This is a genomic window from Microbacterium sp. AG790 (genome assembly GCF_003634765.1).
Lineage (GTDB): Bacteria > Actinomycetota > Actinomycetes > Actinomycetales > Microbacteriaceae > Microbacterium.
Map to the genome: position 1 here is coordinate 1 of NZ_RBWZ01000014.1, position 55510 is coordinate 55510.

Genomic DNA, 55510 nt, shown 5'->3' on the forward strand with positions numbered 1-55510 from the left:
AGTGCGGGAACTAGACAGCTCCACTCTCGACCGGGAGGTCCTCACCCGTCTATCGCGTCACACCTCAACCAACGTCCCTGGGCAGCACAGCTAGCTCGATGATGTGCTGCCATTCCTCGATATCACGGAGCGAGCGCAGTCGCTCATTGAGCAGCTCGAGCTCGGTGGGACTGAGGCTAGGTAGCGCTGCGGTGATTACTTCCTCCGCGTGGGTCACCGCTAGGAGGTGCTGATGGGCAGTCTCTTGCCGCTTGAATATCGCCCTAAGCGCATCGTGATCGGCCGCGATTGCCTCTTCACGACGAAACAGCGCGCGCTCAATCGATGACAGCGCCTCTACCAAAGCGGATGAGTCCGGCGACTTGTAGGTGAAGAACTCCGCGCCGAGTGGAGAGTCGAGTGCGTCAGCGATGCCGATGGCTTCGCCAAGCCGAACGGAGCGTGCGCCGGACTCGATGCGCGAGATCGCGGACGCATCCACAAGCAACCCGCGGCTCGCTAGCCGCTGTACGAGGTCCGATTGGCTGAGCGCCAGCGACTGTCGGCGCTCCCGCACCCATTTGCCGAAAGCGGGTTCAGCTTCGTCAAGTTGACCGTATTGCACGACGCCCATCGTATGCGCTTGACGCAAGTGAGCACCAGTGGTAGACCTGAATTGTCCAAGTCACATGACTTGCTCCATCCACAAGAGGGGAAGTGTCCAATGTCCACCATGACCGCGTCCGCACCCGCGGACATCCTGTTCGTCCCGGAGGTCGCCGAGTATCTGCGCCGCTCGGTCGACAGCATCCGGTGGCTCATCAACACCAAGCAGCTCAAGGCAGCGAAACTCGGCGGACGTGTCGTCGTCCGGCGCATCGACCTCGAGAAGTTCATCAACGACGCATTCGCGGATGCCAGCTGATGCCGAAGGACCCGACCGCCAACGCTGCGATCAGGAGCATCGAGACCGCTGACAGGACCGCGGCGCTCGTCTTCCGCGGCGCAACCTCCGAACGTGTCTGGCTCGACCGAGCCACCGCACGTACCCTCGCCGGCATCCTCCATGTCCGGCGCGACCCGGCCGGCGAACTTCACGGCCGCATCAAAGAAGAAGCCGCCGCCCTGCTGCAACAGGACGACGGCCAAGCACTCACGAAGGAGCACTAACTCATGACCATCGTAACGGTCCCGACCCCCAGCGTCGCCACCCTGATCAGCATGACCGCGGAGATCGAGGCGCTCAAGGAGCAGCGCACGTTCGCCCTCCGCGACCTCATCGACGACTGCGAGTTCATGGACATCCCCGTCCTGCAGCTCTACTACTTCCACGTGCGCGAGAACGACCACGCATCACCCGGCGACGTCTTCCACATCACCGACGTCCACCACGAGTGGAAAGGCGGAGACGACGAGACCACCGCCCACCTCGCCGCCAGCTGCGACCACGAATGGTGCCGCCCCGGCGATCGGGTCAAGTTCCCGAAGCACCATCACGTCGGCAACCGGACCTTCTACACCCGCCGAGGAGACCACGTCCTCGCCGGCATCGAGACCGTGGTGGAGCCGAAGATGTTCGGCGAGCTCAGACCCGTCGACGTCTACACGTTCATCCCCGTCGCCTCGGAGCGATCGCGATGAACGCCGCGTGTTGCGACTTTGAAGACTGCATTCTCGCGGAGGACCACGCCAACGGGTTCACCGATCTCCATGTACGTGACGTCGACCACAAGTCTGTGACGATCGCCTTCTCGCTCGAGGGGCACGTCAAGAGCGCCGCGTGGGTGCCCAACATTTCGGAGTTCACGTTCGATCCCGATTCGATCACCGACGACCTCAACGAGCTCGACGAACTGATCGCCGGACTCACGGAAGCTCGTGTCGCGATCGCGGAGTGGCTGACAGTATGAACGATTCCGACAAGCATGTTGCTGATGCAGTGCGGGCTGAGCTCGCCCGGCAGCGCATCAAGACCCCACACGTCGCTGACGCCCTCGGCGTCAGCCGTCCAACTCTCTACTCGCGGCTTGCGGGGAAGTCGTCCTTCACGATTCGAGAGCTCGACCGGATCGCCGACGTGATCGGTGTGGACACGCTGCGGCTCATCGAGTCGGCAATTCTCGGAAAGCGCATCGGGGACCCCATCGAGACGCAGGAAACCGAACCCGAGCCACCACTCCAACACGACCCATTCGCTCAACCTCCGCGCGCACGCCGGCACAACGGAAGGGCGTACTGATGCACACCCCGATGGACGAATCTGCGTGGTACGCCTGCGAGGCCGCGACCATCGCGGTCCACGGACGCGATCTGGCTACCGGGACGGTCACCGCAATCCTGCTGCTGGACACGTGCGGTGAGGTCGCGCAGGAGATCGACCGCGACCTCGCGAAGGCGCTCGCGTTGCGCCTCCTCGACCTCGCCGACGACCTGCCGGAACCCGTGAGGATCGTTCGGCGAGCCGCCGACGTCGACGAACATCTGCGTGAGCTTGACGACTAACGAGAAGGGCCGGCCTGCACGGGTCGGCCCTTCTCACATGAAAGGAGGTGCTCGTGAGTGACTTCAGATTCGCGGGGCGTTGGCTCAACGACCGTCGCGTCATGGCACTCAGCGGCGACGACTTCCGCGCGTTCGTGACGGCCGGGACGTGGATGGTCGAGAACCGCACCGACGGGGCGATCACGGATGCCGACCTCGACTACATCCCTCGGTTCACACGATCGAGTATCCCCAACCTGGTCGCCGCGGGACTGTGGGCGAAGTCGGCCGAGTCGTCGTGGCAGATGGTCGAGTACATCGGCACGCAGACCAGCCGCGCCGAGTTCGAAGTGCTCGACAACATCCGAAGGGCAGAGCGCGAGAAGAAGGCTCGCCAACGGGCCGCGAAGAAAGCCAGTCCCGGGGACGGTCCCGGGGGACATGTCCCGGGGATGTCCCGCCGGACTGGAAAGGATAGGACAGGACAGGAAGGACAGGCCGGCGAGGAAGGAAGCGAAGCTCCACTCGAAGAGCACGTGGATCTCGTGAGCGGTGTGGTCTCCTCATGGCCGACTGCTGTCCCTGGTTCCCCTGGTGAGTGGGAAAGCCCGGATGCTCCTGGGTCAGTGCTGGGGTCGGTGGCATGAGCGTGTGGGTCGAGAAGCCAGCAGACACGGGCTCCGCCGTCTGGGGGTGCTCCACCTGCGACCGCGGCGCCTGGTGCTCCGACCACACCACAGCCCGCCTTGAAGCCCGTACCCACGCGCGCGGCCACGGCGAGAGCACGGTCAACGTCATCCGCGCACACCGAGGCCCCACCGCCGACCAGACCCGCGACAACCGCATCCGAACACTCCGCAGCGCCGGACACAGCATCAGGCAGATCGCCGAAACTGTCGGGATTTCCAACGCCGGGGTCACCAAGTCCCTCGCCCGCACCAGGGCGAACGCATGACCGAGAAGCACCGCGACCCCGTGTGGCGGCACACGACCCGCATCATCCGCGCCCAAGTCCGCCAAGCATGGGCACGAGGTGAGGACGTCGCATGCTGGCGACACGGCGACATCATCCCTGAGGGCACACCCTTCGACGTCGGCCACATCTCACTGCACGGAGGCAACACCATCGACAACGCCGCACCCGAATGCCGACACGGCAACCGCAGCCACGGCGGCAAGATCGGCGCCCGCATCACCAACCAGCGCAGACGCGCCAGAACGACAGGACTGGTCACACCACCATGGGCATGACGAAGGAACCGAAGGCGGGAAGCCCCGCCCTCGAGATCGCCTACCTGGCGCTCGCCATCGCGTCCACCATCGCGACCATCACCGGGCTGCCGTTCGGCTCACCCACGTTCGCGATGGCCGCACTCGGCATCGGGATGATCCACCACGAAGGACGGCGAACCCGCGTCTTTTTGGCGCGAGTCGCTCGGCTCCCCGCCTACGGCTCAACACGCGCCCCTCTCCCTGTCGATCGGGCTCGGGAGGTGTCGTGACGAGCGGCGGCGTTGTGGTTGCGCCCACGGGCGTCGTGCCGTCGGTGGCGGACCTTCAGGACGAGGCGACGTGGCTGGAGTGGCGTTCGCGCATCCCGGTGGCGGCGCACGTGACGGAACTCGTCACGACCGACCAGACGAGGGCGGAGTTCTTGGAGGGTGCTCGTCTTCTGCGGATGGACGTGCGACGTCGGGGTGGGGATGGCTTTTCGGGGCCGTCGCCTATCCAGTTGGTCATCGCGGACATGCTGAATGCCGGTAAGAAGTTCAACGGCATCATGGAGCCGCGACGCACGACGAAGACCACTGCAGTCCAGGCCGTGATCCTGGGGCGCTGCAGCCTGCGCGAGGACTACCTCGTCGGTTGGACGTTGGCCAAGAAGGACGGCGGGCAGAAGACCGGCGAGCGGTTCCGCAAGGACATCGTCACGCACGTTGAGCGCCTGTACCCGGACCCGAAGACGCGCCCGTTCATCATCAACACGGGCAAGGGCACCGAGCACATCCGCTGGCCGAACGGCTCGTACTTCAACGCGTACGCGCCGGGGAACGAGGCGTTCACGTCCGGCGCGTACGACGTCGCCTGGGTCGACGAGGCGCAGGACGCGACGCCGGAGATGGCCGAGGACATGATGACCTCGATACCCCCGACGCTCGATGGTCGGTTCCTGCCGCAGATGATCGCGTCGGGTACAGCGCCCGACTTCCAGCAGGGAAACCTGCTGTGGAAGCTGCTGACCATGCCCGGTGCCGGCGTGGTCCGGCATGGCATCCCCGAGGACACCGACCCCGCGGAGCTCGAGGCGTGGGAGCCGGATGAGGAGCACCCGCACGCCCGTGTGCGTGAGCTGATCGAACTGAACCATCCGGGCATTGGCTACACGACTCCCCTGTCTGACGTGCTCGACAACTTCCACGCGATGTCGTCGAAGGCGTTCCAGCGTGAGTACCTGTCGCTTCCCGGCGAGGAGGGGTCGGCGACGGCGCTGATCAAGCAACCGCTGTGGACGAAGACGCGAACCGAGAAGGCGTTCCCGAAGTCGATGCCGTCGGTTGTGGCTCTCGCGATCGCTATCCATCCAGACGGCAAGTGGGCATCTCTCGCCGCAGCTTGGCACGGGACGAAGGGACGCCGGCACGTGGCACTGCTGCACCACCAGGAAGGCGTCGACGGGTTCGGCAAGAATGTACTTCTCCGGGCTCGGAAGCTGAACCGTCGCGTGATCTTCGATCCGGGCCGCCCGGTCGAGAACGTCGAGATCGCGCCGCTCGTCGCTGGCCGCCCGCCGATGCGCACCCGCCCGCTGGCACGGATGGAGATACCTCGGTCGGCGGTGCTGTTCATGCGGTTCCTCAACGCCGGCGACCTCGTCACCTACCACGGGCAAGACCCGCTCGACGCCGCCGCGGAGATCGTTGTGCGCCGCGCGTTCGGCCAGACCGGGGCGTGGGCGTTCGGCAGGCCGGACGAGAAGACCCAGCCCGACGACGACATCACACCGATCGAGGCAGTCGCTCGCGCCCTCTACGCGCTCGACGACGAGAAGGGCCCCGGCGGTGTCCCGGAGTTGGTAGGCGTCTAGCACACTCCCGGGTGGTAACCGTTAACGCTCAGAGGCCCGTCACCGTGGAGACATGGCGGGATTCTGGGCATGGCTGATGGGGGACGTCTCCCCCACCTCCGCCAGCGGCGCGCCCGCGCTCGCCGCCCCCGGCTCTGGCGACAGCCTGCAACAGGCGATCGTCGGCGACATCCTCGGAACCCTTCCCGAGGAGCTCGTCACCCGCGTGACCGCCGCCCGCGTCCCTGAGCTGAAGCGGGCGTTGAAGGGCCACCAAGCGCTTGTGTCGCCGCTGCGCTTCGAGAAGTTCGAGAACGACACCAAGGCCGACCCCCAGCCGTACTGGGTCGGCTCCTGCAACTACCCCGGCATGTCCCGCCACATCGCCATCAAGAAGCTCGTCGAAGAACTGTACTGGGAGGGCTTCGGTGTTCTCGGGTGCCGCCTCGCGACGGACGACACGGTGTGGGATTGGGTACCCGTGCCCCGGCATCTGTGGTCGATGGACCCGTCGACGCAGCGCGTTACCCTGCACGACTCGATTCCGGCCGAGTACCGGATGCGCGTCGTGCTCGTGCCGCTCGGCGCGAACGGTGTCATGGCCGACGGGATCGACTCGATCCGCCAGGCCCGCAAGCTCGAGAAGGCACGACAGACCCGCCTCGACGCACCGCCCGCCGCGACCGAGCTGCACATCACCGATCCCGCCTTCGATCAGATGAAGCGTAAGGAGAAGGAGACCCTCGCGACCTCGTACGTCGAGACCCGCGCGAAGCACTCCGTCTCCGTCACGCCGAGCTACATCGAGGTCAAAGAGCGCGGCGTGTCCGGGCAACTCGACCTGTTCGAGGACGCGAAGAACTCCCTGCGCCTCGAACTCGCGATGCACGGCGGCGTGCCGGCGTCGTTCGTCGAGGGCGGCAAGGAAGGCAGCGACCTCTCCTACTCGAACGAGCAGGACCGCCAGTCCGAGATGTGGACGTACGGGTCCGCCGAGTACGCCTACGCGATCGCCGCCGCACTTTCCGGCGACGACGTCGTCGGCCCCAATGCCGAGGTCCGCGCCGACCTGTCGCACTTCTCCGTACCCGCTCCCACATCCATCGACCCGGAGGCCGGCGACGCCTCCCAGGAGACAGCATGACCAACACGACCGAAGCGGGCCTGTTCTCCCGCGTCGCAGGGACCCGCGAGATCGAGGGTCTGCTGCTCCCGTTCGGCGAGCTCTCCCGCCCGAACCTCTCCGGAACCGAGCCGGTCATGTTCAGCGCTTCCGCCGTCGCGCTCCCCCGTGACCCGTCGATCGTCACCCTGAACGATGAGCACGACCGGTTCAACCCGCTCGGCCGCGGCGTGCAGTTCACCATGACCGAGGCCGGCGTCGTAGGCCGGTTCGCGATCGCCAACACCGATGAGGGCGACGCGTTCCTCGCCTCCTACGGTGACGGCACAGGCAAGCGCAAGCTGTCCGCCGAACTTGGCTCTCTCGTGCGCAACGGCATCAACGCCGTCCGCTCCCGCCTCACCGGGGCGGCTGTCTGCGCCGAGGGTGCGTTCGAGTCCGCCGCCCTGTTCTCCCTCGCTCCCGGTCAGAACGTCGAGTTCACCACCGAAGTGCCGGCCAGCGACGAGTACTCCGCACCAGACCGCGACAACAGTTCGCGCACGGTGTCGGAGTTCACCGACTCCGAGGGCGTCCGCTGGCGGCGCATCGAGGAGTACTCCAGCAAGTCCACCGTCGAGAAGATCACCGACGCCGAAACCCCGGCCGAGGACAACACCACCAGCTCCGAGGAGGAGACCATGACCGCAGCTGCCGCTCCCGCGGAGCCTCAGACCCCGGCCGCACCGGCCCTGTTCAGCGGAGCACCCGCACCCGCCGCCGACCCGGCCGACGTCGACATGAACGCGTTCTTCTCCGCCTTCCACGCGATGAAGACCGCCCGCTCGGTCGACACAGAGAACGCGCTCATGGCGCTCGCCGACATCAAGACGACCGACCCCGGCGCGTCCGGGCTTGGAGCCGGCCTCGCGCCGAAGGCCTGGGTCGGCCGGCTGTGGCAGGGCAAGCGGTACGTCCGCAAGTTCATCGACCTCGCCACCCACGTCTACGGCCCGATCGACATCAACGGCCGCGAGGGCTACCGCCTGAACGACACCGACGGCTTGGTCAAGAAGCGCACCACGGGCGAGAAGACCGAGCTGCCGACCGGTTCCGCGACGAGCGACAAGCGCAGCTCCACCCGCGACAGCTACGGTTACGCCGCCGACGTCGCGCAGGAGTGGAACTACCTCTCCGGCGGAGCGGACGTCATGCAGCAGTTCTGGCAGGGCGTCGCCGACAGCTACGCGAAGGTCACCGACGTGGACGCCCGCGACACCCTCATCCGCGTGGCCATGAACCGCGACGGCGCGGCCCTGTCCGCCCTCGTGGCTCCCGAGTCGCTGCCTGCCGGCACGCCCGCCAACTCCGCGTACTACCCCGGTGTGGTGCAGCTGATCCAGGCGATCGAAGCGATCAGCGACGCGGACGATGACCCGGCCTGGGCGATTGTCAACCCGGTGCTGTGGAAGCAGCTCATCTACACGCCGAAGGATCTGCTGCCCGAGTTCATCTCCCTCGCCGTCACGCCCGGCTCCGGCCAGGCGTCGGTCGAGGGGAAGGTCGTGGTCAAGAAGGCCCCGCAGTCCGCCTTCCCCGGCACGAAAGCGACCGACCCCCAGGTGGCGGCTGGGTCGAAGGCGGCGGTCGAGTTCAAGGAGCTCGGTGAGACGCCGATCCAGATCGACGCCGTCGAGGTTGCCAAGTTCGGCCTCGACCGCTCCATCGTCGGGTTCCTGGAGACGTTCATCGAACGCCCGGAGTCGACCGTCTTCATCGGCACCAAGCCCTGACCATGGCCGACTGGTTCAGCGACGCCGACCTCGAGGACGCGCACGACGCGTTCCCGGAGCTCCCGATCGAGAACGAGACTCTCGCCGGGATGCTCCTGGACGTCGCGCGCGAGCAGGTCCTCGCGTTCGCGGCGGACGATGAACCGGTCGTGCAGGTCACGGATCTGCTGCACAACCTCGGGGTCGAGGACGCGACGATCGCTCAGGTGATCACGCTCCTCGACCTCGAGGCCAGCAGCCCCGGCGTGCCGACCCGGTACGTGTACGCGCAGCTCATGCAGGCAAAGAACCTCTGGCTCGCGGGCAAGGGCGAGGACGGCCCTGAGGGGTTCACGTTCTCCCCGCGGCCGCTGTCGAAGGACATTCAGCGGGTCATCCGCCCGACCTCCGGAGTCGCCGATGTTTTCTGACCCCGCCACCATCCGCAACGATCTGCGCGACCGTCTCAAACCGCTGTTGCCGGCGAACTGGCGGATCATCAACAACCTGTCCGAAGCGATCGACACGGTCGTCACGGTCCTGTACTTCGAGTTCACCGAGGTCAGCTCGTCCGTCAACGGGACGGCGCTGGACCGGTTCACCGTCGCCCCGAAGTTCGACCTCGTCGTCGCCTCCGCCGGGGCCGGCGACGAGGACGGGGCGGACGCCGACCTCGTCACCCTCGCACACGCTCTGCAGCAGTGCGACGACATCTATTGGGACACCGCGAAGAAAGAACGCCTCAGCACCGGGGCGCTCGCCTGGCGGTTCCCCCTGACCCTGCTCTCAACCATCGAGGAGTGACCATGGCCGACGCACCCAACGTCGCAACGTACAACAAGTCCGGCACGATCAAGATCGGCGCGGACAACTACACCAAGGGCGTCGACTCTTTCGCGCTCGTGCCCACCACCCCGACCGCGCAGCACACCGACATCGGCGGCGGTGTCCAGTCCGTCGTCGGAACCCCGACCTGGGTGTGTCAGATGTCGTTCGCGCAAGACTGGGCCTCCGAAGGCTCCCTCTCGCAGAAGAGCATCGAGTGGGCCGGGCAGACCAAGACGATCGAGTTCACCCCGCAGACTGGCGCGGAGGTCGTGACCGTCGAGGTCGTGTTCCAGCCGTCGCAGATCGGTGGCGCGGCGGGCGGCATCAACAAGGCCACCCTGAACCTCGGCGTCAACGGGCAGCCCGACTTCGGAGCCTGACCATGGCGAGCAGCGGCCGCATCAGCCTCCTGGTCGACTCGCCGCTGCGCGACATGCTCCTCGCCGCCCGCGAGCTGCCCGCCGACGTCCGCAAGGAGATCGGCGTCCAGACGAAGAAGGCGGCCGAGCCGATCTGGTTCGAAGAGGTCCGGGACCGGGCGGCGACCCGACTGCAACAGCGAGCGCTCGTCAACAGCGCTCGCGTCGGCGTCACCGCCCGGAACCTGTTCCTCCGCTCCGGCTCCGTTGGGAAGCTCTCCGACGGGACCCCGGTCTCCGTCGTCGCGAAGGGTGCGGAGTACGGCGGCAACCCCGCCAAACGAATCATCCAACGCTCCCGACGCGGCAAGAAGTATCCCCGCCGCATGGGCTCCGTGTTCGGTGCACCCCGCCGCGGAGGCAACGTCTTCAACCCCGCCGCCGGCGACTCGATCGTGAGGTTCTCGTCTCTGATGATCCAGACCGCCACCCGTACCGCCCTCGACCACCTCGAACTGAAAGGACGATGATGGCCTCCGTCCACGAGATCGGCATCGCCGCGGATACCCGCGGGTTCGACGAAGGCGTCCGCAGCGGCATCATCAAGCCGCTCGAGCAAGCCGAGGACGCGTTCAAAGACCTCGAACGCGCCGCCTCCGATGTCGGTCGCGACGGCGCTCGCGACGTCTCCCGACTCGAGGAGGCACTGCAGGACGCCCGCAAGGAATCCGAACGCACCGAGAAGGGTCTGCGAGACGTCGGCGACACCGGCGAGAGGGGCTTCAAGCGACTCGGCGAGAAGGGGGCTGAGGTATCTGGGGAGCTTCGGCAGAACCTCGGCGAGACGTTCTCCTCGTTCCGCGGTGACCTCGAAGACCTCCCACAGATAGCGCAGGACACCCTCGGCGGCCTCGCCGGGTCGGGTGCGCTCGGCGGGATCGGAGGTCTTGCTGCCACAGCCGCAGGCGCGGCGGGCCTCGGTCTGATCATCGGCGCGATGGATCAGATCGACGAGAGGAACCAGGAACTCGCCCAGCGGGCAGGAGAGATGGCGCAGGCGTTCATCGACGCCGGCAGCAACGTCCTCAGCGCGACGAGCATCGCCGCCGCATCCGCCGACGTCATCACGGACGAAGACAAGCGCAAGCAAGTTCAGGCCTACGCCGACGCACTCGGCATCGACCTCGCCACAGCAGTGCGCGCGTACGTCGGCGACGCGAACGCGATGAAGGTTGTCGACGCTCAGGCAGGGAAAGCCAAGGAAGAGAACCTCGCGATCGCAGACGCGCAGAAGCAATCCCTCAAGGAGCTCACCCCGGAACAGCAGAAGAGCCTTCAGCAGAACATGGCTGCGATCGGCGCTCAGCGGGAACTAACCGGCGTCATCGACCAGGCAAACACGAAGTTCAACGACCAGCAGGCCGTACTGAAGGGGCTGATCAATGACGCGCAAGGAGCGACCAAGGAAGTCGACGATCTCGGAAACGCGGTCTACACCCTGCCCGACGGCACCCAGATCATGATCGACGCGAAGACCGAGCAAGCGACCACGGATATCTCGAAGTTCAAGGGCGACCTCGACGGCATCCCCGAACTCGTCACCAGCAAGCTGCAGATCGATATCGACACCAGCGACTTCGACCGAAAGATGGCTGCCATCAACCGCCGCGCCGCGGAAGGGGTCTCAGTCGTCGTCAACCCGACTCTCGGAAGGGTGATCCAGTGATCACATTCACCCGCTACCCCTACACCGGCCCCATCGACCAGCTCGACGTCCCCTCGATCGATGCCCCGTGGACGTCCGCCCGCGAGTCCCGCACAATCGAGCACCAACTGCTCGAGTCTTCAAAGACGCTATACACGCTCCGGCCGCCTCGACCATCTGCCGGAGCTATGACGCTCCGCTTTCCCGACGCCGCCAGCGCACACGCAGCGCGGGACTTCTTCTCGACCGCGGCTGAGTTCGATATGTACCCAGTCGACCCGCCCGAGCTCTCCGCACGCTTCGTGGTCACGGGCGGCGATATCGCCATCACTCAAGAGACCGGATCCTGGACGCTCACTCTTCCGTGGCGGGAGGTCATTGCATGAACTCCGTCCACTACGAGTACGAGGCTGAGGTCCGCGACGGCAACCAGTGGATCGCTCTGCCCGCCACCGACATCGTCCCCTCTGCGGATCTGGACCGGGTCCCCTTCGCTGCGGCCACAATCACCGCTGGTGGGCTCAGTGAACAGCAATGGGCTCTCCTTGACCCGCGCCTCGTCGATCCTCATGAAGGTGGTCAGGTGCGCTGGCGAGTGCGGCAGCTCGATCCGGCAGGTGCTGTCATCGGATACTTGCCACGGGTCGGCGAAGCAACAAACCAGTGGGCGACGATGTACGTGCGAAGCGTCACTCGGGATCTCAACGTGGCCACGATCATGCTCGGCGGCGGCGAAACGATGGTCGACGATCGTCTCGTCATCGAGGACACCGGGCGTCTGACGTCGAGATACGAGATCTCGAACGTGCTCGCTCAGCCCAGGACGCTCGGCGGCTACGTCGACGCTCTTCTCGGACTCACGTTCGGTGCCGGACATGCGAATCCTGCCGATGATGCGGCAGCCGCGGTGCTTTCAAGATCCGCCGGCCCTGGAACTCGTCTGTCAAACCCTGAGCACGTCGAGATACCTATCCCCGCGCCAGCCGGAGCGTCGTTCATGCAGATCATCGAGACCGAGCTGTCTTCACTCGGCATGCGCCTGTTCGACGCCTGGGGCCTCGGCTGGTACGTCGCCAGCCGCGACAAGGTCGCACCAAGCGATCCCGTCAACCTGCGATGGGCATCCCACGACGACGATCTGCCCGCCGGCGTCGAGCCCATCATCCTGTCCTTCAACGACACCGTTTCTCGAGACGGCGACTGGGCCGACACCGTGGTCGTTGTCGGTGAGTCTCCGGCGTTCGACAGCACCCGCACATGGCGGCACTTCGCCGAGGGAAGCGCACGGTCGCGGGGTCGCGTAATCGAGATCACGGCAGGAGAGCCATCGGGAAACCTCGCTGATTCGGTCGTCAGTCGAACGTTCCGGCGAGGCCGGGACATCGTGGTGACCACGCAAATCCGCACTGAAGCGACACCGGGCGCACCGATCGAACTGCACCTGAAATCGGGTGTGCTCGCCGCGGAAGTTGTGTCGGTCGAATGGCAGACAGGGCGGGGCGAAATGACAGTTCACGCGCGATCAGCGCAGCAGATCAGCGTCGACATCACCGATCGCCAGAACGCTACTCGGGTATCCGCCGAGAAGGCGATGAGTGAGGCAGAGAAGCTCGCGGCTCAGGCGTACGAGAAGTCCGTTCAGGACACGACAGCGCAGATCGCGGAGAACAACCGGCAGAAGCTGTGGGAGTTCCGACGGGGTTGGGACGGTAGATTTTGACAAGCCCGGAGAACATGGTCAACGAGTTCCTGCCCCAGCTGCGAGCTCACGTCATCCGCAGGTACGGGTGGCTCGAACAGCGCGGGAATTGCCTGGTCACGATCGACGATCTCATCCAGGTCGCGTCGATCGCACTTCTCCGCCACATCGACCGGTGGCCGAGAATCGCCGCTGACCGAGGGTGGGACCCAAGCAACAATGACGGCGCCTTCTTCGTCATGCTCAAGGAAGACATCAAGCGCAAGATCATCCGATACCGGCGATACGCTGGCGACCCCGCCGAGGGGGAGATCGACCCTGTCGCGACCAGCTTCGACAATCGACCCGCGATCGAAGGCCACGAGCTCGAGACCACCGAAGCCGAGTACCGAACATCGCTCCACGCCCCGAACATGCTCCCCCACTGGAAGATGGTGCAAGCGGACATCGTCGACTACTTCGTGTTCCTCCGCAAGCGGGAGAAGATGAACATCGCACTCCGCTACTTCGACGAACTCTCGCACGCCACCACCGCTGAGATGCTCGGGATCAGTGTCCAGTCCTCCAGGCAGACGATCACAAAGGTCAAGGCTGAGTGGATCAACCACGCCCGCAACCAGTTCCGTGACGAGCAGCTTCTCACGCAAGAGAGGACACACGGCATCGTCTGGGAGCCGTCCGAAGCGCTCGTCGCTTACATCCGCGACCGGCACAGGATGGACATCGACGAGTACCTCGGGATCGTCACCATCGCTTTCCGCGAAGACGTCGGTTACCTCACCGAGATCCTTAGCGAGGAATACCACTACGGGGCGACCGCGCACGCCGCTTCGCGCGCCCTATCTCCGTACCAGGAGGCGCAAGTCGACAAATGGATCGCAGCGGGGATGAGTCAGGCTGACATCGCCCGTGATCTCGGCGTCGCCTACCATCACGTCAACGCTTACGTGAAGAGCGGCAGACGGTCCGTCAACCCTGCCTGATGTCGTCCTCACTGGATAGTCTCTCGCTATGACGCTTCCCAGACCACGCTTCGTTACCGACGTCACTGTCGAGAGCCTACCCAACGGCATCCTCGTCACCTGGGGGCTCGGCGAGGAAGTGCCCGGTCCGGTCGAGTTCTTCGGATATGAAGTCGAGTACTACGCTCCGGACGGTTCGGCGGGCAAACAGATCGGCGTGAAGGTCGTGGAGAAGGTCACCGCCTACATCTGGGAAGGCAGCACGGGAGCCAACTACGCTGGCACTAATGTCAAGTTCGAAGAGAGTCGAATGCTCGCTGTATATCAAGACGCCAGTATCGGACTCTCCCAAATTGGCACTCTCAGGGCGGTCTTCCACGTCAACGGCTCTGACATTCAATGCGGTATTCCGGTCACCTTGATCTAGATGTTCAGGGGTTGACGCGGTTGGCTAGGGCGCCGACAACGGTTGCGGTGAGCTCGTGGTCTCGTCGACGATCGCGGTGCTGAGCGCGACGAGGGAATGGCCGATGCTTACCAGAGCGGTCCCCGTGGCGACCATCAGATGCGCTACCACGTCCTCGACCGCGGATGCGTCCGGTCCCTGCGGCAAATCTCGAGCCGTGAGCCGGAGGTCCTTCACAATCTGGTGGAGTTCTTCGATGGTCTTGGCGACCTCTGTTGCGTGAGCCGCAGGCATCGTCGGCACCTAGTTCCTCTCACGTTCTGCGACGCGCTGGGCATATTGCGCGGCCTCCTGCCGATCGACGATTCGGGCGGCGTGCGCGTCGATGGCGCGATCAAGGGACCCGTCTCGCATCCACATCTCGTGCTCGCGTAACGCTGCACGGGTGCCGTGCTGGACGCCGAATCGGATGAGCACGTACGTGACAGCAAGCGAGGCAAGCGTGATGATGATGTAGACGATGAGGAATTGCTCCATGAGCGTGAGCCTAGACCGCGCGAGAGTCGCAGCGACCGCACCTCACCTGTAGCGCCGGGGCTCCTCCGGTAGCGATTCCACCCATCGCCGGAGATCTCCGGCCGCGAAGACTGGCTTCGTCGAGATGTACCTCACGATCAGGTCACCCCGACTGACCGCCTGGCGCAGCAGTTCGGTGCTCACCCCGACGGCGATGGCAGCCTCGGGGTACGTATAGGCGAACTTCGTCACCGTGAGGGCGTTCGCCACCTCTTCGTGGATGATGTGGCGCAGCTCGTTCGTCGTGTGAACGATGTGAACAGGCTCCGCCGTCGTGGCAACTTCGCCTTGCCGCGGCCTCTCTGGATGAGCCTCGAGGTACTCGTCAAGGTCCTCCCACTTACACGGCAGGTGAGACCGAGTGGTCTCAAACTCGTGGAACGATGAGGTGCCCTCGTAGCGGACCCTGATGCTGGAGTAGTAGTGCCTGCCGGGGTCTATGATCAGCACCTTCTCCGCGGGGTGGGTTGTACCTCTGAAGTAGGCCCACCACTCTTGGGAACGGATACCGAGTTCTCCGCCTATCGGCATAGCGCCGAGGCTACAGCAGCGCTCGCTCGGTCCGCAGGAAGTCCGCAGAAATCTCATCGAACGCCCCTAGCGCGTCGCGTGGTCGGCGTGTGTCCCGCGTAATCACGCGGCTGACACCGACCACAACACTTCACATTTGAGGCGGGATACTACGAGCTGTACTTCGGCGTCTGAGCGACGCCCGCACGAAGAGCCCGTCGGCACCGCGCCGGCGGGCTCTTCGCCGTCGTGCGGCGCTCCCTCAGACTGCTTTCTCAGCGGAAGCGCCTCGCGGACGATGCCGCGTGCTCCGTAGGATCGTCGCGTCGCTCTCCCCCGCACACCACCCCGGCCGCGGGCAGGCAACGACAGAGACGAGGATCCATGTTCGCCGTCACCACCAATGACGTCCCCGGCTACCGCATCACGAAGGTGCTCGGCGAGGTGATGGGCTTGACCGTTCGCTCGGCGAACTTCGGCCAGAACTTCACCGCCGGCTTCCGCTCGCTCGCGGGCGGTGAGATGCCCGAATACACGAAGGTCATCTACGAGTCGCGCTTCGAGGTGATGCAGCGGATGTGGGCGGAAGCGCAGCAGCGGGGCGGCAACGCCGTCGTCGCGATGCGCTTCGACTCAGGAGCCATCGGGAGCTTCACAGAGTTCTGCGCTTACGGCACGGCCGTCGTCGTGGAGCCGATCGACCCGCCCCAGGGGTGAGCGCGGCACGGCGGCCGAGCGACGGAAGAGTGTGGTGCTCGACGCGTCGCGCCCGCTAGATTGAGCGCACCCGATAGCGTCACGCACCAACCCGGAGGTGCCCGTGGGCGTGCTCTCCCGCCGCCAGTTCCTCGCCGTCGTCGGCGGTCTCGCGGCCGCCGGTGCGCTGCCGCGCGACCAGTTGGCGCAGGCTCTGGCGACGGCGCCGCCGCGCGCGGCGATCGCCGAGTCTCCGTCGACGCTCGCTCGCACGATCCTGCAGGGCGCGGTGCAGAAGGGGTCCTACCGAGGGCTCGTTGCCGGTCCGGGTGAACCCCATCTGCCGCGCCTCGACGTGCTCCGTCGCGGCGCGACGGCCGGACGCGCGGCATCCCGTCGATCGCTGCTCTACCTCGCGCACCTGTCGGACATGCATGTGATCGACGCGCAGTCCCCAGGCCGGATCGAGCCGATGATCGTCCAAGACCATTCGGCGTGGGGCTCGGCGTTTCACCCGCAGGATCCGCTCAGTCCGCACGTGATCGCGGCGATGACGAAGTCGATCTCGGACCTGCGCTACAGCCCGGTGACCGGCGCGCCCATGGATGCCGCCGTCGTCACCGGAGACAGCGCCGACATGCACTCTCATCGCGAGCTGCGTTGGTACATCGACCTCCTCGACGGCCTGAGCGTCGACCCGCGCACGAGCGACACGTTCCAGGGCGTGCAGGCCTGGGCAGAGGCCGTCTGGGCCTACCGTCCCGCTGATCCCACCGGCGGTGCGTTCGGCGCCTACGGGTTCCCCACGCTGCCGACTCTGCTCGATGAAGCCATCGCCCGCCCCGTCGCCTCGGTGGGGCTGCCGGCACCGTGGTACACCGTGTACGGCAACCATGAGACGCTGCTGCTGGGCACGTTCGACCTCGACACCCAACTGCGCGCACTCGCGGTGGGCGGTCGCAAGTCCTACACGCTGGAAGCGACCGCCGCGATGGCGCTGGGCGGCTACGCGGCGCGCACGAGCGCCGTGCAACAGACGCTGGACGCATGGGGGCTCGAGCTCGGGCTACGCCCGGGATTCAAGGGCGTACCGGCGAACCGCGACCGCGCACTGTTCACCCAGCAGGAGTTCATGCAGGAGCATTTCCGCACGGCCGATCGTCCCGGTCCCGTGGGCCACGGCTTCACCGATCACAACCTGAGCTCGGGCGAGACTTGGTGGAAAGCGGACCTGTCCGCGAACGTGCGGGTCTTCGGGCTCGACACGTGCAATCAGGTCGCCGGCCCTGACGGTGCGGTCCCGAAGAACCAGTTCGACTGGCTTGAGGCCGAGCTCGCCGCGGCGACGAAGGAGCGCCGCCTGGCCATCGTGCTCAGTCACCACAACAGCGACACGCTCGAGAACCGCGCTCAGCGTCCCGGTCAGGACGAGGTGCTGCTCGGAGCAGACGAGTTCGTGGCGATGCTCACGCGGTACCCCGTCGTCGTGGCATGGCTGAACGGGCACACGCACCTGAACCAGATCCTCGCCCATCCCGCCCCGACCGGTGGCGGCTTCTGGGAGATCACCACGGCATCCTGCATCGACTTCCCGCAGCAGCAGCAGACCGTCGAGCTCGTCGACAACCGCGACGGCACGCTCTCGATCTTCACGACGGTCGTCGACCATGCGGCCGATCCGGTTCCGGGAAGCGGCGGCGACTACCTGGCGCTCGCGTCACGGAGCCGGGAGCTGGCGTCCAACGACTGGGCCGAGACGCCGCTCATGCGACGCGGCTCACCGCTCGACCGCAACACCGAGCTGCTGCTTCCTGCGCCGTTCGATCTCGACACCATCAGCGACGCGGCGTTGGAGACGCAGCATCTGACCGCTCGTGCCCGCATTCTCGCGCACGAAGGAGCTCTGTCGTGACCTCGCGCCCGTCATGCGCCCTGGTCGTGGTCGCCGCTGCATCCGTGGTCGGCGTCCTGACCGGGTGCTCTCAGATCGCTGCTCTCGCCCCGGTCGGCGGCAACGCACTCGCCGTGGTGCGCTTCGGAGCGATCGACGTCCTGCAGCAGAAGAACATCGCCGTGCTGACCGCGCCGGTCTGCGCGCTGGCAGAATCCGGACCGGTTGTCACCTGTTCCGGGACCAGCATCGATGGTCGGCAGATCACGGTCACCTCGAGCGTCGCATCCGACGCGCAGCTGGTCGTCGCCGTCGGCGGCGAGACGATCTTCTCCGGCGCGCTGACCGAGGTGCTCGACGAGGCGGCTCGCGGATGAACATGTTGCGCTCCCGGGCACGTCGCGGCGTCATGGCTGCGCTCGTGGTCACGTTGCATGCCGGCTTGCAGGCCGCGTTCGTCGCCGTGGCGCCCCGGCTGCCGCTGGATGCCGGGGCGATCGCCCTCGCCGCCGCATCCGCACTCGTGATGCTCGTGGCCGCCGCTGCCCTGTGGACACTTGCCCTGCGCGCGGTGGCCCGTGGCACGCTCCTGACGCTTTTCATCGTGGGGCTCGTCGTCGGAGCATCCGCCGTCGTGGCACCCGTCGCGCTCCCGGTGGTCGTCGCGCTCGCGAGCCCGCTCATCGCGGTGGGCTCGCCATCCACGGCAGCAGCGATCGCGCGTCGGCATCCGTGGCGCACGCTGGCCTGGGTGATCGTGACGGCTGTCGCGGTCGTGCTGGCGACGATCGTCGCGATGCTGCTCGGGCTGCTCTCCCCCGGTGCGCCCGGGGCTGCGCTGGCCTGGGTGCTGATCGGTGTCGGCGCCGTCGGGCTGATCGGCGCCTGGGTGCGATGGGCAGGTGCGAGGACCTCGCCGGGGCCGGCTCAGCCGTAGAACAGCTTCTCGAAGTCGCGGCGCGCCCGTCGCGCCGTGCGCAGCCACTCCTCCTCCACCAGGGTCGCCGAGCGTGCTGGATACTCCAGAAGCCGCCCGATGCCGTCCAGCTTGCCGCGGTCGGTCGGCAGCACATCGCTGGTCTGCCCCGACAGCAGCGTGTTCGCCGACCTCAGCCGACTGGCCAGGCGCCACGCGTCGTGCAGGCGCTGCGCAGCGGCATCCGGTACCAGCCCGGCCACCCGCGCCGCCTCGAGGGCCTCGAGGGTGGACGTCGTCCGGAGGGGCAGGACATCGTGCGCGTGTTCGTGCTGCAACACCTGCACGAGCCACTCGACGTCGCTCAGCCCGCCGGGCCCCAGCTTCAGGTGACGCGCGCGATCGACACCCTGCGGGAGACGCTCGTTCTCGACACGGGCCTTGATCCGCTTGATCTCCCGAAGATCCTGCACCGCCGGTCGTGCGGGGTAGCGCACCTCGTCGGCGAGGGCCATGAAGCGACTGATGAGCTTCACACTGCCGGCGACACCGCGGGCTCGCAGCAGTGCCTGCGCTTCCCACGACAGCGACCAGCGGCGGTAGTACTCGGTGTACGAGTCGAGGGATCGCACAAGGGGCCCGTTGCGACCCTCCGGCCGCAGATCGGCGTCCAGATCGAAAGGAACGCGATGGTCTTCGGAGTACGAGCGGAGGCCACTGACGAGTTTGATCGCCAGATCGTGGGCGCGCTGCGGCTCGATCCCGTTGGCTTCGTAGACGTAGAGGACATCGGCATCCGATCCGAAGCCGAGCTCGGCGCCGCCGAAGCGACCCATCGCGATGACGGAGAAATCGAGGGCGGCGTCCTGCGGGGCGACGATCTCGCGCCGGACGGCACGGAGAGTGGCCTGAATGGTCACCTCGCTGACCGTCGTGAGACCCTGTGCCAGCTCGTCGATGGTGAGGGTGCCGAGGATGGCGCCGAAGGCGAGGCGCAGCAGTTCGCGCCGACGTAGCGCGCGCACCGCTCGCATGGCGTCGCCGACCGTCTCGTGGCGTGTCTGGATCGCCCGCGCCTCCTCCTGCAGCGCGTGCCCGCCGCGCGGACGCAACTGCTCGTCTGAGTCGAGCCAGGCCACCGACTCAGGGATCCACTCCATCAGCTCGCCGATGTACCGCGAACCCGACAGCACGCGCGTGAGACGCTCGGCGGCCCCGGAGGAGTCCCGCAGCATGCGCAGGAACCAGGGTGTGTCGCCCAGGCGTTCGCTGATGCGTCGGAAGGCCAGCAGACCGTAGTCGGGGTCGACGCCGTCGGCGAACCAACGGATCATCACCGGCATGAGGTGACGCTGGATCGTCGCCTTCCGGCTCAGCCCGCCGGTGAGAGCGCCGATGTGCCGGAGGGCACCCGCCGGATCGTGGAATCCGATCGCCGCCAGCCGGTCGTGCGCCTGATCCGGCGACAGCTGATGCTCGTCCGAACTGAGCGCCGCCACCGCCGACAGCAGCGGACGGTAGAACAGACGCACGTGGATCTCGCGGACCTCGCGTTTGATCCCTTCCCACAGCGCCCACACGGCGGGTCCGGTCTCGGCCAGCCCGGAAGAGCGGGCCAGCACACGCAGGCCCTCGGGGTGCTGCGGCATCAGGTGGGTTCGTCGCAGATCCTTCAGCTGCATGCGATGTTCGAGTACGCGCAGCATGCGGTAGTCGCGGGAGAAGGTCGCCGCATCCTCACGGCCGATGTAGCCGGCGCCCACGAGGGCCTCCAGCGCGTCGAGCGTGCCACGCTGACGAATGCTGTCGTCGGTCAGTCCGTGTACGAGCTGCAGCAGCTGCACCGTGAACTCGATGTCGCGGATGCCGCCGGGTCCGAGCTTGAGTTGATAGGCGACGTCGGCGGGAGGGATGTGCTCGGTGACGCGTTCACGCATGCGCTGCACGCTGTCGACGAAGTTCTCCCGGGCGGCGCTCGTCCAGATCTTCGGCTGGACGGCGGCGACGTATGCGTCGCCGAGCATGCGATCACCCGCGAGCGGACGGGCCTTCAAAAGGGCTTGGAACTCCCAGCTCTTGGCCCACCTGTCGTAGTACGACAGGTGCGAGTCGAGCGTGCGGACGAGGGCGCCCTGTTTGCCCTCGGGTCGCAGATTCGCATCCACCTCCCACAGCGGGGGCTCGATCTCCATTCCCGAGATGCCACGCATCGTCTGTACGGCGAGTCGCGTCGCGATGTCGATGACGCGGCTCTCCCCCACCTGTTCGACGAGCTCATCCGAGCCGCCGCCGACGAAGATCACGTCGACATCACTGACGTAGTTGAGCTCTCGAGCGCCGGTCTTGCCCATCCCGATGATCGCCAGCCGTGTGGCGGAGACCTGCTCCCGGGGGAACAACCCGGAGCCCGGCGCACCGCCGGCGACGCGCGTGCGCGCCACGCAGAGCGCTGCCTCCAGAGCCGCCCCGGCCGCGTCCGCAAGGCTTGCGGCCACCGACGCCAGGACGTCGACCGCATCCTCGGCGCCGAGATCGTACGTCGCGATGCGTGCGAGCATGCGGCGGTAGCGCACGCGCAGCGCCACCCACGCGCTCTCACCGCCCGTGGCGGCGAAGCCATCGGCATCCGCTCCCACAGCGTTCGTGAGCTCAGCGCGAAGTTCGTCGGCTGTCGGCAGCGGCGCACCCGCACCCGTGAGATGAGCCAGCTCGTCGGGATGGCGCAGGTAGAAATCCGCGAAGCCGCTCGAGGCGCCGAGCAGCCGCCAGACGCTCGAGGAGACGCGACGCAGGGCCTCTCCGACGGCCGGTGCGTCACGTCGCGCGATGCGCGCCAGGGCGGACAGAGCGGCGTCGGGGTCGCCCGCTTCCGCGGCCCCGCGCAGAATCTCCTGCCGGTCCATCCCGAGCGCATCGACCAGCTCGGTCAGCAGCGCATCGGCGTCGCCGAGCTCACCGAACCCGTCGCGCGCCAGCTGTGTGAGAACCGACGTGCGCTCGTTCGAGGACACGGCTCAGAGCATCTCCAGGTTGCTCTTCAGCTCGAACGGCGTCACCTGCGCGCGGTACTCCTGCCATTCGCGGCGCTTGTTGAGCAGCACGTAGTTGAAAACCTGCTCGCCGAGGGTCTCTGCGACCAGCTCCGACTCCTCCATGTACTCGAGGGCGTGGTCCAGGCTCGCGGGCAGTTGCGCGTAGCCGAGCGCGCGGCGCTCGGAATCCGTCAGCGACCACACGTTGTCCTCAGCCTCGGGAGGAAGCTCGTATCCCTCCTCGATGCCCTTGAGGCCGGCGGCCAGCATGAGAGCGAAGGCAAGGTAGGGGTTGGCCGCAGAGTCCAGCGCCCGGTACTCGACGCGCGTGGACTGCCCCTTGTTCGGCTTGTACATGGGTACGCGCACGAGAGCGGAGCGGTTGTTGTGGCCCCAGCAGATGAAGCTCGGGGCCTCGTCACCGCCCCAGAGGCGCTTGTACGAGTTCACGAACTGGTTCGTGACGGCGGCGATCTCGTTCGCGTGGGTCAGCAGGCCGGCGATGAACTGACGACCGGTCTTGGAGAGCTGGTACTGCGCACCCTCTTCGTAGAAGGCGTTCTGGTCGCCCTCGAACAGCGACATGTGCGTGTGCATACCGCTGCCGGGCTTGCCGGAGAGCGGCTTCGGCATGAACGTCGCGTAGACGCCCTGCTCGATCGCGACCTCCTTGACGACCGTCCGGAAGGTCATGATGTTGTCGGCCGTAGCGAGGGCGTCCGCGTAGCGCAGATCGATCTCGTTCTGACCGGGGCCGCCCTCGTGGTGGCTGTACTCGACGGAGATGCCGAGGTCTTCGAGCATCCGCACGCTGCGGCGGCGGAAGTCGTGCGCCGTGCCTCCGGGCACATTGTCGAAGTATCCGGCCGAGTCGACCGGCTCGGGACCCTCGGCGCCGAACGACGACGACTTGAGCAGGTAGAACTCGATCTCGGGATGCGTGTAGAACGTGAACCCGGCATCCGCCGCCTTCGCGAGCGTGCGCTTGAGTACGTGACGGGGATCGGCGACCGCCGGCTGCCCGTCAGGGGTCGTGATGTCGCAGAACATGCGACCCGTCGGATCGATCTCCCCGCGCCACGGAAGCGTCTGGAACGTCGTCGGGTCCGGGTGTGCCAGAAGGTCGGACTCGTAGGACCGCGTGAGTCCTTCGATCGCCGAACCGTCGAAGCCGAGTCCCTCGGTGAACGCCCCTTCGACTTCGGCCGGAGCGATCGCGACCGACTTCAGGGTGCCGATCACATCGGTGAACCACAGGCGGACGAACTTCACGCCCCGTTCTTCGATCGTGCGCAGTACGAAGTCCCGCTGCTTGTCCATCGCGTCCTCTCAGATGCCGCTTCTCAGATGCCGCTTCGAAGGGAAGCCGGGCCCACGCCCAGACTATCGGTCCCCGTTCGTGGCGACGTGTCGCCGGGCGCGCGTCAGTCGTTCTCGCGCTCGTCCTCCTCGGCCCACTCGCGAGAGCGCTGGGCGAGCAGCTGCGGAGCGTTGGCCGCCTCGTCGGCGGTGTCGAACGGGCCGGCGCGGTCGATCGCCGGTGACGCGAATCCGCGCTCCACGGCGCCGGTGGTGAAGTTGTACCAGTACTTGTCTTCGCCTGAGGTCATGGCGCGTCCTTCCTGTCGGGGCCTTCGCCCTCCGGTCCCGACCTGCGGGCTCTGGCTCGATCCTAACGAGCGGTACCGACGACCTGGATAGGCTGGACGCCATGACGACGAAGGCGACCCGCGCGGTCGGTGTGGACATCGGCGGAACCGGCATCAAGGGTGCCCTCGTGGATCTCGAGGGGGGAAACCTCCTCAGCGAGCGTGTCAAGGTGCCCACACCTGCCGGCGCCGAGCCGGATGACGTGCTGGCCGCCGTGAAGACCGTGCTCGAGACGCTGGGTGTCAGCGATGCCGACGTTCCTCTGGGCGTCGCCTTCCCGGCGATCGTGAAGAACGGCAAGACCTTGTCGGCGGCGAACGTCGCCGAGACGTGGGTGGGCTTCGAAGCCGAGAAGTTCTTCGAGGACGGGCTGGGGCGAGAGATCCACTTCGCCAACGATGCCGATGTCGCCGGTGTGGCCGAGGCCCGCTACGGCGCCGCGCGCGACGTGTCCGGGCTGGTGCTCCTGACGACGCTCGGCACGGGCATCGGCACCGCGATGCTCTACGACGGCGTGCTCATCCCGAACGCGGAGCTCGGTCACCTGCAGCGCGCCAACCACGGCAAGGATGCCGAGGCGTGGGCCGCGTACTCGGCGATGGAGCGCGACGAGCTGACGTGGAAGAAGTGGGCCCAGCGCCTGCAGTGGTACTACAGCTACCTCGAGTTCCTGCTCAGCCCCGACCTGTTCATCGTCGGCGGTGGCGTCTCGAAGCACGCCGACGAGTTCCTCCCGATGCTGACGCTCACGACACCGATCGTGCCCGCGACGCATCGCAACAACGCCGGGATCATCGGGGCCGCCGCGCTGGCCGTCTGACAGACAGGGGCGAATGGGCCGGCCTGTACGCCGGGTTCTGTCCGGGAGCTCACGCTCCGTGGACGGTCATCTCTCTCGGCGACACGTTGCCGTGCCGCTCCAGCGGCCTACCCGGGGACTCGGCGAGCCGCGTCGGCATCCCCTGTCTGGCCTTGCTCCGGGCGAGGTTTACCGTGCGGATCGTGTCACCACGACCCCGGTGGTCTCTTACACCACCCTTTCACCCTTACCTCGGCACTCCGACGAGCGGAGTCCGGGGCGGTCTGCTCTCTGTGGCACTGTCTCGCGGATTGCTCCGGGTGGGTGTTACCCACCGCCCTGCCCTGTGGAGCCCGGACGTTCCTCGGTGCGGGTCACCCCGCCACGCGACCGTCCAGCCGACCCATTCGCGATCTCGATCCTACTGGTCGGTGCCGAGTGATCGTGATACGGTGTCGCCACGAGACCCGGCTGGGGGGTTTGGGCTCGCATCGCCTGGGGGAGGCAATCATCATGCGTAAGTACGCACTGTCCGCTGTTCTCGCTGTCCTGCTGCTGTCGGGAGGTGCGACGGCTGCGGCCGCCGCCGATACCGACGGATACGGGCCCGACACGCCGTCGGCACCGACGCTGGTCGGCACGATGGTCGCACCGTCGTGCGAATCCGATGTTCCGTGGATCAACTATTCGGTCGTCATGAACGACCCGGGCGGACTCGCGACGAGCAACACGGCCCGTATCGTGCTGAGCGACGGCAACCAGTCCACGACCATCCCGCTCGGCGAGTTGGTGAACGGGCGGCTATCGGGGCGCGTGCTCTGGCCCGGCGCGTCCGTCGACGCGAACGGCGTTGGCAACGGATGGCCCGGATGGGCATTCGAGAACGGCCAGTGGGTCGCGTCATCGGGCAACTTCGCCTGGACGCGGGGTGACATCTCCGCCGTGGTCGAGGTCAACCCCTCGCTGCGCGTCGCTCTGTCCTACCCGCCGTCGACGTCGGCGTGCTTGACCGACCCGGCCGGTGTGGGAACCTCGGGAGCCGTCGCGGCGGCGGGCATGTCACTTCCGGCGACGGGAGGCAACATCGCCGCCGTGCTCCCGCTGCTCGGCGGGGCGGTCGTCCTGCTCGTCGGTGGCGGCGTGCTGCTGTACGTGCGCCGCACCCGTCGCGCCCGTGACTGACGACACCACCGGCTCAGCGGAACATCGCGAGAGTGTCCGTCGGCGTCCCCGTCGGCGGCGCGTCGCGGTCGTCCTCGTGGTCTCCGTGGGCGTCGTGGTGCTCGGGGCCGCGTGGCTCGGCATCCGCGGGTGGATGGCGAAGGGTGAGCTCGATGACGTCGCGGCGCTTCAGCCGCGACTGAGCTCAGCGATCGCCGCGGGCGACGCCGGCGCCCTCACCGCCGTCGTGACCGACGCCGAACAGCACGCGCGTCACGCCGCGGAGTTGACGACCGATCCCGTGTGGCGAGCCACCGAGGCCGTCCCCGTCGTCGGCGCCAACACCGCCGCGGTGCGGATCGTCGCGGAGAGCATCCGCGATATGGCCGCCGCTGCCCAACCGGTGCTGCGCGCGGCGGCGCAGCCGCACAACGGTCAGGGCGGGCTCGACCTGTCGGCGGTATCGGCGGCCGCGCAGCCGCTCGACGAGTTCGCTGCGGTCTTCTCGCGTGTCGACGAATCACTGACTGGCATGTCGACCGACGATCTGGTCGAGCCCGTGGAGACGGCGATCGCACGGATCCGCGCGGCGGTCGCCGCGGCCGCGCCGACGGTGGCAGAGGCAGCCTCCGTGGCGCAGATCATGCCGGCGATGCTGGGAGCGCACGAGGCTCGAACGATCCTGGTGATGGTGCAGAACTCTGCCGAAGTGCGAACCGGTGGAGGCATCACGGGCTCCTTCATCCTGCTGCGCGCCGACGGCGATCGGCTCGAGGTGCTCGACCAGGTCGACTCGAGTGTCTTCCCGCATCGGGAGACGCCGATCACCGAGCTGCCCGCCGATCTCGTCACTCTCTACGGTCAGGCTCCGGGGCGATTCGTCATGAATGCGACCATGACTGCCGACTTCGCCTTGAGCGCCCGACTGGCGTCGACCTGGTGGCAGTCGATCGGCCGTCGGACTCCGGATGCCGTGATCGCCATCGACCCTGTGGTGCTCACCGCGATGCTCACGATCACGGGGCCGATCACCCTCGCCGACGGCACGGTCGTCGATCCGGCCGATGTGGTCGGTGACGTGCTCGTCGCGCCGTATCTCGACAAGACCCCCGCGGAGCAGACGACGGTCCAGCGCGACCTTTTCGACCGCCTCTTCGCCCGGATCACGTCGTCCCCCATCGACCCCTTCCGCTGGGCGCGAGCATTCGCGAAGCCGATCGCCGACGGACGCATCTCGATCTTCAGCACACACAGCGACGAACAGCTCGCCGTGGCCAACGGAGCGTTCTCGGGAACGCTGGGGAGATTCCGGGACGCGGGGCCGGATGCCGTCGGCGTCTACTTCAACGATGCGACGACCGGAAAGATGGACACTTTCCTCCACGTCGATCTCGCGCCGTCCGTGCGGGACTGCCGGGCGGATGGTGCCGCCGACGTGACGGTGGCCGTGACCCTCACGAGCGCGGCGCCGGCCGATGCGCGCACCTTCGCAGAGTCGATGACCGGCGCCGCCAACCCTGCCGCTCCCGGAGACATCACGACCGACGTGACGGTGATGGTCCCCCGCGAGTGGTTCGTCGCCGGTGTCACGCTCGACGGTGCGCACGTCGCCGCGACCGCCGCGGACGGGAGTGACGCCGCCGCCTCGCTGGCACGGGTGACATTGGGTCCCGGTGAGCGGAAGACGCTCACGTTCGCGTTCGTGGCGAAGAACGGGGCGCAGCTGCGGCCCGCGCTCGTTCACACCCCGATGATGAACGAGGTCGGTGTCGCCGAGGCAGCGCGCACGGGGTGCGGTTGAGCGCTTCTGGCGAGGAGAACACCGCGGCGGTGTCAGCTCTTGGCCGCATCCTGCGCGACACGAAGATCGAGCGGGAAGTCGATCGGGAACCCGCCGAACAGCAGACGCGCCGCGCCGTCGGCGGCCTGGCGCACCGCGTCCGCCACGGCGTCGGCGTAGACGACAGGCGTGTGGACGATGATCTCGTCGTGCAGGAAGAAAGCCAGGTGCGGGCGCCGTTCGAACACGGAGACGGGACCCACCGCTGCGTCCGTCTCGTCGACCGACGGAAGCGCCGCCAGCCGACCACGGAGGTCGGCGAGCCACGCGAGCGCCCATTCGGCTGCGGTGCCCTGCACGACGAAGTTGCGGGTGAAACGCCCGCGATCGCGCGCGGCGCGGCGCGCTCGTGTGCGATCCGTCTCGGTAGCCTCCGGCAGAGCTGCGGCGGCCTGGATGTCGCGCCAGTGCGCCGATGCCCGGGGGCTGGTCCGTCCGAGCCAGGTCGACACCACACCGCCCTGCTCCCCCGTCGCCGCCGCGGCATCCACGAGGCCCATGGCGCGGGGGTAGGCGCGCCGCAGGGCAGGCACCAGCCGTCCGCTATCGCCCGTCGTCGCGCCGTACATCGCCCCCAGCACGGCGATCTTCGCCTCCTGTCGCGTGTGGACGACACCGCTGTTGACGATGCCCTCGTACAGGTCCTGTCCGCGCGCCGCGGCGGCCAGGGCTTCGTCCGAGGACATCGCCGCGAGAACCCGGGGTTCGAGTTGCGCCACGTCCGCGACGACGAGTGTCCACCCGGGGTCCGCGCGGACGGCGGGACGCAGTTGACGCGGAATCTGCAGCGCTCCTCCCCCGGACGACGCCCACCTCCCGGTGACCACGCCGCCGGGGACGTACACGGGACGGAACCGACCGTCCGGGGCCCACTCGTCGAGCCACCCCCAGCCGTTCGCGCTCATCAGCCGCGTCAGCTTCTTGTAGACGAGCAACGGCGCGATCGCGGGATGGTCGTACTCCGCGAGCTCCCACCGGTTCGTCGAGTCTGCGCTGATGCCGACACGGTGAAGACTGCGCAGCAGCTTGGGCTGTGAATCGAGGTTGGCGGTCGGGTCCTGGAGCGCGGCACGCACTCGCGCCGCGGCCTCACGCACGCGTTCGGGCTGCTCTCCCGGCGGCGGTCGCGTACCGAGCGTCTCCTCGAGGATGCGCTCGTGCGTCCGACGATCCCACGGCAGTCCGGCGCTGTGCATCTCGACGGCCAGGAGGGCGCCGGCGGATTCCGCAGCCACGAGCAGGCGCAACCGTGCGGCGTTCGATGAGCCGCGTATCGCCAGCTGCTGCCGGCGGAATTCGGCGAGCACCTCCTCCGGATCATCCGGGACACCGGCGGGTGATGTTCCCTCGACGTCGAACAGGGTCGGCGCTGTCACCGGCTGCGCCTCTTCCGTGCCGGCGACATCCCACTGCGTCGCCGCCCGGAGCTCATCGGCGTCGGCGACGAGCGTGCTGCGGCGGAGGATCGCGTGGGCCAGGCGAAGATCGTGACAGCGCGCGACCAGCGACGGTGTCGCCAGGATGCCGGGATACCAACGGTTCGTCTCCGACCACACCCATCGGGTGCCTGCGTCATCGGCGTCCCACCAGCGTTCGCGCGGGCGGCGTTGCACGTGTGTGACGTCGAGGTCGGCGTCGACCGTCGTGATGACGACGTCTTCGCCCTCGCGCGCCACGAGACGCCAGCGCGGCGCGCGCGCAGCCGCGCTGCTGACCGTCACAACCCCGATTCGTCGGTGCGCACCAGGATCGCGCCGCACTCCGGGCAGGTCACGACGTCATCGTCGGATGCCTGTCGAATCGTCTGCAGGTCAGTGCCGGAGAGCACCATGCGGCACGCCTCGCAGGTCTTTCGATGCAGCAGACCGGCCCCAACGCCGCGGGCGGCGAGACGGTCGTACATCGCCAGCAGATCGGCGGGCACGCGCGCGGCGACCGCCGCGCGGTCGCGCGACGCCGCCTCCCCTCGGGCGGTGGCCGCCGCGACGGCCTCCTTGGCCGCTGCGCTGAGACGAGCGCCTTCCTCGTTCACCGCGGCGATCGTCTCTTCCTGTGCGGAGACGGCGCTCTGGGCGGCCTCGAGTCGCTCCATCAGCTCGAGTTGAGCGTCCTCGAGGTCGCTCTTGCGCTTGGTGAGCGAGGCCAGTTCGTGCTCGAGGCCCTGGGCCTCCTTCGCATTCGCCGACGCCGCGAGTCGTTCGGTGTCGCGGGCCGCTCGCGCATCGACCACCGCGACGTCCGACTCCACGCGGGCGAGTTCGGCGGTGATGTCGTCACGTCGCCCCAAAAGGGTCGTCAGTTCCGCCGACAGGCTCTGACGGCGAGCGAGCAGCTCCTGAACGCGGCCCGCCTGCTCGGGGGTGCGACGGGCGTGCTCGGCGGCGCGGATCGCACCGTCGAGGCTCGCGAGTTCGAGCAGGAGCTGCTGGTCTGCGGGTCGGGACTTCACGGTCCCAACCTACCGCGACACGTGGACAGCCCGTCCCGTGCGCGCTCGCGCCGCACTAGCATGACCACACCGACGGCGGCGCTGCGAGGGCGTCGTTCGTTCTCGCGGAGGAGACACCATGAGCCTGATGCGCACGAAGTCGATCGAGCGCTCCATCGCCGACACCGAGGAGCCGGAGTTCCGGCTTCGCAAATCGCTGTCGGCTCTCGATCTCACGGTCTTCGGCGTCGGCGTCGTGATCGGCGCCGGCATCTTCACGCTCACCGGTCGCGCCGCCCATGAGGTGGCCGGCCCCGCCGTCGTCGTCAGCTTCGTCATCGCGGCGATCGCATGTGCCCTGGCGGCGATGTGCTACGCCGAGTTCGCCTCCACGGTGCCGGTCTCGGGCTCCGCGTACACGTTCTCCTACGCGTCGCTCGGCGAGCTGTTCGCCTGGATCATCGGGTGGGATCTCATCCTCGAGATGTTCCTCGGTGCGAGTGTCGTGGCTCAGGGCTGGAGCGCCTACCTCGGCGTTCTGCTCGGGCAGCTCGGCATCCAACTCCCCGCGGCGATCGGCTACGGCGGCACCGTCGACGTGATGGCGATCGTCCTGGTCATCGTGCTGGGCGCCCTCATGACGCTCGGCATCCGTGAGTCGATGCGCGTCAACCTCGTGCTCGTCGGGGTGAAACTCTTCATCGTCCTGTTCGTGATCGTCGCGGGCATCATGTTCATCAACCCCGCGAACTACGCGCCGTTCGTCCCGGATGCCGCGCCCCGCGAAGCCGCGACGGGTCTCATGCAGCCGCTGCTGCAGTTCATCTCCGGCTCGGCGCCCATGGCGTTCGGCGTCGGCGGCATCTTCGCCGGAGCCGCGCTCGTGTTCTTCGCGTACATCGGGTTCGATGTGGTCGCCACCACGGCGGAGGAGACCAAGAACCCGCAGCGGGACCTTCCCATCGGCATCATCGCGTCTCTTGCGATCTGCACGCTGCTGTACTGCGCGGTGGCGCTCGTCGTGACGGGCATGGTGCGCTTCGACGAGCTCGACCCGGCCGCGGCGCTCGCGAACGCCTTCGCTTTCCATGGGCAGACCTGGATGGCGACGGTGATCTCGGCGGGAGCCGTCGCCGGTCTGACGACCGTCGTGCTCACGTTGCTCATCGGTGCGACCCGCATCATCTTCGCAATGTCGCGCGACGGCCTGCTGCCCCAGCGCCTCGCGAAGGTGCACCCGACCCGTCGCACGCCCTGGCTCATCTCGATCATCGTCACTGTGGTCGTCGCACTCGTGGCTGGGCTCACCCCCGTCGGAGTCCTCGAGGAGATGGTCAACATCGGAACGCTGTCGGCGTTCGTGCTCGTCTCGGTCGGAGTGGTCGTGCTGCGCCGCACCCGGCCGGATCTCCCCCGCGGCTTCCGAGTCCCGTGGAGCCCGGTGCTGCCGATCCTGGCCGCGATCATCTGCGTGTACCTGATGCTCAACCTGACCGTGGAGACGTGGCTGCGGTTCCTCATCTGGCTGGTCATCGGCTTCGTGGTGTACTTCGCCTACTCGCGCCGCCACTCGCGGCTCGGAAAGGACGGCGATCTGTATCTCAACCCCGCGGAGCCGACGGTGGTCGGACGCGACGAGTGAGCACCGCGAACTCGTAGACTGTCGAAGTCAGGGCCTTTAGCTCAGCTGGTAGAGCGCCACGTTTACACCGTGGATGTCGTCGGTTCGATCCCGGCAGGGCCCACTCATGATTCGATGTCGTGGCCGACGAGGTTCTCGAGAATGGCGGCCAGGCTCTCCCGTGCGGCCTCATCGAGCGGAGCGAACAGTGTCTCTCGTACTGCGTCGGCGATGCGATTCCCCTCGGCCAGGGCTGCTCGACCGGCCGCGGTGAGGGTGTGCTCGATGCGCCGACCCCGCCCCGCCGTCCGCTCGATCAACCCACGGCCGAGCAGGCGATTGGCGAGGGTGCCGAAGGCCTGATCGCTCTGGAAAGTGGCTGACGCCAGCGTGTGCCCGGTTGCTCCCGGCATCCGATCGATCGCGCGCAGCGCGTCCCATTGCACGAGCGTCACACCGGCGTCGCGCAGTGCAGCGTCCAGTGCCCGATGGTTGCGATACTGCGCGCGCTTGATCGCCTGGCCCAGCAGTTCGAGATTCGTTGCCACGGTGCTAATGTATCAACATTCGTAGATAAACATATTGATAAGGAAATGATCGTGACACTCAGACATCTCACCCGCACCGCACTCGTTCTGCACGGCGGCGGTGGTCCCGCAACCGTGGCGCCGATCGTCGCCCACCTGGGCACATCGATGCGTGTGATCGCGCCCACACATCCGGGTTGGGACGGGACGGCCCGCACCGACGACATCGCATCGATCGCCGATCTTGCGAAGGTCTACCTCGCACGTCTGCGCGCCGACGACGAGCGCGACGTCGTCGTCGTCGGTTCGTCGATCGGCGGGTGGATCGCGCTCGAGATGGCTGTGCAGGCAGCCGGCGACCCACAGGATGGTGGAACGGTCGGCGCGATCATCAGTATCGACGGGACCGGCCTCGTTATCGAGGGCGAGCCGGGCGCAGACTTCTTCGCGCTCGACGCGCGCGGCCTCGCGGAAGCGGCGTGGCACGACCCCGAGCGCGGATACCGAAACCCGGCGACGATGTCGGAAGCGGAGCGTGCCGTGCAGCAGTCCAACCGGCAGGCGATGGCGGCGCTGACCGGCCCCACGATGAGCGACGCGACCCTGCTCGAGCGCGTGGGCGCGATCGAGGTCCCGACCCTGCTCCTGTATGGCGCGAGCGATCGGATCGTCACACCGGCCTACGGTCGCGCAGCCGCGGCGGCGATCGGCGACGCATCGTTCGCAGAGATCCCGGCCGCAGGGCACCTCCCTCACCTCGAGGAACCTGCGGCGACGTGGGCGATCATCGACGCCTTCCTCGCGGCACCGGGGAGTTTGCCGTGACGACTCCGTGCGTGACGCGCACCGCGCAGGGGCCACTCGCTGCCAGCGCGATCCACTCCAGCGAGATGTGACTAGGCTGATCCAGGATGCGTTGTCGACGCTGCACAAAGCCGCGCGTATCAGAAGCCCCGTCCCTGGCATGATCTGCCAGACGAAGAAAGGTGTCTCGTGACGGTCAACGATCAGGATCCGTACTCCCAGGGCCCGCAGGACAGCGACCCCGAAGAGACGCACGAGTGGCAGGAATCGCTCCAGCAGCTCGTCGACAGCAAGGGCGCCGGGCGTGGCCGCGAAATCATGCTCAGCCTGCTCAACAAGTCGCACGAGTTGCAGCTGAACGTTCCCCAGGTGCCCACGACCGACTACATCAACACGATCGCTCCGGAGAACGAGCCCGAGTTCCCCGGTGACGAGGAGCTCGAGCGCCGGTATCGCCGGTGGATTCGCTGGAACGCTGCACTCACGGTGCACCGCGCTCAGCGTCCGGGTATCGGCGTCGGCGGTCACATCTCGACCTACGCGTCGTCCGCGTCGTTGTACGAAGTCGGCTTCAACCACTTCTTCCGGGGTCTGGACGATCCCCACGGCGGTGACCAGATCTTCATCCAGGGTCACGCCTCCCCCGGCATCTACGCCCGATCGTTCCTCGAAGGACGCCTCTCGGCCGATCAGCTCGACGGCTTCCGTCAGGAGAAGTCGAAGGCGCCCGACGGCATCCCTTCCTACCCCCACCCCCGCCTGATGCCGGAGTACTGGCAGTTCCCGACCGTGTCGATGGGTCTCGGCCCGATCAACGCGATCTATCAGGCGATGACCAACAAGTACCTCACCAACCGAGGGATCAAGGATCTCTCGAACTCGCGCGTCTGGGCCTTCCTCGGCGACGGCGAGATGGATGAGGTCGAAAGCCGCGGACAGCTCCAGGTCGCGGCCAACGAGGGCCTGGACAACCTGACGTTCGTCGTGAACTGCAACCTGCAGCGCCTCGACGGCCCGGTGCGCGGAAACGGCAAGATCATCCAGGAGCTCGAGGCGTTCTTCCGCGGTGCGGGCTGGAACGTCATCAAGGTCGTCTGGGGTCGCGGCTGGGACGAGCTGTTGCAGGTGGACACCGATGGCGCGCTCGTTCGCCTCATGAACACCACCCCGGACGGTGACTTCCAGACGTACCGCGCCGAGGACGGCAAGTTCATCCGCGACCACTTCTTCGGTCGCGACGAGCGCACCGCGGCGATGGTCACCGACTGGTCCGACGAGGACATCTGGGGAAAGCTGCGCCGTGGCGGCCTGGACTACCAGAAGCTTTATGCGGCGTACAAGGCGGCGACCGAGCACAAGGGACAGCCGACGGTCATCCTTGCCAAGACCATCAAGGGCTACGGGCTCGGTCACCACTTCGAGGGGCGCAACGCGACGCACCAGATGAAGAAGATGACGCTCGACGACCTCAAGCACTTCCGCGACTCGATGCGCATCCCCGTCTCCGACGCCCAGCTCGAGGAGAACCCGTACGCCCCGCCGTACTTCCACCCGGGCATGGAGGACGAGACCATCCAGTACATGGTGGAGAAGCGTCGCGCGCTCGGCGGGTTCCTGCCCGAGCGCCGCACCCACCACGTACCGATCAGCCTCCCGGACGACAGCGCGTACGCACTGCCGAAGAAGGGATCCGGAACGCAGGAGGTCGCCACGACCATGGCCTTCGTGCGCCTGCTGAAGGATCTGCTGCGCTCGAAGGACTTCGGCAACCGCATCGTGCCGATCATCCCCGACGAGGCGCGCACGTTCGGTTTGGACGCCTTCTTCCCGACCGCCAAGATCTACAACCCGAACGGTCAGAACTACACGTCGGTCGACCGGGAGCTGCTGCTCGCCTACAAGGAGAGCCCGCAGGGTCAGATCATGCACGTCGGCATCAACGAGGCCGGAGCGGTGGCGGCGTTCACCGGCACGGGCACCTCGTATGCCACGCACGGCGAGCCGCTGATCCCGGTCTACATCTTCTACTCGATGTTCGGCTTCCAGCGCACCGGCGACGCCCAGTGGGCCGCCGCCGACCAGATGGCGCGCGGTTTCATCATGGGTGCCACCGCCGGCCGCACGACGCTGACCGGTGAGGGTCTTCAGCACGCCGACGGCCACTCCCACCTGCTCGCGTCGACGAACCCGGCCACGGTGTCGTACGACCCCGCGTACGGGTACGAGATCGCCCACATCGTCCGCTCCGGCCTGGATCGGATGTACGGCGGCAACCACCCCGACCCGAACGTCATGTACTACATCACCCTCTACAACGAGCCGCTCGTGCAGCCGGCCGAGCCCGAGGGTGTCGACGTCGAGGGGATCGTCCGCGGCATCCACCGCATCTCGGAGGCCTCCGGCGACGGACACCGCGTGCAGCTGCTCGCGTCCGGCGTGGGCGTGCCGTGGGTGCTCGAGGCGCAGCAGCTGCTGCGCGAGGACTGGGGAGTGGCTGCCGATGTGTGGTCGGTCACGAGCTGGACGGAGCTGCGCCGCGACGGACTCGCCGCCGACGAGCACAACTTCCTGAACCCGCTCGCCGAGCCGCGCACGGCGTATCTCACCGAGAAGCTTCGCGACACCGCGGGCCCCGTCCTGGGGGTGAGCGACTACATGCACGCGGTGCAGGACCAGATCCGCGAGTGGGTTCCGCGCCGCTACGTCACCCTCGGTGCGGACGGCTTCGGCTTCTCCGACACCCGGGCCGCCGCGCGTCGGTTCTTCAAGATCGACGGACCGTCCATCGTCGTCCGCGCCCTGCAGGCGCTGGCCGATGAGGGGCTCGTCGACCGGGCGCTGTCGGCACAGGCGATCGAGAAGTACCGCCTGCACGATGTGACCGCCGGAACGAGCGGGAACGCCGGCGGCGAAAGCTGATCGATTCGATGCCCGCCCGCCCCACCCCTCAGGAGAAGGCGGAGACACTCGCGTGGCTCCGCCGGGTCTCCGGAGACCTGGCCACGGCGACCATCAAGCGGCTCGAAGAGTCGCTGCCCTGGTACGCCGACATGCCGCCGGCCCGCCGCTCGGCGGTGGGCCTGGTGGCGCAGGCGGGCATCGCTTCGTTCATCCAGTGGTACGAGGATCCGGGTTCGACGCCTTGGATCGCTGCCGACATCTTCGCCGCCGCTCCCCGTGAGCTGCTGCGCAGCGTCAGCCTCACACAGACGCTCCAGCTCATCCGCGTGACCGTGGCCGTCACGGAAGAGCGTGTCGCCGGAAAGGCGGAGGACCTCCGCGAGAGCATCCTGCTCTTCTCCCGCGAGGTCGCCTTCGCGTCAGCCGACGTGTATGCGCGCGCAGCTGAGGCTCGCGGGCTCTGGGATGCGCGCCTGGAAGCCCTGGTCGTCGACTCCATCCTCACCGGCGAAGCAGACGAGGAGCTTCCCAGCCGCATCGCCGCCCTCGGGTGGCATGGTCACGGCGAGGTCGCCGTCCTCGTCGGCACCACTCCGCCGCAGCTGGACGTCGATCATCTGCGTCGCGTGGCGCGCAAGCTGGGCGTCGATGTCCTGATCGGCGTGCAGGGATCTCGTCTCGTGCTCGTGATCGGCCGCGCCGTGCTGCCCGGACGTGAGCCCGTCGCCGAAGAGCTGCCGTTCACCGAGATCGCCCTGCGCCTGGAGCCGGGCTTCGGTCCCGGCCATCTCGTGCTCGGGCCGACCGTGCCCGCATTGGTGGATGCCGGGCTGAGTGCCCGCGCCGCGTTGGCGGGCTTCGCCGTGGCCGGCGCCTGGCGCCATGCCCCCCGTCCGGTCGAAGCCGACGACCTTCTGCCCGAACGCGCCCTTGCCGGCGACGCGATGGCCAAGGCGACGCTCGTCGAGCGCATCTACCGACCTCTGCAGGCGCACTCGGCTGATCTGGTGGCCACCCTGTGGAGTTATCTCGACAACGGTCGCTCCCTCGAGGCGACTGCCCGTGAGCTGTTCGTCCATCCGAACACGGTGCGCTACCGGCTCAAGCGGGTCTCCGATGTCATCGGATGGGATGCGACAGGCCCACGAGAGGCCCTCATTCTGCAGACGGCTCTCATCATCGGCTCGATCGGCACGGAGGCGACGCGACGGCGCGGTAGCGCCGCGCGACGGTCGGTGCGCGCCGATTGACACCGTCACGCTTGTCGATCTCAGACAAAGCACTTCGCGTTTGTTGTGACGTCGTCGCCAGCGCGGCGGCGAAGAACTTGGAAGGATAGGCACGTGATCATCACCGTCTTCCCCGGGCAGGGCTCGCAGACCCCGGGCTTCCTGACACCCTGGCTCGAACTCGAGGGTGCCCGCGAGCGCCTCGAGCGCTACGCCGAGGCCGCGCAGGTGGACCTCGTGGCCGCCGGCACCGAGTGGGATGCCGAACGCATCCGTGACACGGCGGTCGCACAGCCCTTGATCGTGGCGGCGAGCCTGCTGTCCTACGCTGCTCTCCAGGATGCCGCGGGCGCCGCGCCTGCCGGCGTCGCCGGTCATTCGGTCGGCGAGGTCGCCGCTCTGGTCGCCGCCGGCGTCGTCAGTGAGGACGACGGCATGCGTCTGGTCGGGCTGCGTGGTCGGGCCATGGCCGATGCGGCCGCGCAGGAGCAGACCGGAATGAGTGCGATCCTCGGCGGCGACCGCGACGGCGTGCTCGCGCTTCTCGACGAGCTGGAGCTCACCCCCGCCAATCACAACGGCGCCGGCCAGATCGTCGCCGCAGGCGCCCAGGACGCCCTCGCAGAGCTCACCGCTCACCCCGTCGCGGGCAGCCGTGTGATTCCGCTGCAGGTGGCCGGCGCGTTCCACACCTCTTACATGGCACCGGCGGTGGCCACGCTGCGCACGGCGGCCGCGGAGGTCGCGGCATCCGACCCGGCGCTCGCCCTCTGGACGAACCGTGACGGCGCCCGTGTGGCCTCCGGTCGCGAGGCGCTCGACCTGCTCGTCGCGCAGGTCTCCTCTCCCGTCCGCTGGGATCTGTGCATGGAGTCCTTCGCGGATGCGGGCGTCACCGGCATCATCGAGCTCGCGCCGGCCGGAACGCTCACCGGACTCGCCAAGCGCGCCCTGCGCGGTGTGCCCACCGTGGCCGTGAAGACACCCGACGACCTCGCGGCAGCCGCCGCCCTGCTGACAGGAGGCGACGCGTGACCGACGCGCCCACCCGACCCACTCTCGTCCAGTCGACGGGACCGGCTCACACCCGCATCTACGCGTACGGCGCGGCCCGCGGCGAGAACGCGGTTCCCAACGACGACCTCGTCGGCCCCATCGACTCCAGCGACGAGTGGATCCGCCAGCGCACCGGCATCATCACACGTGTGCGGGCCGACGCGGCGACCACGGCGATCGATCTGGCCGCCGATGCCGCCGCCGAGGCGATCGCCGGCGCCGGCATCGACCCGTCGCTCGTCGACGCCGTGATCGTCGCCACGATCTCCAACCCGAAGCAGACGCCCTCGGTATCGGCGATCGTCGCCGACCGCATCGGCGCCAACCCCGCGGCTGCGTACGACCTCAATGCCGCCTGCGCGGGCTTCGCGTACGGTGTCGCCCAGGCGGACGCTCTCATCCGTGCGGGCGCGGCGCACTACGCCGTCGTGGTGGGCGCTGAGAAGCTCAGCGACGTCGTGGACCCCACCGACCGCTCCATCTCCTTCCTGCTCGGCGACGGCGCCGGCGCCGTCGTCGTCGGCCCCAGCGACTTCCCGGGCATCGGCCCCACGGTCTGGGGATCTGACGGGTCGAAGGCGGATGCCGTCGGGATGAACCACACGCTCACGGAGTTCCGCGACGGAAAGGCACCCTGGCCGACGCTGCGCCAGGAGGGGCCGACGGTCTTCCGCTGGGCCGTGTGGGAAATGGTCAAGGTCGCGCGTCAAGCTCTCGAGGAAGCCGGTGTGCAGCCGTCGGATCTCGCAGCGTTCGTGCCCCACCAGGCCAACATGCGCATCATCGACGAGTTCGCCAAGCAGCTGAAGCTTCCCGACACCGTCGTGATCGGCCGCGACATCGAGACCACCGGCAACACTTCAGCGGCATCCATCCCCCTCGCCACGCACCGCCTGCTCGCCGAGCACCCGGAGCTGTCGGGCGGCCTCGCACTGCAGATCGGTTTCGGCGCGGGACTCGTCTTCGGCGCACAGGTCGTCGTCCTTCCCTGACGGCCCGAGATACCCGGTCGCGGCGGTCGCCGCACCTAGACTGAACGTCGGCCCCGCAGGGCCCGTGACACCCCGATAAACAAGGAGAATCCCATGGCATTCAGCAACGACGAGGTCCTCGCAGGACTCGCCGAGCTCATCACTGACGAGACCGGCATCTCGGCGGACGAGGTCGCGCTGGAGAAGTCGTTCACGGACGACCTCGACATCGACTCGATCTCGATGATGACGATCGTCGTCAACGCCGAGGAGAAGTTCGGCGTGACCATCCCCGACGAAGAGGTCAAGAACCTCAAGACCGTCGGCGACGCCGTCACCTTCATCACCACCAACCAGGCCTGACCTCAGGCCTCGCCACCTGCACCCCGGTGGGGGCCGTCGTGCCCCCACCGGAGCATCCGAGGAGACCATGAGCATTCCCCGAATCGTCGTCACCGGCATCGGCGCATCCAGTCCCATCGGCGGGACCGCGCCGGAGAGCTGGTCCGCGCTGCTGGGTGGCGCATCCGGCGCCCGCACCCTCGAGTACGACTGGGTCGAGCAGTACAACCTGCCCGTCACGTTCGCGGCCCAGGCTGCGGTGCGTCCCGACACCGTGCTCGAGCGTCCGATCGCCAAGCGCCTCGACCCGTCCTCGCAGTTCGCGCTCGTCGCGGCGATGGAAGCGTGGGCGGATGCCGGGAGCCCGGAGGTCGACCCGGAGCGGCTCGGCGTCGATTTCGCGACCGGCATCGGCGGCCTGTGGACCCTCCTGGACGCGTGGGACACCCTCCGCGAGAAGGGCCCGCGTCGGGTGCTCCCGATGACGGTTCCGATGCTCATGCCCAACGCTGCTGCGGGCAACCTGTCGCTGCACTTCGGTGCGCGCGCCTATGCGCGCACGGTCGCCAGTGCGTGTGCCTCCAGCACGGAGTCGATCGTCAACGCCATCGAGCACCTGCGTGACGGCCTCGCCGACGTGGTGATCGCGGGAGGCACCGAATCGGTGATCCATCCCGTCACCATCGCGTCCTTCTCCTCGATGCAGGCGTTGTCCAAGCGCAATGACTCCCCCGAGACGGCATCGCGTCCCGGCAGCATCGACCGCGACGGGTTCGTCATGGGCGAGGGCGCCGGTGTGCTGATCCTCGAGACCGAGGAGCACGCCAAGGCGCGCGGCGCGAAGATCTACGCGGTCGTGGTCGGCGGCGGTGTCACGGCCGACTCGTATCACATCACGGCGAACGATCCCGAGGGTACCGGCGCCGCGCGTGCGGTGAACCTCGCGCTGGCCATGGCCGACGCGTCCCCGGACGACGTGACCCACATCAACGCCCACGCCACGTCGACGCCGGTCGGAGACCCGAACGAGTACGTCGCGTTGAAGAGCGTGTTCGGCGACCGCATCGATGAGATCCCGGTCTCGGCGACGAAGGCCTCGACCGGTCATCTCCTCGGCGGCACCGGCGCTCTGGAGGCCATCTTCACAATTCTGGCCATCCGCGATCGCGTCGCGCCCCCGACGATCAACATGACCGAGCAGGACCCCGCTGTCCCGTTCCGTCTCTCGGGTGCGCCGACTCCCCTCGGTGACGGCCCGCAGCTCGCGATCAGCAACTCGTTCGGCTTCGGCGGACACAACGCCGTCGCCGCCTTCGCTTCGGTCTGAGCAACGCGCGTGAAGACGCCCCCGCATCCGTGAGGATGGCGGGGGCGTCTTTCGTGTCAGACGGGGATGCGCGGTCTCGGTCTCCGGGAAGCCGTCCGAAGCCGGTACTGGCGCCTCGACCCGTCTGAGGTCGACGTGGTGGGCCTCAGCCCACCTTGTGCAGCCACACGACGCGAGCGTCGTCGCTGGCGTGGCGGAACGGTTCGAGCTCTTCGTCCCACGTGGAGCCCAGCGCGACCTGCAGCTCGCGCTGGAGGTCGTAGGGGTCGCCGGCGGCGATCTCCATCGCGTAGCGGATGCGATCCTCTCCGATCACGACGTTTCCTGCCGCGTCGGTCTGGGCATAGTGGATGCCGAGGTCCGGCGTGTGCATCCACCGCCCGCCGTCCGAGCGTGCACTGGGGTCTTCGCTCACCTCGAACCGCAGGTGCTCCCATCCCCGGATCGCGGTCGCGAGGGCGGCGCCGGTGCCGGCGGGGCCCTCCCAGTAGAACTCGGCGCGGCGGCTGCCGGCGAGAACGGGCTGGTCTGCCCACTCGAAGTTCACCGCGCGTCCGAGAGCGCGCCCCACTGCCCACTCGAGGTGGGGGCACAGCGCACGTGGCGCGGAGTGGATGTAGATCACTCCGCGCGCCTGTGGGGTCGACGTGGTCGCCATCGCGATTCTCCGTTTCTTCAGGTACGTCTTCCCCTACGACCTGAGTGTCGGATGCGTGGCGCCTATGTGGTTGTGGGCCCATTATGGCCGATAACGACGCGGAATCACAACCGTGTCATTGGTAGGGCGGGTGGGACTTGAACCCACGATCGTCGGGTTATGAGCCCGCTGCCTTGACCAGCTTGGCCACCGCCCCCTGTCCCCGGAAGTCTAGCGGGGGCGCGGGTCGTCCCGATCGCGCACGGGAGGCTCCGGCCACACCTTCGCGACGGCATCCGTCAGACGCTGAGACCCGGGAGACACCGCGTCGGTGCTGCCGCGCGTGATCGGAATCTCCTGGCTGTCACTGATGACCTGCGGGTGGTGACGGGCCAGCTGGAAGACGCCGCTCACGGCCAGCGCGCCTGCGACGACGAAGCCGCCGTACGCCCAGAGGGGGGCGCCGTCGGCCTCGCGCAGCACCGCCAAGCCGATGACGATGGCGACGATCGGGTCGATGACGGTCAGGCCGGCGATCACGAGGTCGGGGGGGCCCGACGCGTACGCCGTCTGCACGAAGTAGGCGCCGATCGCGGTGCCGGTCAGCAGTGCGGCGATGCACACGAGCGTGAGCCACTCGAAATCGCCGGTGCGGATGCGGCTGAGCACGACCTTCGCGAGCGTCGCGACGAAGCCGTACATGATGCCGGCGGCGACGATGTAGAACAGGGCGCCGATGCGGGTGCGCAGCCACAGCCACAGCGCCGTCAGCACGATGGCGACGCCGGCGAGGATCAGAAGAACGGTGATCAGTTGCTCGTCGCTGATCGGCGTCTCGGTCGCGTACAGGGCGGCGATGGTGACGAACACGAAGATACCGGCGACGCAGAGGCCGATGGCGGTCAGTGAGCGCCGCGTCGGCTTGAGGCCGCTGATGCGGGCGTTGAGCAGCGTCGTGATGACCAACGAGACCGCGCCGAGAGGCTGCACCAGGATGAGGGGGGCGAACGACAGTGCCGTCAGCTGGCACACGATGGCCAGTCCCAGCATCACTGTGCCGGCCACCCATGACGGCCTGCGCAGCAGGTTCCAGATCTGTCCGCCGGTGAGTCCGGTGCCGCCGGCGGTGGACGTGAGCCGCTCGACCTTCTGTACGCCGCGGTGCTGATACTGTGCGCCGAAGGACATGAAGACCGCGCCCAGCAGCGCGAGCGGAATGCCGATGAGGATGCCGGGGTCCGCGAAGACGCCGACGAGCTTGTCGGTGACGTCTCCGAGGTCGTTGAGGGCGGCATGCACCCCTCGACACTAACCGCCAGGTGTGCTCGATAGGCTCAGGACGTGGCTGTTCTTCCGATTCGCATCATGGGCGATCCCGTCCTGCACTCCCCCGCCGACCCCGTCTCCGAAATCACCGATGAGATCCGCACACTGGTCGCCGACATGTTCGAGACGATGGATGCCGCCCCCGGCGTCGGTCTCGCGGCCCCCCAGGTAGGGGTGGGCCTGCGCATCTACACGTACAGCTACCAAGACGATGACGGGCAGCCCTGGCGCGGAGTCATCCTCAACCCAGAACTGTGGATGCGTCCGTCGGTGCCCGGGGCACCCGACCCGGACGACGAGTCGGAGGGGTGCCTGTCGTTCCCGGGCGAGCGCTTCGCGTTGCGCCGCTCCGACGAGGTCCTGGTCACCGGCATCGATCTCGACGGTGAGCCGATCCGCATCCGGGTCGATGGCTGGCGCGCGCGCATCATGCAGCACGAGTTCGACCACCTCGACGGCATCCTTTATGTGGACCGCCTGGACGACGGCGACTGGAAGACCGTCCAGAAGATCGCCCGCAAGCGCGGCTGGGGTCGTCCGGGGGCGTCCTGGACGCCGGGAATCGACGATCTCGACGCCTGATCTTCGATCGACGCTGCGCGAGCTGTCCAGTCTGAAGCCTCGCGCCGGGCAACGAAAACGGCCCCAGAGTGGAGTCTGGGGCCGTTCGCTCCCCGGCTTGGACTCGAACCAAGAACCTGCCGGTTAACAGCCGGCTGCTCTGCCAATTGAGCTACCGAGGATCAATCACCCGCGAGCGGGCAACCCGTCCATATTAGCAAACGTCGAGGTGTGCTCGTGACACGTGGCACGTTTTCACGAGACCATGCGGGTGCCGCCGTCGGGTGTCCACAGCAGATCGGTCGTGCCGTGCCCGTACCCCACGGGCAGGCCGGCCCGCAGCACCAGCACATCGCCGTCCAACTCCCGCACGGCCTCGGCGTCGTTGGTGACCATCAGGATCGCCATGCCGTCCTCGTCGCGCCGACGCAGCAGCGCATCGCGCGCGGCTTGTCTCACCTCGACGTCGAGGTTGGCGTACGGGTCGTCGCCGATGAAGACCCGTGGTTGCAGTACGAGTGCGCGCGCGATCGCGACGCGCTGTCGCATGCCTGAACTCAGCTCGTAGGGGTACCGGGTGGCCGCCCCGAGGGGAAGCTCGAACTCGTCCAGCAGCCCGGCGACCCGGACGGCCAAGGCTCTCTGATTGACGCGGCGATCTCGGCTCGTGATCGGCTCGCCGATGACGTCGCCGACGGTCAGCCGTGCCGGAAGCCCGGCTCCTGCGCGCTGCGGGACATACCCGGTGTAGTAGGCGCGCACGCGTGCAGCGCGTCCCCTGCGCCGGATGGCCGTGCCGTCGACCCAGGCGTCGCCGCCGACGACCGCGAGCGAGTCGTCGTCCGCGCCGGCGAGCAGGGCCGCAAGCGTGGACTTGCCTGACCCGGTCGTGCCCATCACCGCCAGCGCGCGGCCCGGGTCGACCCGGAAGCTGACTCCTTCGACGACGCGCACTCCGGCGCGCGCGATCGACAGGTCGTCGCAGCGAAGAGCGGCAGGATTGTCGGTGGGGGCACGACGCGGCATGCGCTCATCCTGCCTGCTCTCGCCCGCGCGCGCCACCGCGCCCGTGCGCGTGCGGCCGCGCCACCCGGTCAGAGCGGAGCCTCGGTCAGAGCGCGCCGGCGCGCATCCAGCTCGCGCAGCGCCAGCCGCACCGCCCGACCCTGCTCCGAATCGGGGGGAAGCCGCTGGATCGTGCCGAGCAACTCGTTCTTCTCCCGGTCGACCGCGCGCAGGCGCAGCTTGCGTGCCAGCCCGCGCGTATAGGCCGCTGCCTCTGCCTCGGTCAGTGCGGGGAAGTCCGCGGTCAGCAGTTCCACGGCGAGCGAGCGATACGGTTCGCGCACGGACTCCACCGCCGTCGACGCCCAGCCGATGCGTCTGCGGTCGCCCTGCGCCAGGAGGGACTGGCGCACCGCGTCGAGGGCGGGAATCTGCATGGGCAGCGCGAGGGCGGCATCCACCTCCTCGCCGTCGACGAGGTGACCGTACTGCAGCACACCCATGAGGGCATCGCGCTCGAGCGTTGCGTCGGCGGTGCGTGGGAGTGTGCGCAGGTTCATCCGGAGTGCGGGTTCGTCGACCACGGGTGTGGGCGCGGTCCCGTCGGAGCTCGAGGAGTTCGCGGACGCGGTCGACGTGGGGCGGTGTGCGTCGCCCTCGCGGCGTGCGCTGTCTCGCGCGGCGCGGTCGACCTCGCGGCGGACATCCTCGGTGTCCATGCCGAGACGGCGGGCCAGCACTCGCGTGTACTCCGGCTGCAGCAGCGGGTCGCGCAGCTCCCCCACGACGGGTGCAGCGGCCCGCAACGCCCCGACACGACCCTCGACGCTCGCGAGGTCGAACCCCGAAAGACGCTGATCGATGACGAACTCGAACATCGGCACCTTGGTCTCGAGCATGGCACGCACCGCCGCGTCCCCGCGTTCCAACCGCAGATCGCAGGGGTCCAGCCCCTGCGGTCCGGTGGCGACGTAGGTCTGCGCGTTGAAGCGCTTGGCATCGGCGAAGGCGCGCAGCGCCGCTTTCTGGCCCGCGGCATCCGGGTCGAAGGTGAACACGACCTCGCCCGCCGCCGTGTCGTCGCCCATGACGCGGCGCAGCACGGTGATGTGATCCGAGCCGAAGGCGGTGCCACAGGTGGCCACAGCCGTCGTGACGCCGGCGAGATGGCACGCCATGACGTCGGTGTAGCCCTCGACGACGACGACGCGGTGCGAGCGCGACACGTCCTTCTTCGCGAGGTCCAGGCCGTAGAGCACCTGCGCCTTCTTGTAGATCGTGGTCTCGGGGGTGTTGAGGTACTTCGGGCCCTTGTCGTCCTCGTACAGGCGTCGTGCGCCGAAGCCGATGGTCTGTCCGGTGACGTCGCGGATGGGCCAGACGACGCGTCCCCGGAAGCGGTCGTAGACGCCGCGCTGACCCTGCGACACGAGTCCCGCGGCCGACAGCTCCTCATCGCTGAATCCCTGGGCGCGCATCGCGTCGCGCAGGTGGTCCCAGCCCTTCGGCGCGTACCCCACGCCGAAGTGCGCCGCGGCGCCGGCGTCGAATCCGCGCTCACCGAGGAAGCGCCGCCCGGCGTCGGCCTCCGGCGATGAGAGCTGGCCGCGGAACCACTCGGCGGCGGCCGCGTTCGCCTGGTACAACCGCGTGCGCCCGCTCGTCTCGGGGGCCGCTCCGCCGTCCTCGTAGTGCAGCGTGTATCCGATGCGCGCCGCGAGGCGCTCGACCGCTTCGGTGAAGGAGAGATGGTCCATCGCCCGCAGGAACGAGTAGACGTCGCCCGACTCGCCGCACCCGAAGCAGTGGTAATAGCCGACCTGCGGGCGCACGTGGAAGCTGGGACTGCGCTCGTCGTGGAAGGGACAGAGCCCCTTGAGCGATCCGACACCGGCGGACTTCAGCGCAACCCGCTCGCCGACGATGTCGCCGATGTTGATGCGGGCCTTGACCTCGTCGACGTCCGACTGCCGGATACGCGCCATCAGTGCCCCTCGGCGGGCCAGAGCCCTGCGATGGGCTCCGGCAGGGCGAAGCCGCTGGGGGCGATCGTGCGGCCGTCGCCGGAGCGCAGGCCCAGCTCGCGCAGATCGACGGGCCCGATCAGACGCGCGTGCCATTCGATCGCGAAGCGGTCGGTGAAACTCGCGACCTGGTCGACGATCACGCGCTTGCGCGCGGTGTCGGTGGATGCCGCGGCGAAATCCTCCGCGTGCAGGCGGTCGAGGTGCTCGGGGCGTTCCCACAGCGCCGTCGCGAGACGCTTGAGCACCCGGCGCTGCTCCTTGTACAGGCCGCGCCGGCCGTCGATCGTCACGACGAACGCTCCGATGATGCCCTTGAGCACCGCCATCTCGGCCTCGATGACGCGCGGCACGATGACGCGTCCGTGATACCGGGTGAGGACGGGGGTCGAGTAGTGCTCCCGGGTCGCCGTCGTCGCCGCGCGTGCGAAGCGACCGATGAGGTCGGAGGTCAGGTTCTTGAGCCCCGCCAGCGCCGCGCGCGACCCGTCGAAGCCGGGCAGCCACTCGGGAATCCGCGTGAGTCGGTACAGCGCGTCCGCGAGCTCGTCGCGGGTGAATCCGAAGCCCACCCAGGCCTGGATGGCGGTCAGCAGCGCCTCGTGCTCCCGCACGTCCGCGAGCCGCGCGGGATCGAGGTAGCCGTTGAGCACGGCGTCCTCGAAGTCGTGCACCGAGTAGGCGATGTCATCGGAGAGATCCATGACCTCGGCCTCGATGCAGCGGACGCGACCCGGCGCCCCGTGTCGCATCCAACGGAAGACGGCCTCGTCCTCGGGATAGACGCCGAACTTCTCGCGCCCGCCGGGGTCGGGAACGCCATGCTCGACGGTCCAGGGGTACTTGCATGTCGCGTCGAGGCTCGCACGGGTCAGGTTGAGCCCTGCGCTGCGACCCTCGGCGTCGAGCACCTTCGGTTCGAGGCGGGAGAGGATCCGGAGGGTCTGGGCGTTGCCCTCGAACCCTCCGATGTCCTCAGCCCAGTCGTTCAGTGCGCGTTCGCCGTTGTGGCCGAACGGCGGATGCCCGATGTCGTGGCTCAGACACGCGGTGTCGACCACGTCCGGCGACAGCTCGAGCGCGATCGCCAGCTCCCGACCGACCTGCGCGACCTCCAGCGAGTGCGTGAGACGGTTACGGGCGAAGTCGGCGGGGCTGGCGGGGCTGAGCACCTGCGTCTTCGCCGCGAGACGGCGCAGAGCCGCGGAATGCAGCACGCGAGCCCGGTCACGGGCGAACCCGTCGCGCTGTGAGCGGTGCCGCTCGGGGATGAAGCGTTCGGCGTCGTGGTCGTCGTATCCGGAGGGGCGGCCCGAGGCGATGGCCACACCGCTCGCGTCACCCGCCACTGGTGTCGACCTCCGCGTCGGCGAGGGCGCGTGCCGCGTCGCCGGTCATCTCGCGGCTCTGCAGCCAGCCGTCGGGCAACGCCGGCCGCTTCGGCGTGCCGGCACGCCCGCGCTGGCCCTCGGCGGCTGCACCGGGGTACGGTGCGTCGAGGTCCAGCGTCGCCAGCAGATCGTCGATCTCGGCGAGGGTCGACACGGTCGCCAGCTGTGCCCGCGTCTCACCGCCGACCGGATAGCCCTTGAAGTACCAGGCGACGTGCTTGCGGATGTCGCGGCATCCGCGGCCCTCGTCCTCGAAGAACTCGACGAGCAGCTCCGCGTGGCGCCGGAAGGCGGCGGCGACGAAACCGAGTGTCGCGTCCACGGGCGCTGCGGCCGCGGCAGCGGGGCCGCCGAGACCGCGGGCGAGATCGCCGAACAGCCAGGGACGCCCGAGGCAGCCGCGACCGACCACGACGCCGTCGCACCCGGTCTCGGCCATCATCCGCGCGGCGTCGTCCGCCGACCAGATGTCGCCGTTGCCCAGCACCGGAATGCTGGTCACGGCCCGCTTGAGCTCGGCGATCGCCGCCCAGTCGGCCTGGCCGGAGTAGAACTCGGCGGCCGTCCGAGCGTGCAATGCGAGGGCGGCCACACCGGCATCCTCCGCGATGCGCCCCGCGTCGAGGAAGGTGAGGTGGTCGGAATCGATGCCCTTGCGCATCTTCACCGTGAGCGGCACGTCGCCGGCGGCACGTGCGGCGCGGGTGACGATCTCGCGGAACAGACCCAGCTTCCAGGGCAGTGCCGCTCCCCCGCCCTTGCGGGTCACCTTCGGGACGGGACAGCCGAAGTTGAGGTCGATGTGGTCGGCGCGGTCCTCCTCCACGAGCAGGCGGACGGCCGCCTCGGTCGTAGACGGGTCGACGCCGTAGAGCTGGATCGATCGCGGCGTCTCGGACTCGTGGTGCGTGATGAGTCGCATGGTCGTCGCGTTGCGTTCGACGAGGGCGCGCGTCGTGATCATCTCGGACACGTAGAGCCCTGCGCCGTACTCGCGGCAGAGCCGGCGGAACGCCGTATTGGTGATTCCGGCCATCGGCGCGAGGACCACCGGCGCGTCGAGCGCGATGGGACCGATACGCAGCGCGGGGCCGGTGGAGACGGAGAGGGACATCCTGTCCATTCTCCCAGACTCGCGCGGCCGTCGAGGCGGTCGGCGGTCGTATCGTGGACAACATGGCCGAGACACAGACTGCGGATGTCCGCGAGATCCCCTACACCGACGCGACGGGCGCCGAGCACACCCTTTCCGAGTTCGGCGACAAGGCCGTTCTCGTCGTGAACGTCGCCTCCAAGTGCGGTCTCGCGCCCCAGTACGAGCAGCTCGAGGAACTGCAGCGCACCTACGGCGAGCGGGGTCTGCAGGTCGTCGGATTCCCGTGCAACCAGTTCATGGGTCAGGAGCCCGGCTCGATGGAGGAGATCCTCGAGTACTGCTCGGTGACCTGGGGTGTGAGCTTCCCGATCATGGACAAGGTCCGCGTGAACGGCTCCCACGCGGCGCCGCTGTACAAGGCGCTCAAGAAGGCCAAGAACGTCGAGGGCGCGAAGGGGCCGGTCATGTGGAACTTCGAGAAGTTCCTGGTGACCCCGTCGGGTGAGGTGCACCGCTTCCGGCCGCAGACCAAGCCTGACGCCCCCGAGGTCATCGCGGCGATCGAGTCGAGCCTGCCCGCCTGAGCCCCCGCGTGCGGGCGTTTCGACTCGCTGCGCTCGCTCAACGACCGGGTGGAGCCGAGTCCTCCGGTCGTTGAGCGAGGAGCGCAGCGACGAGTCCAAACGTCGTCCGACGCGGGCCGGGCGTTTCGACTCGCTGCGCTCGCTCAACGACCGGGAGGAACCCGGCGTCAGGCGTCCTGCTTCTCCGTCCACACCTGGCGGGTGATCTGCGCGAACGCATCGGCGGGCTGCGCTCCGCTGACGCCGTACTTGCCGTCGATCACGAAGAACGGCACGCCTTGGATGCCGTAGGCCTGCGCCTGCGCCTGGTCGGCGCGCACATCGGCGAGATGCCGGCTCGACTCGAGGGCATCGCGCACCTCATCGGCGTCGAAGCCGACCTCGGCGGCGAGGGCGACGAGATCGTCGATGCGCCCGACGTGCTTGCCCTCGGTGAAGTAGGCCGACATGAGCCGCTCGGCCATATCGTTCTGACGGCCCTGTGCCTTGGCGAAGTGCAGCAGTTCGTGCGCCTTCACCGTGTTGGTGTGCTGCAGCAGGTCGAAGCGGTACTCCAGCCCCGACCCGGCGGCCACACCGGTGACCTGGTCGAGCATCTCGCGGACGCGCTCCCGCGGCATCCCCTTGTGTCCGGCGAGGAAGTCCAGTTCATCGCCCTCGAAGTCGACCGGTGTGTCCGGCGAAAGCTCGAAGGAGTGGAAGGTCACTTCGACCTGCGGGGCGTCGGGGTCGGCCGCCGTCTGTGCGAGGCCGGCCTCGAGGTTGCGCTTGCCGATGTAGCACCACGGGCAGGCGATGTCACTCCACACGTCGATCGTGATCTTGTCTGTCATGCCTGGTGCAACCTCTCTCGTGCGCGGGTCTATTCCGCGGAATCGGCCGTCGGCGCGTCGACGGCTCCACCGAAGCGGCGGCTGCGCCCGAGGTACAGCTCGATCGCGCCCCAGAGGTCGGTACGCGAGAAGTCGGGCCACAGCGTGTCGAGGAACACCATCTCCGCGTAGGCGGACTCCCACAGCAGGAAGTTGGAGGTGCGCTGCTCGCCGCTGGAACGCAGGAAGAGGTCGACGTCGGGCATGTCGGGCACGTAGAGATGCCTGCGCAGCGTCTTCTCCGTGATCGCCGACGGCTTCAGCCGTCCGGCGGCGATCTGCTCGCCCATCGCCCGCATGGCGTCGACGATCTCGTGACGGCCGCCGTAGTTGATGCACATCGTCAGCGTGAGCGTGTCGTTGCCGGCGGTGAGCTGCTCGGCGTACTGCAGTTCCTTGATGACCGATCCCCACAGGCGCGGCTTGCGTCCGGCCCACCGGATGCGGACGCCCCATTCGTTGAGCTGGTCGCGTCGGCGGTGCAGTACGTCGCGGTTGTAGCCCATGAGAAAGCGCACTTCCTCGGGCGAGCGGGCCCAGTTCTCGGTCGAGAAGGCGTAGACGCTGAGGTGTTTCACGCCCGCCTGGATCGCTCCCGCGACGACGTCCAGGAGCACTTCCTCCCCCGCCCGGTGTCCTTCGATGCGCGTGAGTCCCCGGCGGTTGGCCCACCGGCCGTTGCCGTCCATCACGATCGCGACGTGATGGGGCACACCGCCCTTGGGAAAGCGGGGCGGGTGGATGCCGGTCCAATCGAGGGGGCGGTACGGCACGGCATCGCGGTGTGTGTAGGGCTTGGGGCTCAACGGGTGCTCTCCACGTGGGACAGGGATCGGATGCCGCGCTCGAGGTGCCACTGCGCGTAGGCGGCGACCAGGCCGGATGCCGAGGCGGTGGCGGCGTGGGTCGCGGCATCCACGACGTCCCATTCTCCCGCGATCAGCGCGCGCAGCAGCGCACCGGTCTCGGGTCGCAACCGCGCGGAGCCGGCCGGGGCGCAGTCGCCGCACACGACGCCGCCCAGCTGCGCCACGAACCAGTCGTGCGGACCGGCGGCTCCGCACCGGGCGCAGTCGAACAGCGCCGGGGCCCAGCCCGACAGCGACATCGCCCGCAGGAGGTACGAGTCGAGCACGGAACGAGACGCCCGGCCGCCCTGCGCCAGGGTGCGCAGCCCTCCCACCAGAAGCAGGTACTGCTGGGGGGTGGCTTCGGCTTCGTTGAGCCGGTCGGCGGTCTCGACCATGGCATGCGCCGCCGTGTAGAGGTCGTAGTCGGCCACGATCGCGGCGCCGTAGGAGCCGAGCGACTCGGCCTGCTGCACGATGTCGAGCGAGCGGCCCTGGTAGAGCTGGACGTCGGCGACCATGAACGGCTCGAGGCGGGCTCCGAACTTCGACGATGTGCGGCGCACGCCCTTCGCGACAGCACGCACCTTGCCGTGGCGACGGCTGAGCATCGTCACGATGCGGTCCGCTTCGCCCAGCTTGTGGGTCCGCAGGACCACGACCTCGTCGCGGTAGGTGGGCACTCCTCGATTATCCCCGCCGGTGCCGACATCGGGCCGCATTGGAGACAATGGTCAGGTGACGCAGCAGCTGTTCGTGATCCCCCTCTGGGCCGACCTCCTCGCCGTGGGCCTCGGCGGCGTGCAGGGGGCGCTGTTCTCGTCGGGCTTCGTCGGACAGCGCCGGCTCGACCTGCTCGGCGTCGTCATCGTCGGCACCGTGATGGGCATGGGCGGCGGCATCATCCGCGACCTGCTGCTGAACGTCGAGCCCGCGACGCTCAAGAGCAACTGGTACCTCATCACCGCCGTCGCGGCGGCGTTGGTGGGCATGCTGCTGGCCAACATCTTCGAGCGCCTCAACGCGGTGATCGTCGCCCTCGACGCGGTGGTCATCGGCCTGTTCGGCGCCTTCGGCACGTCCAAAGCGTTGGCGCTCGGCCTTCCCCCGGTGCCCGCGGTGTTCGTCGGCGTCTGCGCGGCGGTGGGCGGCGGCATCCTTCGCGACGTGATCATGGGCCTGCCGGTGGCGATCATGCATGTCGGCTCCCTGTACGCGGTCGCCGCCGCGGTCGGCTGCGCGCTGCTCGCCTTCGCGCACGCGGTCGGCGCGCCGCTGGTCGCGGCCGCGATCGCCTCGGTGGTGGTGACGACCGTCATCCGGCTGCTCGCGGTGATCTTCGACATCTCGCTGCCCGAGCAGCGTGCACTGTATCGGCGCAAGGTCGCCGTCGAGACCAGTGCGATCCCGATCATCCGCTCCTGAGTCGTTTCGACGCGCCGCGCGCGCTCAACGACCGGGGCTGAGAGGCCTCCCGGTCGTTGAGCGCGCAGCGCAGCGACGAGTCGAAACGCGGCGTCAGACGGCGGCGAGCGAGCCGGAGCGCTCGCGCGTGCGGATCGCGCGGTTGACGCAGGAGACGATCGCCTTCAGCGACGCTGTCGAGATGTCGCCGTCGATACCGACGCCCCACAGCCGCTCACCGTCGACCTGCAGTTCGACGTAAGACGCGGCCTGCGCGTCGCCGCCGGCGCTGAGCGTGTGCTCGACGTAGTCGTAGAGCGTCACGTCGAAACCCTGCGTCCGTACGATCTCCAGGAACGCCGAGACGGGACCGTTGCCGACGCCGCGGGTCGCGATCGTCTCCTCGCCGTCGCGGAGGGTGACCTCCAGCGACACCTCGCCGGACATGTCGCTCTGCGTCCGCGTGGACAGCAGCTCGAAACGGCCCCACTTCTCGTCCGCGTTGCGCGCCGGCAGATACTCGTCGGTGAAGATGTCCCAGATCTGGTCGCTGGAGACCTCGCCGCCCTCGGCATCCGTCTTGGCCTGCACGACGCCGGAGAATTCGATCTGGAGTTTGCGGGGCAGGTCCAGCGCGTGATCCGTCTTCAGCAGGTACGCGACACCGCCCTTGCCGGACTGCGAGTTGACGCGGATGACGGCCTCGTACGAGCGACCGAGATCCTTCGGGTCGATCGGCAGGTAGGGCACGGCCCACTCGATGTCGTCGACGGTGACCCCGGATGCCGCGGCCCGCGCCTCCATCGACTCGAAGCCCTTCTTGATCGCGTCTTGGTGCGACCCGCTGAACGCGGTGAACACGAGGTCGCCCGCCCAGGGGCTGCGCTCGGGCACGGGCAGCTGATTGCAGTACTCGGCGGTGCGCTTGACCTGGTCGATGTCGCTGAAGTCGATCTGCGGGTCGATGCCCTGCGTCAGCATGTTGATGCCCAGGGCTACCAGGTCGACGTTGCCGGTGCGCTCTCCGTTTCCGAACAGGCAACCCTCGATGCGGTCCGCTCCGGCCATGTAGCCGAGCTCGGCGGCGGCGATGGCCGTGCCGCGGTCGTTGTGGGGGTGCAGCGAGATGATGACGTTCTCGCGGTGGGCGAGGTGACGGCCCATCCACTCGATCGAGTCGGCATACACGTTGGGCGTGGCCATCTCGACGGTCGCCGGCAGGTTGATGATGACCTTGCGCTCCGGGGTCGGCTCGAAGATCTCGATCACCTGGTTGCAGATGTCGACCGCGAACTCCAGCTCCGTGCCGGTGTAGGACTCGGGTGAGTACTCGTAGTACACCGCGGTCTCGGGGATGCGCTTCTCGAACTCACGGCACAGGCGCGCGCCGTTCAGCGCGATGTCGATGATGCCCTGCTTGTCGCTGCGGAAGACGACCTCGCGCTGCAGCACGCTCGTGGAGTTGTAGAGGTGCACGATCGCCTGCTTCGCGCCGGCGATCGCCTCGTACGTGCGCTCGATCAGGTGCTCGCGCGCCTGCGTCAGCACCTGGATGGTCACATCGTCGGGGATCAGGTTCTCTTCGATCAGCTGGCGCACGAAGTCGAAGTCGGTCTGGCTGGCCGAGGGGAAGCCGACCTCGATCTCCTTGTAGCCCATGCCCACGAGCAGCTCGAACATGATGCGCTTGCGCTCGGGGCTCATCGGGTCGATGAGGGCTTGGTTGCCATCGCGCAGGTCGACGGCGCACCAGCGCGGTGCGGTCGTGATGCGGGCGTCGGGCCACGTGCGGTCGGGCAGGTCGACGCGGATCTGCTCGTGGAACGGGCGGTACTTGTGCGTCGGCATGCCGGAAGGCTGCTGCATGTTCTTCATGGGGTTCGCTTCTCTTCGTCAGATGGTGCGGGCCGAGTGTCAGACGATGACAAGCTCCGCGACGAGGAGGGCCCTAGAACGAGGTCTCGTCGCGGCGGCTAAGAAGGAGGCCGAACGCGCGCATGGGGACAGCGTACACCTGCGCGACGAGCTCGACGAAACTCACGGGATCAGCGCCAGGGCTCCCCCGGGATGTCCCTCGGCCAGCAGCGCGAGCGCGGCGGGGGCGTCCTCGAGCGGGAAGGTGCGCGCCACGGGGACGGCGAGCGTCCCGGCGTTCGCCGCCGCGATGAGGCCCGCGCGCGCCTCGTCACGGAAGCGGGCGCTTGCCGGAAGGGCGCCGGCGATCCAGCGGAACCCATCGGCGTTCGCCCGCGACGGCGTGACGATCGTCACGATCCGGCCGCGATCGGCCACCAGCGCAAGCGACACGTCGACGGCCTCATCGGTGCCCACGGCATCCAGCGCCGCGACGATCGGAACGTCACCGGCGATCGCGACCACGCGCTCGAACAGCCCCGGACCGTACGCGACGGGGTCGCCGCCGAAGTGGCGCACTCGCTCGAAGGAACTCTCCGCCGCCGTCCCGATGACGTGGATGCCGCGCAGCGCCGCCAGCTGCAGCACGGCCACACCCACCGCCCCCGACGCGCCGTGCAGGAGGATCGTCTCCCCCGGCTTCGCCGCGACGACGTGCAGCATCTCCGCGGCGGTGGTGCCGGTCAGCAGCAGATTCGCCGCTTCGGGGTGGCTGAGCGGCTCCGGCTTGCGGAACACCTTCGCGGCATCCACCGTCATCTCCGTCGCGTAGCCGCCCTGCACCCGGAAGGCCACCACCTCGTCGCCGACGGAGGCAGATCCCGAACCGATCTCGGTGTCGGGTCCGATCGCGGTGATCTCGCCCGACACCTCGTAGCCGATCGGCACGGGCCAGGACTGCCCGTTCTCGGCGGCGACATGCTTCGCATCGGCGGGGTTCATGCCCGCTGCGCGCACACGGAGCGTCACTTCGCCGCGGGTCGGGGCGGGAACCGCGACCTCCGCGAGCTCCCACGCCTCGGGGCCGCCTGCCCGTACGGCCCGCCACTGCCGCGCCGTTCGCCGCGTCATGTCAGAACCCCAGCCTTCCGAGCTGCTTGGGATCGCGCTGCCATTCCTTGGCGACGCGCACGTGCAGCTTCAGGAACACCTTCGTGCCGATGAGCGGCTCGATCTGCGCTCGCGCCCGCGCGCCGACGGCGGCCAGCCGCGAG

62 protein-coding genes, 3 tRNA genes and 1 other RNA gene (1 of these 66 cut by a window edge) are annotated in these 55510 nt (G+C 68.1%); 41 read left to right on the top strand and 25 right to left on the bottom strand.

Annotated elements, in window-relative coordinates; translation table 11 throughout:
- Positions 1-64 precede the first annotated feature (64 nt).
- Positions 65-613 carry a helix-turn-helix domain-containing protein gene (locus DEU37_RS14165; RefSeq protein WP_121191253.1) on the bottom strand — a complete coding sequence of 183 codons (549 nt, stop codon included), beginning with the start codon at positions 611-613 and terminating at the stop codon, positions 65-67.
- A 99-nt stretch (positions 614-712) separates the two neighbouring features.
- Here DEU37_RS14165 and DEU37_RS14170 point away from each other — a divergent pair, with 99 nt between their 5' ends.
- The 22 genes from DEU37_RS14170 (at position 713) to DEU37_RS14270 (ending at position 14378) form a co-directional block, all read left to right on the top strand.
- Positions 713-904, top strand: a complete 192-nt coding sequence (locus DEU37_RS14170) for a helix-turn-helix domain-containing protein (RefSeq protein ID WP_259457308.1) — start codon at positions 713-715, stop codon at positions 902-904.
- The gene (locus DEU37_RS14175) at positions 904-1149 is read left to right on the top strand and encodes a hypothetical protein (RefSeq protein WP_121191255.1); all 246 of its coding nucleotides are present in this window, start codon (positions 904-906) and stop codon (positions 1147-1149) included. Before DEU37_RS14170 ends, DEU37_RS14175 begins: the two co-directional genes overlap by 1 nt.
- Before the next feature lie 3 nt (positions 1150-1152).
- Positions 1153-1620, top strand: coding sequence for a hypothetical protein (locus DEU37_RS14180; RefSeq protein WP_121191256.1), 468 nt, complete (start codon positions 1153-1155; stop codon positions 1618-1620).
- A 95-nt stretch (positions 1621-1715) separates the two neighbouring features.
- Positions 1716-1889 (top strand): hypothetical protein, encoded by a 174-nt coding sequence (locus tag DEU37_RS14910; protein WP_183043693.1) that lies wholly within the window; start codon positions 1716-1718, stop codon positions 1887-1889.
- Entirely contained in the window at positions 1886-2218 is a 333-nt protein-coding gene (locus tag DEU37_RS14190) for a helix-turn-helix domain-containing protein (protein WP_016465193.1), read from the top strand. The genes DEU37_RS14910 and DEU37_RS14190 overlap by 4 nt, the downstream gene beginning before the upstream one ends.
- Positions 2219-2229: 11 nt before the next feature.
- Positions 2230-2481: a hypothetical protein gene (locus DEU37_RS14195; protein ID WP_147424885.1), complete on the top strand. Its 252-nt coding sequence runs from the start codon at positions 2230-2232 to the stop codon at positions 2479-2481.
- 53 nt (positions 2482-2534) lie between these two features.
- A complete protein-coding gene (locus DEU37_RS14200) occupies positions 2535-3107 on the top strand; it encodes a hypothetical protein (protein WP_147424886.1) in 573 nt (190 codons plus the stop codon).
- Complete coding sequence (locus DEU37_RS14775) at positions 3104-3415, top strand: helix-turn-helix domain-containing protein (protein ID WP_147424887.1); 312 nt, start codon at positions 3104-3106, stop codon at positions 3413-3415. The genes DEU37_RS14200 and DEU37_RS14775 overlap by 4 nt, the downstream gene beginning before the upstream one ends.
- Positions 3412-3711 (top strand): hypothetical protein, encoded by a 300-nt coding sequence (locus DEU37_RS14205; protein WP_121191260.1) that lies wholly within the window; start codon positions 3412-3414, stop codon positions 3709-3711. Before DEU37_RS14775 ends, DEU37_RS14205 begins: the two co-directional genes overlap by 4 nt.
- Positions 3708-3962: a hypothetical protein gene (locus DEU37_RS14210; protein ID WP_147424888.1), complete on the top strand. Its 255-nt coding sequence runs from the start codon at positions 3708-3710 to the stop codon at positions 3960-3962. The genes DEU37_RS14205 and DEU37_RS14210 overlap by 4 nt, the downstream gene beginning before the upstream one ends.
- Entirely contained in the window at positions 3959-5545 is a 1587-nt protein-coding gene (locus DEU37_RS14215) for a hypothetical protein (protein ID WP_121191262.1), read from the top strand. The genes DEU37_RS14210 and DEU37_RS14215 overlap by 4 nt, the downstream gene beginning before the upstream one ends.
- 52 nt (positions 5546-5597) lie before the next feature.
- On the top strand, positions 5598-6668 hold the full coding sequence (locus DEU37_RS14220; RefSeq protein ID WP_121191263.1) for a hypothetical protein: 1071 nt from the start codon (positions 5598-5600) through the stop codon (positions 6666-6668).
- The gene (locus tag DEU37_RS14225; protein ID WP_121191264.1) at positions 6665-8419 is read left to right on the top strand and encodes a hypothetical protein; all 1755 of its coding nucleotides are present in this window, start codon (positions 6665-6667) and stop codon (positions 8417-8419) included. The genes DEU37_RS14220 and DEU37_RS14225 overlap by 4 nt, the downstream gene beginning before the upstream one ends.
- Positions 8420-8421: 2 nt before the next feature.
- Positions 8422-8829 carry a hypothetical protein gene (locus tag DEU37_RS14230; protein ID WP_121191265.1) on the top strand — a complete coding sequence of 136 codons (408 nt, stop codon included), beginning with the start codon at positions 8422-8424 and terminating at the stop codon, positions 8827-8829.
- Entirely contained in the window at positions 8819-9202 is a 384-nt protein-coding gene (locus DEU37_RS14235) for a hypothetical protein (RefSeq protein WP_121191266.1), read from the top strand. The genes DEU37_RS14230 and DEU37_RS14235 overlap by 11 nt, the downstream gene beginning before the upstream one ends.
- A gap of 2 nt (positions 9203-9204) precedes the next feature.
- A complete protein-coding gene (locus DEU37_RS14240) occupies positions 9205-9606 on the top strand; it encodes a hypothetical protein (protein ID WP_016465179.1) in 402 nt (133 codons plus the stop codon).
- Positions 9607-9608: 2 nt separating this feature from the next.
- Positions 9609-10115, top strand: a complete 507-nt coding sequence (locus tag DEU37_RS14245) for a hypothetical protein (RefSeq protein ID WP_121191267.1) — start codon at positions 9609-9611, stop codon at positions 10113-10115.
- Positions 10115-11311 (top strand): hypothetical protein, encoded by a 1197-nt coding sequence (locus DEU37_RS14250; protein ID WP_121191268.1) that lies wholly within the window; start codon positions 10115-10117, stop codon positions 11309-11311. Before DEU37_RS14245 ends, DEU37_RS14250 begins: the two co-directional genes overlap by 1 nt.
- A complete protein-coding gene (locus tag DEU37_RS14255) occupies positions 11308-11676 on the top strand; it encodes a hypothetical protein (protein ID WP_016465176.1) in 369 nt (122 codons plus the stop codon). The genes DEU37_RS14250 and DEU37_RS14255 overlap by 4 nt, the downstream gene beginning before the upstream one ends.
- Positions 11673-13010, top strand: coding sequence for a hypothetical protein (locus DEU37_RS14260; protein ID WP_121191269.1), 1338 nt, complete (start codon positions 11673-11675; stop codon positions 13008-13010). Before DEU37_RS14255 ends, DEU37_RS14260 begins: the two co-directional genes overlap by 4 nt.
- A 14-nt stretch (positions 13011-13024) precedes the next feature.
- Positions 13025-13972, top strand: a complete 948-nt coding sequence (locus tag DEU37_RS14265) for a hypothetical protein (RefSeq protein ID WP_121191270.1) — start codon at positions 13025-13027, stop codon at positions 13970-13972.
- A 28-nt stretch (positions 13973-14000) separates the two neighbouring features.
- Positions 14001-14378 (top strand): hypothetical protein, encoded by a 378-nt coding sequence (locus DEU37_RS14270; RefSeq protein WP_121191271.1) that lies wholly within the window; start codon positions 14001-14003, stop codon positions 14376-14378.
- Between the two features lie 24 nt (positions 14379-14402).
- On the opposite strand, the gene DEU37_RS14275 is transcribed toward DEU37_RS14270, so the two are convergent.
- The 3 genes from DEU37_RS14275 to DEU37_RS14285 are packed head-to-tail and all read right to left on the bottom strand — an operon-like array spanning position 14403 to position 15464.
- Positions 14403-14651, bottom strand: coding sequence for a hypothetical protein (locus DEU37_RS14275; protein ID WP_147424890.1), 249 nt, complete (start codon positions 14649-14651; stop codon positions 14403-14405).
- Positions 14652-14660: 9 nt separating this feature from the next.
- Positions 14661-14894, bottom strand: a complete 234-nt coding sequence (locus DEU37_RS14280) for a hypothetical protein (RefSeq protein WP_121191273.1) — start codon at positions 14892-14894, stop codon at positions 14661-14663.
- A gap of 42 nt (positions 14895-14936) precedes the next feature.
- Positions 14937-15464: a hypothetical protein gene (locus DEU37_RS14285; protein ID WP_147424891.1), complete on the bottom strand. Its 528-nt coding sequence runs from the start codon at positions 15462-15464 to the stop codon at positions 14937-14939.
- A gap of 363 nt (positions 15465-15827) precedes the next feature.
- On the opposite strand from DEU37_RS14285, the gene DEU37_RS14290 reads away from it, so the two are divergent.
- The 4 genes from DEU37_RS14290 to DEU37_RS14305 all read left to right on the top strand — a co-directional run bounded on the left by DEU37_RS14290 (position 15828) and on the right by DEU37_RS14305 (position 18967).
- The gene (locus tag DEU37_RS14290; RefSeq protein ID WP_036285104.1) at positions 15828-16160 is read left to right on the top strand and encodes a YbjQ family protein; all 333 of its coding nucleotides are present in this window, start codon (positions 15828-15830) and stop codon (positions 16158-16160) included.
- Between the two features lie 103 nt (positions 16161-16263).
- Entirely contained in the window at positions 16264-18051 is a 1788-nt protein-coding gene (locus tag DEU37_RS14295; protein WP_121191275.1) for a TIGR03767 family metallophosphoesterase, read from the top strand.
- Positions 18048-18407: a hypothetical protein gene (locus DEU37_RS14300; protein ID WP_121191276.1), complete on the top strand. Its 360-nt coding sequence runs from the start codon at positions 18048-18050 to the stop codon at positions 18405-18407. The genes DEU37_RS14295 and DEU37_RS14300 overlap by 4 nt, the downstream gene beginning before the upstream one ends.
- Complete coding sequence (locus DEU37_RS14305) at positions 18404-18967, top strand: hypothetical protein (RefSeq protein ID WP_121191277.1); 564 nt, start codon at positions 18404-18406, stop codon at positions 18965-18967. The genes DEU37_RS14300 and DEU37_RS14305 overlap by 4 nt, the downstream gene beginning before the upstream one ends.
- On the opposite strand, the gene DEU37_RS14310 is transcribed toward DEU37_RS14305, so the two are convergent.
- The 3 genes from DEU37_RS14310 to DEU37_RS14320 form a co-directional block, all read right to left on the bottom strand.
- On the bottom strand, positions 18958-21957 hold the full coding sequence (locus tag DEU37_RS14310; protein WP_121191278.1) for a bifunctional [glutamine synthetase] adenylyltransferase/[glutamine synthetase]-adenylyl-L-tyrosine phosphorylase: 3000 nt from the start codon (positions 21955-21957) through the stop codon (positions 18958-18960). The genes DEU37_RS14305 and DEU37_RS14310 overlap by 10 nt on opposite strands.
- A 3-nt stretch (positions 21958-21960) precedes the next feature.
- Positions 21961-23298 carry a type I glutamate--ammonia ligase gene (glnA, locus tag DEU37_RS14315; protein WP_036285083.1) on the bottom strand — a complete coding sequence of 446 codons (1338 nt, stop codon included), beginning with the start codon at positions 23296-23298 and terminating at the stop codon, positions 21961-21963.
- Positions 23299-23402: 104 nt separating this feature from the next.
- On the bottom strand, positions 23403-23588 hold the full coding sequence (locus tag DEU37_RS14320) for an SPOR domain-containing protein (RefSeq protein ID WP_121191279.1): 186 nt from the start codon (positions 23586-23588) through the stop codon (positions 23403-23405).
- Positions 23589-23689: 101 nt separating this feature from the next.
- On the opposite strand from DEU37_RS14320, the gene ppgK reads away from it, so the two are divergent.
- The gene (gene ppgK, locus DEU37_RS14325; RefSeq protein ID WP_121191280.1) at positions 23690-24448 is read left to right on the top strand and encodes a polyphosphate--glucose phosphotransferase; all 759 of its coding nucleotides are present in this window, start codon (positions 23690-23692) and stop codon (positions 24446-24448) included.
- A gap of 10 nt (positions 24449-24458) precedes the next feature.
- Here ppgK and rnpB read toward each other — a convergent pair.
- An RNA gene (gene rnpB / locus DEU37_RS14330) (RNase P RNA component class A) lies at positions 24459-24833 on the bottom strand.
- A 107-nt stretch (positions 24834-24940) separates the two neighbouring features.
- Between rnpB and DEU37_RS14335 the strand changes: the two genes are divergently transcribed.
- Both DEU37_RS14335 and DEU37_RS14340 read left to right on the top strand, forming a co-directional pair.
- Positions 24941-25609, top strand: a complete 669-nt coding sequence (locus tag DEU37_RS14335) for an LPXTG cell wall anchor domain-containing protein (protein ID WP_121191332.1) — start codon at positions 24941-24943, stop codon at positions 25607-25609.
- Positions 25602-27389: a DUF4012 domain-containing protein gene (locus DEU37_RS14340; protein WP_121191281.1), complete on the top strand. Its 1788-nt coding sequence runs from the start codon at positions 25602-25604 to the stop codon at positions 27387-27389. Before DEU37_RS14335 ends, DEU37_RS14340 begins: the two co-directional genes overlap by 8 nt.
- A 32-nt stretch (positions 27390-27421) precedes the next feature.
- Here the strand turns inward: DEU37_RS14340 and DEU37_RS14345 are convergent, their stop codons facing one another.
- On the bottom strand, positions 27422-29149 hold the full coding sequence (locus DEU37_RS14345) for a bifunctional 3'-5' exonuclease/DNA polymerase (protein ID WP_121191282.1): 1728 nt from the start codon (positions 29147-29149) through the stop codon (positions 27422-27424).
- On the bottom strand, positions 29146-29877 hold the full coding sequence (locus DEU37_RS14350; protein WP_121191283.1) for a zinc ribbon domain-containing protein: 732 nt from the start codon (positions 29875-29877) through the stop codon (positions 29146-29148). Before DEU37_RS14350 ends, DEU37_RS14345 begins: the two co-directional genes overlap by 4 nt.
- A 118-nt stretch (positions 29878-29995) precedes the next feature.
- Between DEU37_RS14350 and DEU37_RS14355 the strand changes: the two genes are divergently transcribed.
- Both DEU37_RS14355 and DEU37_RS14360 read left to right on the top strand, forming a co-directional pair.
- Positions 29996-31498 (top strand): amino acid permease, encoded by a 1503-nt coding sequence (locus DEU37_RS14355; RefSeq protein ID WP_121191284.1) that lies wholly within the window; start codon positions 29996-29998, stop codon positions 31496-31498.
- A gap of 30 nt (positions 31499-31528) precedes the next feature.
- Positions 31529-31601: transfer RNA gene (locus DEU37_RS14360), tRNA-Val, on the top strand.
- 1 nt (position 31602) lies between these two features.
- Here DEU37_RS14360 and DEU37_RS14365 read toward each other — a convergent pair.
- Positions 31603-32025, bottom strand: a complete 423-nt coding sequence (locus DEU37_RS14365) for a MarR family winged helix-turn-helix transcriptional regulator (protein ID WP_121191285.1) — start codon at positions 32023-32025, stop codon at positions 31603-31605.
- Positions 32026-32076: 51 nt separating this feature from the next.
- On the opposite strand from DEU37_RS14365, the gene DEU37_RS14370 reads away from it, so the two are divergent.
- The 7 genes from DEU37_RS14370 to DEU37_RS14400 all read left to right on the top strand — a co-directional run bounded on the left by DEU37_RS14370 (position 32077) and on the right by DEU37_RS14400 (position 40634).
- Positions 32077-32829 carry an alpha/beta fold hydrolase gene (locus DEU37_RS14370; RefSeq protein WP_259457312.1) on the top strand — a complete coding sequence of 251 codons (753 nt, stop codon included), beginning with the start codon at positions 32077-32079 and terminating at the stop codon, positions 32827-32829.
- 168 nt (positions 32830-32997) lie between these two features.
- A complete protein-coding gene (gene aceE / locus DEU37_RS14375) occupies positions 32998-35727 on the top strand; it encodes a pyruvate dehydrogenase (acetyl-transferring), homodimeric type (RefSeq protein WP_121191287.1) in 2730 nt (909 codons plus the stop codon).
- 8 nt (positions 35728-35735) lie between these two features.
- Positions 35736-36959 carry a CdaR family transcriptional regulator gene (locus tag DEU37_RS14380; RefSeq protein WP_121191288.1) on the top strand — a complete coding sequence of 408 codons (1224 nt, stop codon included), beginning with the start codon at positions 35736-35738 and terminating at the stop codon, positions 36957-36959.
- A 93-nt stretch (positions 36960-37052) separates the two neighbouring features.
- On the top strand, positions 37053-37973 hold the full coding sequence (locus tag DEU37_RS14385; RefSeq protein ID WP_121191289.1) for an ACP S-malonyltransferase: 921 nt from the start codon (positions 37053-37055) through the stop codon (positions 37971-37973).
- Positions 37970-38986: a beta-ketoacyl-ACP synthase III gene (locus DEU37_RS14390; RefSeq protein ID WP_036285051.1), complete on the top strand. Its 1017-nt coding sequence runs from the start codon at positions 37970-37972 to the stop codon at positions 38984-38986. The genes DEU37_RS14385 and DEU37_RS14390 overlap by 4 nt, the downstream gene beginning before the upstream one ends.
- A 93-nt stretch (positions 38987-39079) precedes the next feature.
- Entirely contained in the window at positions 39080-39328 is a 249-nt protein-coding gene (locus tag DEU37_RS14395) for an acyl carrier protein (protein WP_005049448.1), read from the top strand.
- Positions 39329-39395: 67 nt separating this feature from the next.
- A complete protein-coding gene (locus DEU37_RS14400; protein WP_005049447.1) occupies positions 39396-40634 on the top strand; it encodes a beta-ketoacyl synthase in 1239 nt (412 codons plus the stop codon).
- Positions 40635-40779: 145 nt separating this feature from the next.
- Here the strand turns inward: DEU37_RS14400 and DEU37_RS14405 are convergent, their stop codons facing one another.
- From DEU37_RS14405 to DEU37_RS14415, 3 genes are all read right to left on the bottom strand, one after another.
- The gene (locus DEU37_RS14405; RefSeq protein ID WP_121191290.1) at positions 40780-41292 is read right to left on the bottom strand and encodes a DUF3145 domain-containing protein; all 513 of its coding nucleotides are present in this window, start codon (positions 41290-41292) and stop codon (positions 40780-40782) included.
- 119 nt (positions 41293-41411) lie between these two features.
- Positions 41412-41488 (bottom strand) — tRNA-Ile (locus DEU37_RS14410).
- A 14-nt stretch (positions 41489-41502) separates the two neighbouring features.
- Entirely contained in the window at positions 41503-42570 is a 1068-nt protein-coding gene (locus DEU37_RS14415) for a DMT family transporter (protein ID WP_121191291.1), read from the bottom strand.
- A 42-nt stretch (positions 42571-42612) separates the two neighbouring features.
- Here DEU37_RS14415 and def point away from each other — a divergent pair, with 42 nt between their 5' ends.
- Positions 42613-43179, top strand: coding sequence for a peptide deformylase (gene def / locus DEU37_RS14420; protein WP_121191292.1), 567 nt, complete (start codon positions 42613-42615; stop codon positions 43177-43179).
- A gap of 88 nt (positions 43180-43267) precedes the next feature.
- Here def and DEU37_RS14425 read toward each other — a convergent pair.
- The 5 genes from DEU37_RS14425 to dusB form a co-directional block, all read right to left on the bottom strand.
- Positions 43268-43340 (bottom strand) — tRNA-Asn (locus DEU37_RS14425).
- Positions 43341-43413: 73 nt separating this feature from the next.
- A complete protein-coding gene (locus tag DEU37_RS14430) occupies positions 43414-44184 on the bottom strand; it encodes an ATP-binding cassette domain-containing protein (protein WP_121191293.1) in 771 nt (256 codons plus the stop codon).
- Between the two features lie 68 nt (positions 44185-44252).
- Complete coding sequence (gene dnaG / locus DEU37_RS14435; protein ID WP_121191294.1) at positions 44253-46148, bottom strand: DNA primase; 1896 nt, start codon at positions 46146-46148, stop codon at positions 44253-44255.
- On the bottom strand, positions 46148-47536 hold the full coding sequence (locus DEU37_RS14440) for a deoxyguanosinetriphosphate triphosphohydrolase (protein ID WP_121191295.1): 1389 nt from the start codon (positions 47534-47536) through the stop codon (positions 46148-46150). Before DEU37_RS14440 ends, dnaG begins: the two co-directional genes overlap by 1 nt.
- Positions 47526-48692 (bottom strand): tRNA dihydrouridine synthase DusB, encoded by a 1167-nt coding sequence (dusB, locus tag DEU37_RS14445; RefSeq protein WP_121191296.1) that lies wholly within the window; start codon positions 48690-48692, stop codon positions 47526-47528. The genes DEU37_RS14440 and dusB overlap by 11 nt, the downstream gene beginning before the upstream one ends.
- Before the next feature lie 62 nt (positions 48693-48754).
- Between dusB and DEU37_RS14450 the strand changes: the two genes are divergently transcribed.
- Positions 48755-49258, top strand: a complete 504-nt coding sequence (locus DEU37_RS14450; RefSeq protein WP_121191333.1) for a glutathione peroxidase — start codon at positions 48755-48757, stop codon at positions 49256-49258.
- Between the two features lie 167 nt (positions 49259-49425).
- Here DEU37_RS14450 and DEU37_RS14455 read toward each other — a convergent pair whose 3' ends face one another.
- Genes DEU37_RS14455 through recO form a run of 3 tightly spaced genes read right to left on the bottom strand, consistent with a single transcriptional unit; the run spans position 49426 to position 51661 of the window.
- On the bottom strand, positions 49426-50091 hold the full coding sequence (locus DEU37_RS14455; protein WP_121191297.1) for a DsbA family protein: 666 nt from the start codon (positions 50089-50091) through the stop codon (positions 49426-49428).
- Positions 50092-50120: 29 nt separating this feature from the next.
- A complete protein-coding gene (locus tag DEU37_RS14460) occupies positions 50121-50936 on the bottom strand; it encodes an isoprenyl transferase (RefSeq protein ID WP_121191298.1) in 816 nt (271 codons plus the stop codon).
- Entirely contained in the window at positions 50933-51661 is a 729-nt protein-coding gene (gene recO / locus DEU37_RS14465) for a DNA repair protein RecO (protein WP_016465152.1), read from the bottom strand. Before recO ends, DEU37_RS14460 begins: the two co-directional genes overlap by 4 nt.
- Before the next feature lie 55 nt (positions 51662-51716).
- Here recO and DEU37_RS14470 point away from each other — a divergent pair, with 55 nt between their 5' ends.
- Entirely contained in the window at positions 51717-52403 is a 687-nt protein-coding gene (locus DEU37_RS14470) for a trimeric intracellular cation channel family protein (protein WP_121191299.1), read from the top strand.
- Between the two features lie 93 nt (positions 52404-52496).
- Here DEU37_RS14470 and leuA read toward each other — a convergent pair whose 3' ends face one another.
- The 3 genes from leuA to era all read right to left on the bottom strand — a co-directional run.
- Positions 52497-54257, bottom strand: coding sequence for a 2-isopropylmalate synthase (gene leuA / locus DEU37_RS14475; RefSeq protein ID WP_121191300.1), 1761 nt, complete (start codon positions 54255-54257; stop codon positions 52497-52499).
- A gap of 162 nt (positions 54258-54419) precedes the next feature.
- Positions 54420-55367 carry an NADP-dependent oxidoreductase gene (locus DEU37_RS14480; protein WP_121191301.1) on the bottom strand — a complete coding sequence of 316 codons (948 nt, stop codon included), beginning with the start codon at positions 55365-55367 and terminating at the stop codon, positions 54420-54422.
- Between the two features lies 1 nt (position 55368).
- Positions 55369-55510: the end of a GTPase Era gene (gene era, locus DEU37_RS14485; RefSeq protein ID WP_121191302.1), read on the bottom strand. It continues 761 nt past the right edge of the window; only the last 142 of its 903 coding nucleotides appear in the window; the start codon falls outside the window, past its right edge; it ends in the stop codon at positions 55369-55371.

Coding starts and splice junctions, on each gene's coding strand:
- DEU37_RS14165 (WP_121191253.1), bottom strand. CDS start 613: ATGGGCGTCGTGCAATACGGTCAACTTGACGAAGCTGAACCCGCTTTC.
- DEU37_RS14170 (WP_259457308.1), top strand. CDS start 713: ATGACCGCGTCCGCACCCGCGGACATCCTGTTCGTCCCGGAGGTCGCC.
- DEU37_RS14175 (WP_121191255.1), top strand. CDS start 904: ATGCCGAAGGACCCGACCGCCAACGCTGCGATCAGGAGCATCGAGACC.
- DEU37_RS14180 (WP_121191256.1), top strand. CDS start 1,153: ATGACCATCGTAACGGTCCCGACCCCCAGCGTCGCCACCCTGATCAGC.
- DEU37_RS14190 (WP_016465193.1), top strand. CDS start 1,886: ATGAACGATTCCGACAAGCATGTTGCTGATGCAGTGCGGGCTGAGCTC.
- DEU37_RS14195 (WP_147424885.1), top strand. CDS start 2,230: ATGGACGAATCTGCGTGGTACGCCTGCGAGGCCGCGACCATCGCGGTC.
- DEU37_RS14775 (WP_147424887.1), top strand. CDS start 3,104: ATGAGCGTGTGGGTCGAGAAGCCAGCAGACACGGGCTCCGCCGTCTGG.
- DEU37_RS14205 (WP_121191260.1), top strand. CDS start 3,412: ATGACCGAGAAGCACCGCGACCCCGTGTGGCGGCACACGACCCGCATC.
- DEU37_RS14210 (WP_147424888.1), top strand. CDS start 3,708: ATGACGAAGGAACCGAAGGCGGGAAGCCCCGCCCTCGAGATCGCCTAC.
- DEU37_RS14220 (WP_121191263.1), top strand. CDS start 5,598: ATGGCGGGATTCTGGGCATGGCTGATGGGGGACGTCTCCCCCACCTCC.
- DEU37_RS14225 (WP_121191264.1), top strand. CDS start 6,665: ATGACCAACACGACCGAAGCGGGCCTGTTCTCCCGCGTCGCAGGGACC.
- DEU37_RS14230 (WP_121191265.1), top strand. CDS start 8,422: ATGGCCGACTGGTTCAGCGACGCCGACCTCGAGGACGCGCACGACGCG.
- DEU37_RS14235 (WP_121191266.1), top strand. CDS start 8,819: ATGTTTTCTGACCCCGCCACCATCCGCAACGATCTGCGCGACCGTCTC.
- DEU37_RS14240 (WP_016465179.1), top strand. CDS start 9,205: ATGGCCGACGCACCCAACGTCGCAACGTACAACAAGTCCGGCACGATC.
- DEU37_RS14245 (WP_121191267.1), top strand. CDS start 9,609: ATGGCGAGCAGCGGCCGCATCAGCCTCCTGGTCGACTCGCCGCTGCGC.
- DEU37_RS14250 (WP_121191268.1), top strand. CDS start 10,115: ATGGCCTCCGTCCACGAGATCGGCATCGCCGCGGATACCCGCGGGTTC.
- DEU37_RS14260 (WP_121191269.1), top strand. CDS start 11,673: ATGAACTCCGTCCACTACGAGTACGAGGCTGAGGTCCGCGACGGCAAC.
- DEU37_RS14265 (WP_121191270.1), top strand. CDS start 13,025: ATGGTCAACGAGTTCCTGCCCCAGCTGCGAGCTCACGTCATCCGCAGG.
- DEU37_RS14270 (WP_121191271.1), top strand. CDS start 14,001: ATGACGCTTCCCAGACCACGCTTCGTTACCGACGTCACTGTCGAGAGC.
- DEU37_RS14275 (WP_147424890.1), bottom strand. CDS start 14,651: ATGCCTGCGGCTCACGCAACAGAGGTCGCCAAGACCATCGAAGAACTC.
- DEU37_RS14280 (WP_121191273.1), bottom strand. CDS start 14,894: ATGGAGCAATTCCTCATCGTCTACATCATCATCACGCTTGCCTCGCTT.
- DEU37_RS14285 (WP_147424891.1), bottom strand. CDS start 15,464: ATGCCGATAGGCGGAGAACTCGGTATCCGTTCCCAAGAGTGGTGGGCC.
- DEU37_RS14290 (WP_036285104.1), top strand. CDS start 15,828: ATGTTCGCCGTCACCACCAATGACGTCCCCGGCTACCGCATCACGAAG.
- DEU37_RS14305 (WP_121191277.1), top strand. CDS start 18,404: ATGAACATGTTGCGCTCCCGGGCACGTCGCGGCGTCATGGCTGCGCTC.
- glnA (WP_036285083.1), bottom strand. CDS start 23,298: ATGGACAAGCAGCGGGACTTCGTACTGCGCACGATCGAAGAACGGGGC.
- DEU37_RS14320 (WP_121191279.1), bottom strand. CDS start 23,588: ATGACCTCAGGCGAAGACAAGTACTGGTACAACTTCACCACCGGCGCC.
- ppgK (WP_121191280.1), top strand. CDS start 23,690: ATGACGACGAAGGCGACCCGCGCGGTCGGTGTGGACATCGGCGGAACC.
- DEU37_RS14335 (WP_121191332.1), top strand. CDS start 24,941: ATGCGTAAGTACGCACTGTCCGCTGTTCTCGCTGTCCTGCTGCTGTCG.
- DEU37_RS14355 (WP_121191284.1), top strand. CDS start 29,996: ATGAGCCTGATGCGCACGAAGTCGATCGAGCGCTCCATCGCCGACACC.
- DEU37_RS14380 (WP_121191288.1), top strand. CDS start 35,736: ATGCCCGCCCGCCCCACCCCTCAGGAGAAGGCGGAGACACTCGCGTGG.
- DEU37_RS14395 (WP_005049448.1), top strand. CDS start 39,080: ATGGCATTCAGCAACGACGAGGTCCTCGCAGGACTCGCCGAGCTCATC.
- DEU37_RS14400 (WP_005049447.1), top strand. CDS start 39,396: ATGAGCATTCCCCGAATCGTCGTCACCGGCATCGGCGCATCCAGTCCC.
- DEU37_RS14405 (WP_121191290.1), bottom strand. CDS start 41,292: ATGGCGACCACGTCGACCCCACAGGCGCGCGGAGTGATCTACATCCAC.
- DEU37_RS14430 (WP_121191293.1), bottom strand. CDS start 44,184: ATGCCGCGTCGTGCCCCCACCGACAATCCTGCCGCTCTTCGCTGCGAC.
- dnaG (WP_121191294.1), bottom strand. CDS start 46,148: ATGGCGCGTATCCGGCAGTCGGACGTCGACGAGGTCAAGGCCCGCATC.
- dusB (WP_121191296.1), bottom strand. CDS start 48,692: ATGTCCCTCTCCGTCTCCACCGGCCCCGCGCTGCGTATCGGTCCCATC.
- DEU37_RS14450 (WP_121191333.1), top strand. CDS start 48,755: ATGGCCGAGACACAGACTGCGGATGTCCGCGAGATCCCCTACACCGAC.
- DEU37_RS14455 (WP_121191297.1), bottom strand. CDS start 50,091: ATGACAGACAAGATCACGATCGACGTGTGGAGTGACATCGCCTGCCCG.
- leuA (WP_121191300.1), bottom strand. CDS start 54,257: ATGAAGAACATGCAGCAGCCTTCCGGCATGCCGACGCACAAGTACCGC.
- DEU37_RS14480 (WP_121191301.1), bottom strand. CDS start 55,367: ATGACGCGGCGAACGGCGCGGCAGTGGCGGGCCGTACGGGCAGGCGGC.